This is a genomic window from Arthrobacter sp. 10L430, assembly GCF_056395245.1.
This window is the reverse complement of sequence record NZ_JBFTJD010000002.1, coordinates 344028-401074: the sequence shown is the minus strand read 5'-3', so window position 1 is coordinate 401074 and position 57047 is coordinate 344028. Positions and strand designations below refer to the sequence as shown.

The window sequence follows — 57047 nt, the reverse complement described above, 5'->3', positions numbered from 1 at the left end:
CCGGCGCTGCTCATCTCGGCCGCCGTCATGACCGCCGCCACCGAATTCACGTTCCCTGTGATGGATGGCTTCAAATGGCGGCGGGTCTACTTCGGGCCCCATGCCTCGCCGCTCACCCCCGAACAGATCGCGGGCGGGCAGATCATCGCCGTGACCGTGCGCTTCTTCCTCCAGTCCGCCATCTACTTCGTGATCGTGGCGCTCTTCGGCGCCTCGCCGAGCGGCTGGGGCTGGGTCTCCATCCTCGTGGCCACGCTTGCGGGCCTGGCCTTCGGGCTCCCGCTGATGTCCTACGCCGCCACCATCAAGGAAGACAAAGGCCAGTTTGCCATGGTCATGAGGTTCATCGTGATGCCGTTGTTCCTGTTCTCTGGGACGTTCTTTCCGCTGGACACGCTGCCCGTTGCGGTCCGCTGGGTCGGTTGGATTTCGCCCATCTGGCACGGGACGGAGCTTGGCCGGGTCCTGAGCTACGGCTATGAGGAATCGCCCGTGCTCACCATCATCCACATTGCCTTCCTGCTCGGACTCGCCTGGCTTGGCTGGGTCCTCACCAAGCGCCAATTCGCCAGGAGGATGGGGCAGTGACAATGCTGACCCAGGGCCACAGCGTCACCGAGGAAGCGCGTAACAGGCGCTTCGGGCCGCTGTATTCACGCAACGCCAAGGCGGTGATCGGACGCGGGCTGATGGCCACCAAAAGCAGCAACTGGATGGTCATGCTGTCCGGGTTCTTCGAGCCCGTGCTGTTCCTGCTCTCCATGGGCGTTGGCATGGGAGCCGTGATAGGAACCGTCCAGGGCCCGGGTGGTCAGGAAATCAGCTACGCGGCGTACATCGCGCCTGCCCTCCTGGCCGTCTCGGCCATGAACGGGGCCGTGTACGACTCCACCTGGAACGTCTTTTTCAAGATGAACTTCGCCAAGCTCTACCAGGGGATGCTCTACACGTCGCTGGGGCCGCTGGATGTGGCCATGGGGGAGATTTTCCTGGCGCTGCTGCGCGGACTGCTGTACGCCACGGGGTTCACCGCAGTGATGGGCGTCATGGGCCTCATCACCACGCCGTGGGCCCTCCTGATGATCCCCGCCTCGGTTCTCGTCGCCTTCGGCTTCGCCAGCTTCGGCATGGGCATCACGAGCTTCATGAAGACGTTCCAGCAGATGGACTGGATCAACTTCATCATGCTTCCCATGTTCCTGTTCAGCGCCACGTTCTATCCGCTCAGCGTCTACCCGCAGTACATCCAGTGGCTGATCCAGGCCATGCCTCTTTGGCATGGCGTTGAGCTGCTGCGGCAGATCAGTGCGGGGGCTTTCACGCCCGCGACGGCCGTCCACGTCGGCTACCACCTGGTGATGATCGTGCTCGGGCTCATGCTAACCACCGGCAGGCTCAGGAGCCTGTTCCTCAAGTAGCCGTCCGCCGTGCTGTTCGCCGGTGCTGCCAGCCGGTGCTGTTCGCCGGTGCTGCTAGCCGGTGCTGTTCGCCCGGGGTGGAAGCGTTGCTGGCAGGGTCCGCGGGTTTGAGACAATAACTGCATGCAATCATTGGGCAGCTCCAAGTCTTCCTCCCACCCGGCCAAGGGCGGATTTTCCATGTTCCGCATCAGCGGTCCCGGCCTGCTGGTTCTGATCACGGCCTTCCTGGTGGCCGTCATTTTCGCGGCCAACCAGAACGACGTCGTGGGCTGGGTCGTGGCTGTTATCGCGCTGTTCTGGCTACTGCTTGCCTCATTCGTGGTTTTCAGCATCCAGAGGGCGGCCAAGAAGGCCGGAGCGAAGTTCAGCGAAGCGCAGAACGCCTTCAACGCGGCCGCCGGCCGGGCTCCGTCACGGGTATCCACGGACCAGGGCGGCACCCGCCTGGTGGGTGAACGCGGCGAAGCCGAAGAAATCCGGGACATGAAGCTGGATCACTCCTTCAAGATTGTGCAGGTGCAGGTGCGCGTTGTGGAGCAGGAGCGGGCCAAGGGCGCCGCCGCGGACCAGGACACCATCGGCCGCGCCCTGGAAACCATCGAGATCACTGCCACCAACGCCCGCGACATGATCAAGTCCTCCGGCGGCCCCGGTGAGCCGGTTACCGGAACCATCATCGACTAGAGTGGAACGGGTGAGCTCGGCATTGAAGAAGGACCACCTTCGCATCGCAACAGTCAACGTCAACGGCCTTCGTGCTGCCTACAAGAAGGGCATGGCGGAGTGGCTGGCGGAGCGCGAGGTGGACATCCTGACCCTGCAGGAAGTCCGTGCCCCGGACGCCATAGTCCACAAGCTGCTGGGCGAGGGCTGGCACATTCTGCACGCCGAAGCCGAGGCCAAGGGACGCGCGGGCGTTGCGATCGCTTCGCGTGACGAACCGCTCGCCACCCGCACGCACATCGGTGACGACTACTTCGCGATGGCCGGCCGCTGGGTGGAAGCCGACTTCCGCGTCACTGACACTGCGGGCAAACCCGCCCAGCTGACCGTGGCGAGTGCATACGTCCACTCCGGTGAGGCGGACACGCCAAAACAGGTGGACAAGTACCGTTTCCTGGACGTCATGTCCACCCGTTTGCCCGAGCTCTCCAAGCACAGCGACCACGCCCTGGTCACGGGTGACCTCAACGTTGGCCACACGGAACTGGACATCAAAAACTGGAAGGGCAATGTCAAACGTGCCGGCTTCCTTCCGCAGGAGCGTGCCTACTTTGACCGCTTCTTCGGCGAGGAAATCGGCTGGAAGGATGTTCACAGGGGCCTGGCGGGTACCGTCAACGGCCCCTACACCTGGTGGTCCCAACGTGGCCAGGCCTTTGACAACGACTCAGGCTGGCGCATCGATTACCACATGGCCACCCCCACCCTCGCCGCCGCAGCTGTCTCGGCGGTCGTGGACCGGGCGCCCTCGTGGGACACACGTTTCTCTGACCATGCACCGCTGGTAGTGGACTACCGGCTCTAGTTTTAAGGCCTCCGACGAATGACCTCCACCCCAATCGTGACCGACGCCGCAGCATCAGGGCAGCCAGCTGCCACCCCCGTCCTCCAGCAGGATGCCGGGACCGTGCCCGGCATCGGACTCCGGCACCGCATCCTGTCCGGAATGCAGCCCTCCGCGGACTCGCTGCACCTCGGTAACTACCTCGGCGCCCTCGTGAACTGGGTGCGGATGCAGGATGAGTACGATGCCATTTTCTTCATCCCGGACCTGCACGCCATCACCGTCCCGCAGGATCCTGCCGAACTGGCCCGCCGCACGCGCGTGACTGCCGCCCAGTACATCGCCGGCGGAGTGGACGTTGAAAAGTGCACTCTGTTCGTCCAGTCGCAGGTGCCGGAACACGCGCAGCTCGGATGGGTCCTGAACTGCATTACAGGCTTCGGTGAGGCGTCCCGCATGACGCAGTTCAAGGACAAGGCGCAGAAGCAGGGCTCGGACCATGCCAGCGTGGGGCTGTTCACCTACCCCATCCTCCAGGCCGCGGACATCCTGCTCTACCAGCCTCACGGCGTGCCTGTGGGCGAGGACCAGCGCCAGCACGTGGAACTCAGCCGCGACCTCGCCGCCCGGTTCAACACCCGCTTTGGCGAGACGTTCACAGTACCCAAGCCCTTCATCCAGAAGGATTCTGCCAAGATCTACGATCTACAGCATCCCACCGCCAAGATGTCCAAGTCCGCCGAGTCGCCTGCCGGCTTGATCAACCTGCTCGACGATCCCAAGGTCACCGCCAAGCGGATCAAGTCGGCCGTGACGGACGCCGAGACCGAGATCCGTTTCGACCGCGAAACCAAGCCGGGCATCTCCAACCTGCTGACCATCTACTCGGTGATCACCGGCCAGAGCGTTGAGCAGCTGGTCGCGGCGTACGAGGGCAAGATGTACGGTCACCTCAAGGTGGACCTTGCCGAGGTGGTGACGGAGCACCTCACGCCGATCCGCAGCCGCGCCAACGAACTGCTGGCCGATCCCGCCGAGCTGGACCGGCTCCTCGCCCACGGGGCGGACAAGGCGCGTGAAATCGCCGCAGCCACCCTGCAGGACGTCTATGCCAAGGTCGGCTTCCTTCCGTACGCCGGAGCCCGCTAAACCGATGCCTGCCAACAGGAGAGTCGGCGATGGAATGAGCCTCGGGGTCATTCTGGGCTTCCCGCCTGGAATCGCCGAGGAACTGCAGCGATGGCGGGCATCCTTCGGGGACCCCATGGCCACGGTCATTCCGGCGCACATCACGCTCGTCACCACCACGCCCACCCATGACTGGGAGGCCGCGCGGGAACATGTCCGCAAGATCGCCCGTACCCAGGCGCCGTTCATGGTCACGATCGCCGGCACAGGGTCCTTCCGCCCGGTTTCCCCGGTGGTCTTCATCAACGTGGAAGAGGGTTTCGGGGAGTGCGTCGAACTGCACGAAAAACTGCAGACGGGCCCTCTGGCACGCGACCTGCCTTTCGGCTACCACCCCCATGTGACCATTGCCCACGATGTGGCGCCGGAAAGCCTGGACGAGGCCGAAACGGTACTGAAGAACTACAGGGCGACCTTCCCCGTGGTTAGCATGGGACTTTACGAGCACGATGCCGACGGTATTTGGCAGCTACGGGAAGAGCTTGACTTTGGCACCGAACCTGACGACGAACGAGAGCAACTCCGAGCCGCAGACGCCGGCGGAGCAGCCGCTTCCCACTGAACGTGCCCGCCTAAAGCTGGAGGTCATCCGCAAAAAGGTTGAGTGGGGCAAGGTGCGCCGGTCGGGCAAGGGAACTGTGCCCCAGCTCTTGGCCATGATCCAGTGGCTGATGGCCCGGCTGAACGCCTTGCGGCCCATGCGCGCCTTCCAGCACTACAACCTTCAGCACGGTCCGCTCATGAGCGCCGGCATCGGCTTCAACATGTTCTTCTCCATTACGGGCCTGCTGACCACCGGGTTCTCCGTTGCGGGCCTTGCGCTCCGGGGCCAGCCGGCCCTGCTTGACCGCATCATCGCCAGCGTGGCAGAAAGCGCGCCGGGCCTCCTGAAGGTCAATGGCGGCGAGGGCCTGGTGGACCCCAAGGATCTCCTCAACCCTGACGGGCTGGGCTGGACCGCGGTCATCGCAGCCGTCGTTACGGTCATCACCTCGCTGGGCTGGATCGCCGGCCTGCGCGAGGGCCTGCGCGGCGTTATGATGCTGCGTCCGCTGAAGCTCAACCCCGTGGTCCTGAAACTGCACGACGCCGGCACGCTGCTCCTGCTCGGCCTGGCCCTGGTGATCAGCTCGGGTGCGTCGCTGGTCTTTGGCACCGCGGCCGGCTGGGTGATCGGGCTGCTCAAGCTGGACCGCGCCGTGGCCGTCCCGCTCGCAACCGTGATAAAAATCGCCGTGCCGCTGGTGCTCAGCTGGATCACGGCGCTCATCATGTTCCGCCTGGCCGGCGGCCTGAAGCTGTCCCGGCGGGCCTTGCTGGAAGGGACCATCCTCGCCGGTGTGGGCACCGCCATCCTGCAGGTCTTCAGCACCGAACTCCTGGCCGGCGCCGGGCGCAATCCCATCCTGGCGCCCTTTGCGATCATCGTGGGGCTGCTCATCTGGTTCAACCTGGTCAGCCGGGTCTACCTCGTGGCCGCTTCCTGGTCAGCGATCCGCGAAGAGGACCTGAAGGCCGCGCCGGCGGCCAGGCAGACGGGCTGGGGGTCACGGCAGGTGCAACCTGGGAAAACCCCCGTGGAGCGGCACCACGCGGCCGAGCACCCGCGCCCGGTGGCAGTCAGTGCCCGGCGTCGAGGTACTGATCGGCCCACGCCGCGATAATCTTCGCTGCCCGGGCCGCCTGTCCCTTGCCCGTCAGCAGGTGATCGCTGCCCTCAAGGGAGACAAAGTTCCTAGGATGGCGTGCCGTCTGGAAGATTGTGCTGGCGTTTTCAATGCCCACGGTGTTGTCCGTGGGGGAGTGCAGGACCATCAGGGGCCTGTGCAGCCGCTTGATGCAGTCGGTAAGGTCGGCGTTTTCGAGGTCCTCCACGAAGTGCCTGCGGATCTCCACGCGCTTGCCGCCGAGGTCCACCTCCGCACTGCCTTCGCTGAGGATCTTGTCCAGGGCGGCGTCGAAGACATGGGCCACGTGCTTGGGTGAAAACGGCGCCCCAACAGTGGCCACAGCGTCGAGCTCCGGAATTTCGGAGGCGGCGGCAAGGACGGCGGCGCCGCCAAACGAGTGGCCCACCAGGAGGGAGACCGGCCGGCCTTCGGCGCGCATGTACTCTGCAGCTCGGACAGTGTCGGCCACCTTGTGGCTGAAGGATCCCTCGGACCACAAGCCGGCCGAGTCGCCCAGGCCCAGGTTGTCGAAGCGGAGCATGCCGATCCCGTTGTCCGCCAGCGCCTTACACATCCGCGACGCCGCGGGACTGTCCTTGCCCAGTGTGAAGCCGTGCGAAAACACCCCCCAGCCCTTGACGGGCCCTTCGGGCAGGTCGACGATCCCGGAGAGCATCTCGCCGGTGGACCCTTCAAAGGTGATTTTCTCGGAACGTGACATGAGGCCCCTTGGTGACGGCGGAGAGGTTGCGGTGGTTGTCGTTAAACGACGACGGCGCCACTCACCGCACGCTTGCCGCGCATGGTGAGAGACGCCGTCGTCCGCGTTGACCTTGACTAGATCTTGCGGGAAAGAATTGCCTGCTTGACTTCGGCAATCGCCTGCGTGACCTGGATGCCTCGCGGGCATGCTTCCGAGCAGTTGAAGGTGGTGCGGCAGCGCCACACGCCTTCCTTGTCGTTCAGGATTTCCAGGCGCATGTCTCCGGCATCATCGCGGGAATCGAAGATGAAGCGGTGGGCGTTGACGATTGCCGCGGGGCCGAAGTACTGGCCGTCCGTCCAGAACACGGGGCAGGACGAGGTGCAAGCGGCGCACAGAATGCACTTGGTGGTGTCGTCGAAGCGCTCACGGTCCTCGGCGGACTGCAGGCGTTCCTTGGTGGGCTCGTGGCCCTTGTTGATCAGGAACGGCATGACTTCGCGGAAGGACTGGAAGAACGGCTCCATGTCCACGATCAGGTCCTTCTCCACCGGCAGGCCCTTGATGGGTTCAACCGTGATGGGCTTGGACGTATCCAGGTCCTTCAGGAGCGTCTTGCAGGCAAGACGGTTGCGGCCGTTGATGCGCATGGCATCGGAACCGCAGACGCCGTGCGCGCAGGAGCGGCGGAAGGAGACGCTGCCGTCCACTTCCCACTTGATCTTGTGCAGGGCATCCAGCACGCGGTCCGTGCCGTACATGGTCAGCTTGAAGTCGTCCCAGCGGGCTTCCTCGGAAACCTCGGGGTTGTAGCGGCGCACGCGCAGCGTGATGTCGAACGTGGGGATTTCCCCGCCGCCGCCAACGCCGGCGGGCAGTTCAATCTTTGAGGCTGGCTCAGCAAGTTCAGCGGACATATTAGTACTTCCTCACCATCGGCTCGTAGCGCGTAAATACAACCGGCTTGGTGCCAAGCCGAATTCCGGCGATGCTCTCGGCGGAACCGTCCGCGGGAGCGTGCTCGTCCTTGTACGCCATGGAGTGCTTCATGAATTTTTCGTCGTCACGCTCGGGGAAGTCCTCGCGGAAGTGGCCGCCGCGGGATTCCTCGCGGTGCAGGGCAGCAACCGTCATGACCTTGGCCAGCTCCAGCAGGAAGCCGAGTTCAACGGCCTCCAGGAGGTCCAGGTTGAAGCGCTTGCCCTTGTCCTGGACGTTGATGCGCGTGTAGCGCTCTTCGAAGGACGCGATGTCCTTCAGGACCTGGTTGAGGGTGTCGGCCGTGCGGAACACCTGCATGTTGGCGTCCATGGTGTCCTGGAGTTCCTTGCGGATCACGGCCACCTTTTCGTCGCCGGTGCCGTTGCGGGCGATGTCGAGGAGCTGCAGGGTGTAGGCCTCCGGGTCCTCCGGGAGCTCCACGAAGTCGGCCGTCTTGGCGTATTCCGCAGCGGCGATGCCTGCCCGCTTGCCGAACACGTTGATGTCCAGCAGGGAGTTGGTGCCGAGGCGGTTGGAGCCGTGGACCGAAACGCAGGCCACCTCGCCGGCGGCGTACAGGCCCGGAACCACGGTGTCGTTGTCCTGGAGGACCTCGGTGGTGATGTTCGTGGGGATGCCGCCCATGGCGTAGTGGGCCGTGGGGAAGACGGGGACCGGCTCCGTGTAGGGCTCCACACCAAGGTATGTGCGGGCGAACTCGGTGATGTCCGGCAGCTTGGCGTCGATGTGGGCGGGCTCAAGGTGCGTCAGGTCCAGGAGGACGTAGTCCTTGTTCGGTCCGCAGCCGCGGCCTTCACGGACTTCGTTGGCCATGGAGCGGGCCACGATGTCGCGGGGTGCAAGGTCCTTGATGGTGGGGGCGTAGCGCTCCATGAAGCGCTCACCTTCGGAGTTACGCAGGATGGCGCCCTCGCCACGTGCGGCCTCGGAAAGCAGGATGCCCAGGCCGGCAAGGCCGGTCGGGTGGAACTGGAAGAACTCCATGTCCTCCAGGGGGATGCCGCGGCGGAACGCGATGCCCATGCCGTCGCCGGTAAGGGTGTGGGCGTTGGACGTGGTCTTGAAGACCTTGCCGGCGCCGCCGGAGGCGAACACCACGGACTTGGCCTGGAACACGTGCAGCTCACCGGACGCGAGGTCGTAGGACACGACGCCGGCAACACGCTTCTGCTTGAACGGCGTGCCGTCCTCGCGCACGGCGTCTTCCTCAACGGTGAGGAGGTCCAGGACGTAGTACTCGTTGTAGAACTCGACGTTGTGCTTGACGCAGTTTTGGTACAGCGTCTGCAGGATCATGTGGCCCGTGCGGTCGGCTGCGTAGCAGGCGCGGCGGACGGGAGCCTTGCCGTGGTCGCGGGTGTGGCCGCCGAAGCGGCGCTGGTCGATCCGGCCCTCGGGCGTGCGGTTGAACGGCAGACCCATCTTTTCCAGGTCCAGCACGGCGTCGATGGCTTCCTTGGCCATGACTTCGGCGGCGTCCTGGTCAACCAGGTAGTCGCCGCCCTTGATGGTGTCGAACGTGTGCCATTCCCAGTTGTCTTCTTCGACGTTGGCCAATGCCGCACACATGCCGCCCTGCGCCGCACCCGTGTGGGAGCGGGTGGGGTAGAGCTTGGTCAGTACTGCTGTTCGCGCGCGCTGACCGGATTCGATCGCGGCGCGCATGCCAGCGCCACCGGCACCGACGATGACGACGTCGTACTTATGGACCTGCATACCAGACGCTCTTTCTCTCAAAATTCGCAATAAAACAACGGGCGGGCTGAGGCCTGCTCCGCAAAGTGATGCCCGCCGGTCGGGGCGGGCAGCCGCAGCTCGCTACGCCGGGCAGAAACCACCGGGGAGCTGGACGCCGTCCACCACCGGGCACGGGTTGAAGGTGAAGATGACCAGCGTGCCAAGGATGATGATGACCGTGGTGGCCGCGTAGAGGACGATCTTCAGCCAGAGGCGGGTGGAGTTGTTCTCGGCGTAGTCGTTGATGATGGTCCGCACACCGTTGGTGCCGTGCAACATGGCGAGCCAGAGCATTGCGAGGTCCCAGACCTGCCAGAACGGGTCTGCCCACTTTCCGGCCACGAAGCCGAAGTCGATGGCGTGGATGCCTTCGCCCACCAGCAGGTTCACGGTGAGGTGGCCGAAAATCAGGACAACCAGCACCACGCCGGAGAGCCGCATGAACAGCCACGCCAGCATTTCGAAGTTGCCGCGGGAGCTGCCGCTGCGGCGGTACTGCGGGCCAATCTTGCCGCTGCTGTCTTTGCCGCTGTTATGTCCGCTGCGCGGGGACTGGATCTGCGTTGCAGTCATGGCTTAGTGACCTCCGAGTGCGAGGGACAGGTGGCGGATGGCGAAGGCGACCATGGTGACGATCCAGAGGCCCAGCACAACCCAGAGCATCTGGCGCTGGTACTTGGCACCCTTCTTCCAGAAGTCGACGGCGATGATCCGCAGGCCGTTAAAGGCGTGGAATACGATCGCTGCGACGAGGCCCGTTTCACCCAGGGCCATCAGCGGGTTCTTGTAGGCACCGATCACTGCGGTGTAGGCCTCCGGCGACACCCTCACAAGGGAGGTGTCCAGCACATGGACCAACAAGAAGAAAAAGATCACAACACCGGTAATGCGGTGTCCAACCCAGGACCACATGCCTTCACGGCCGCGGTACAAGGTGCCAGCTGGTTTCGTCGGCACTGAATAAACCTCCCTGCAACACAGCGGCGCTGGCGTGGGATCCACGCGGGGGGAACGCCTGCTGCGAGAGCACTCGTAGCTCAGGCCTAAATCTAGGCTTCGCTCACAGCTTATTCAATTCAGGGCGTCCTTGGCGCCCACGTACTGTACGGTTTTTGGCGTTTTATGAGACGAACGCCACATCCGGTTCCAAGTGTGTCCGCCCCGCCGGTGCCGCCGCAAGGGCCACTTTGGGGTCGTCGGCTAAAGTAGAGCGTGATGAGTAAAGACAAAGTGACAAGCCAGGATTCACCCATCAGCCGCTTTATAGCTGTGATTCCTGCAGGCGGTGTGGGGACCCGCCTCTGGCCTCTGTCACGTGCAGCAGCTCCCAAATTTCTTCACGACCTCACCGGCTCGGGGAGCACGCTCCTGCGTGCAACCTACGACCGGCTCGAGCCCCTTGCGGGCAACCGGGTCCTGGTCGTCACCGGAAACGCTCACCGGGCGGCTGTGTGCCGTCAGCTGCCTGAGGTCGAGGACGGTGACCTCGTGCTCGAAAGCGAGCCCAAAGACTCCGGTGCCGCCATCGGCCTGGCGGCGGCCATCCTGCACCAGCGGGACCCGGACATCATCATGGGCTCTTTCGCCGCGGACCACGTGATCAGCCCGGACGACCTCTTCCAGGACACAGTTCGGGAAGCGATCCACACCGCCGCGGCCGGCAAGATCGTCACGATCGGCATCAAGCCCACGCACCCGTCCACAGGCTTTGGCTACATCCGCTCCGGCGTATCCCTGCACATCCCCGGCGCGCCCAGCGCGCGGGCGGTGGTGGAGTTCGTTGAAAAACCGGATGAGGAAGTCGCCCAGCAGTACGTCGACAGCGGCGAGTACGTCTGGAACGCCGGCATGTTCGTGGCGCCCGTCTCCCTCATGCTCAAGCACCTGGAAGCGAACCAGCCGGAACTGTTCAACGGTTTGCAGGAAATCGCCGAGGCGTGGGACACACCCAACCGCGACGAAGTCACTGCCCGCGTCTGGCCCACCCTGCCCAAGATCGCCATCGACTACGCGGTCGCCGAGCCTGCGGCGGCAGCCGGGGACGTCGCCGTCGTGCCCGGAACCTTCCGCTGGGACGACGTCGGTGACTTCGCCTCGGTGGGACGGCTCAACAGCGCCAAGGAAGTGGACGAGGTCACGGTCATCGGCGAGGGCGCGCGCGTCTTCACCGAAAACGCCAGCGGCGTGGTGGTCTCGGACACCAAGCGCGTCATTGCGCTGATCGGGATCAAGGACGTGGTCATCGTGGATACGCCGGATGCGCTGCTGGTTACCACCAAGCAGCATGCCCAGCGGGTGAAGCAGGCTGTGAACGCCCTTAAGGCCAGCGGCGACTTCGACGTCCTCTAGTTTTCCGGTCCTTTCAGGACTTCGACGTCCCCTGGAACTTCGACATGGTCGGGATATCCGTAACGCGGCGAAGGCGATGCCGCTATTCTTTCGGCCCTCGCTAGAGTTGTGGTGTGCGCAATTACACTACTGAAGCTGAGCCCACCGCACTGGTGGGGCCGTGGCTCGAGCCGCTGCTGCCGGAACTGATCGATTTCCGGCGGGACCTGCATGCGCACCCCGAGCTGTCGTTCAAGGAGTTCCGGACAACGGACAAGCTCGTGGAACGTCTCGAAGAGGCCGGGCTGGAGCCGCGCCGCCTCGACGGCACAGGCCTAACCGTGGACGTCGGCGAGGGCCCCATCGCCACCGCGCTGCGCGGCGACATCGACGCGCTGCCGATCATCGAGGAAACCGGCCTGCCGTTCGCCTCGAAGAACCACGGTGTGACACACGCCTGCGGACACGACATCCACACCACCACCATGCTGGGCATCGCCTTGGTGCTGCACCGCATGCACCTGGAATCGCCGCTGGGCGGCACGGTCCGGATCATCTTCCAGCCCGCCGAGGAGACGATGCCGGGTGGCGCCCACTCCTGCATCGAGCAGGGTGTCCTGGAGGGCGTGCCGCGCATCCTGGCGCTGCACTGTGACCCGCGCATCAACGTCGGCAAGATCGGCACGCGCATCGGTGCCATCACGTCCGCCTCGGACACCATCAAGATCGAGCTGAGCGGCCGCGGCGGCCACACCTCGCGCCCGCATCTGACGGAGGACCTCGTTTTCGCGCTGGCCCAGATCGCCGTGAACGTTCCGGCCGTCCTTTCGCGCCGGGTGGACGTCCGCAGCGGCGTGTCGGTTGTTTGGGGCCAGATCAACGCGGGCTCGGCGCCTAACGCCATTCCGGGCACCGGCTACATGGCCGGCACCATGCGCTGCCTCGACAGGGACGCCTGGCACAGCGCCGGCGAGCTGCTCGACGAAGTGGTGCAGCAGGTTGCTGCGCCCTACGGCGTGGAAGTGCACCTGGAACACACCCGCGGTGTGCCGCCGGTGGTGAACTCGGAGCACGAGACTGCGCTCATTGAAGCTGCGGCGCGGGCGGAGATCGGCGAAGGCGCCGTGGTCCTGACCCCTCAGTCCATGGGAGGTGAGGACTTCGCCTGGTTCCTCGCCGAGCTGCCCGGTGCCATGATGCGCCTGGGTACCAAGACCCCCGGCGGCGAGGAGTACGACCTCCACCGCGGCGACTACATCCTCGACGAGCGGGCCCTCGGCTACGGCATCCAGGTCCTGACCGCGGCAGCCCTCCGCACCATCCGCGACCTCTAACACCGTCGGACGAGCGCGAACGAACACTTCAGCCCCTTTGCGAGGGCCCCGAATGTTCGTTCGCGCTCTTCCTGGCCTAGGTAAGTTGTGCACAATTGAATTGTGGGCTAACGTTGTGTCCATGACCAACGCCCCCCGCCTTGACCGCCAGGTGTGCTTTGCGCTCTACTCGGCGTCCCGTGCCGCCACCGCCGTCTACCGTCCCCTGCTGGACGAGCTGGGCCTGACCTACCCGCAGTACCTCGTGATGCTGGTGCTGTGGGAAAACGAACCGCGCGGCGTGCGGGAACTGGGGGAGGAGCTGGGCCTGGACTCCGGCACGCTCTCACCCCTGCTCAAGCGGCTCGAAGCCCTCGGGCTCGTGGAACGGCGGCGCTCTGCCGAGGATGAGCGCCGTGTCGCCGTCCACCTCAGCGACACGGGCCGGGCGCTCAGCAGCAGGGCCTCCCGCATTCCCCAGCGCCTCGCGGAGGCTGCCGGCCTGACTCCCGATGAGCTGGATCAACTCCGGGAAACTCTCGGCAAGCTCACCGCTGCCCTCCATGACTCGCGCTGACACCCAAGACCACCGTCTCCGAAACGACCAGAACGGAACTACTTTGAAGACTCTTTACACTGCCGAGGCACTCGCTTCAGGCGAGGGCCGCGACGGCTCAGCCCGCTCCAAGGACGGCAGGCTCGACGTGAACCTGGCCAGTCCGGTGGAGCTCGGCGGAAGCGGCGAGGGCACCAACCCGGAGCAGCTCTTCGCCGCCGGCTATGCTGCCTGCTTCCACTCTGCCCTCCGCGTCGTCGGCCGCAAGGAACGGGCCGATCTCACTGACTCCGCCGTTGCGGCGAAGATCCACTTCGGTGCCCTCGACGGCGGTGAAGGCTACGGCCTGGCCGCCGAACTCGAGGTCGCCCTGCCCGCCCTGGACCGCGCCGCAGCCGAATCGCTCATGGAAAAGGCCCACCGGATCTGCCCCTATTCGAACGTGACCCGCGGCAACATGGACGTGGCCCTGACCCTGGTGGAGTTTGCAGCATGAGCACCAACGACGAGCGGGCTCTGCCCGTCACCACCCGTGAGATCCAGCTGGCATCCCGCCCGGTGGGACGTCCGGTTCCGGAGAACTTCCGCCTGGCTGAAACGCCGCTTCCCGAGCTTCAGGACGGCCAGGTCCTGGTCCGCAACCTGTTCATCTCGGTTGATCCGTACATGCGCGGCCGGATGAACGACGTCAAGTCCTACTCACCGCCGTTTGCCCTTGATAAAGCGCTCGACGGCGGGGCGGTGGGTGAGGTGATCGCGTCCAGGGCCGAAGACCGCAAGGTGGGGGACGCCGTCGTACATCCACTGGGCTGGCGGGAGTACGCCGTGCTGGACGCCGGCGCAACGACTCCCGCGCGCACGGAGCTGGCACCGGCATCCGCGTTCCTTGGTGCGCTCGGCATGACCGGGCTCACGGCGTACGCCGGACTGCTGAAGGTTGCCGAGTTCAAGGCGGGGGATGCCGTATTCGTCTCCGGCGCCGCCGGCGCCGTGGGCTCGCTGGTGGGTCAGATCGCAAAGGCCATGGGCGCCTCCCGGGTGATCGGCAGTGCGGGAAGCCCGGAAAAAGTTGCACGCCTGCTAGAGCTCGGCTTTGACGCGGCGTTCAATTACCGTGATGCGCCGGTCCGGGACCAGCTGAGGGAAGCTGCCGGCGAGGGCGGGATCGATGTGTACTTCGACAACGTGGGCGGGGACCACCTCGAAGCTGCGCTGTCCGTCCTCAACGTCGGGGGCAGGGTTGCCCTGTGCGGCGCCATCGCGCAGTACAACGCCACGGAACCGACCGCCGCTCCCCGGAACCTTGCGGTGGCCATCGGAAAACAGCTGACGCTGCGCGGCTTCCTCGTGGGCGGCCAGAGGCAGCATGCGGCGGAGTTCGCCGAGCGGATGTCCGGCTGGCTGGCAAACGGCACCGTCAGGTATGACGAGACGGTGGTGGACGGTCTCGAGAACGCTCCGCAGGCGTTCATGGATCTCCTCGACGGCGGCAACACCGGAAAGATGCTGGTGCGGATCTAGCTCCGAAAGCGCGAGCCCAACCACTGCGGGACGCTCCGACGGAGTGCGTGCACACCGGCGGGCTACTCATAGGTAACAAGTTCTCAACAATCTTCATTTTTCGCCTCGGATGTGTTATCCGGACGTGGCGCAGGCCACTACAGTGGCTTCATAAGTGCGCTTCGGCGCAGTGCTGCGAAACCATCAGTGAAAACAGAATTTCAGTGTGGAGCATTAGAAACGGACACTCATTGAATCTCCGTCGTGGCGCCTATCTCGTTCTTCCTGGAGGAAATTTGAAGATCTCACTGCGTGCAAACGTCAAGCGCGGTTCACTCGCCGGCGTGGCTTCCGTTGGTGCGGCGGCCCTGCTTCTGACCGGCTGCGGCCCGGCACCCCAAGCGGGCAGTCCGTCTGCCACGGCCAGCGACTACACCGGCTGCATCGTGTCCGACTCCGGCGGATTCGATGACCAGTCGTTCAACCAGTCGTCCTACGAAGGGCTCAAAAAGTCCGAGAAGGACCTTGGCATCAAGGTCAACCAGGTCGAGTCCAAGACCAACAACGACTTCGAGCCCAACCTTCGCGCCATGGTCTCGGCAGGCTGCAACCTGACCATCACGGTCGGCTTCCTCCTCGGTGACGCCACGAAGGCTCAGGCCGCGGCTAACGCTGACAAGCACTTCGCCATCATCGACGTCGGGTACGACAAGCCGATCGCCAACGTCAAGCCGATCATCTATGACACGGCGCAGGCTGCATTCATGGCCGGCTACCTCGCCGCCGCCTCCACGAAGACCGGCACCGTCGCCACCTTCGGCGGCATCAAGCTCCCCACCGTCACGATCTTCATGGACGGCTACGCCGACGGCGTGAAGTACTACAACGAGAAGAAGGGCAAGAGCGTCAAGCTTCTCGGCTGGGACAAGGCCAAGCAGGACGGCAGCTTTACCGACGACTTCGAAAAGCAGGACAAGGGAAAGCAGCTGACCCAGAACTTCCTGGACCAGGGCGCGGACATTGTCATGCCCGTGGCCGGCCCGGTGGGCAAGGGCGCCGGCGCTGCGCTGAAGGAAGCAAAGGCCGCAGGCAAGGACGTCAAGCTCATCTGGGTTGACTCCGACGGCTTCCTCACCGCCCCCGACTACAAGGACATCATGCTGTCGTCCGTCATGAAGCAGATGGGCTCCGCCGTTGAGACCGTCGTGAAGGAAGACAAGGACGGCAAGTTCACCAGCGAGCCGTATGTCGGCACGCTCGCGAACGACGGCGTGCAGCTGGCCCCGTTCCACGACTTCGATTCGGCCGTCCCCGCCGACGTGAAGTCCGAGCTGGACCAGATCAAGAAGGACATTGTGGACGGCAAGCTGAAGGTTGAGTCCGCAGCCAGCCCCAAGGCGTAACTTCCTCCGCTAAGCGCCACCGCCCGGATGGTCATTGACTGCACGGGAGGTGGCGCTTTTCGTTGGGCGTACCCGCTCAACCCATGACTGCAGGCACTAGGCTGGTGCTGCAGCCACATATCCCGTCCGGCCTTCACTACCGGACGCAACGAGATTGGTCAGAGTTTTGAAACTTGAACTCAAGGGGATCACCAAGCGCTTCGGCTCCCTGCTCGCCAATGATCACATAGATGTGGTTGTTGAACCCGGACAGATCCACTGTCTGCTGGGCGAAAACGGGGCCGGCAAGTCCACCCTGATGAACGTTCTTTACGGGCTGTACGAGCCCACCGACGGCGAAATCCTCATCGACGACGAGCCCGTCAGCTTCCGCGGCCCCGGAGACGCCATGGCTGCCGGCATCGGCATGGTGCACCAGCACTTCATGCTGGTGCCCGTGTTCACGGTCGCCGAAAACGTGGCGCTCGGCGCCGAATCCACCAAGGCAGGCGGCTTCCTGAACCTGGAGGACACCCGCCGCAAAATCCAGGAGATCTCGGACCGCTACGGGTTCGACGTCGACCCCGACGCCCTCGTGGAGGACCTCCCGGTGGGCGTCCAGCAGCGCGTGGAAATCATTAAGGCACTCGTGCGGGACGCCAGAGTACTGATTCTGGATGAACCGACGGCGGTGCTGACGCCCCAGGAGACCGACGAGCTGCTGGACATCATGCGCCAGCTCAAGGGCGGCGGCACCTCCATCGTCTTCATTTCGCACAAGCTGCGTGAGGTCAAAGCCGTTTCGGACATCATCACCGTGATCCGCCGCGGCCAGGTGGTCGGATCCGCGGATTCCGGTGCCTCAACCACGGAACTGGCGTCCATGATGGTGGGGCGCGCCGTGAACCTCACCCTGGACAAGGCCCCCGCGCAGCCGCAGGAGACCACCTTCGAGGTCAAAGACCTGACCGTGGTCGCGCCGAACGGCCACCACACCGTGGACGGCATCAGCTTCAGCATCGCCCGTGGCGAAATCCTCGCCGTCGCCGGTGTCCAGGGCAACGGGCAGACCGAGCTCACCGAGGCGATCCTTGGCCTGCAGGAGCGGGTCAGTGGCTCGATCCTGCTCGACGGCAAGGAACTCGTGGGGCGCAGCGTCAAGGACGTGCTGGATGCCGGCGTCGGCTTCGTGCCTGAAGACCGCAAGGTTGACGGCCTGGTGGGCACATTCTCCGTGGCCGAAAACCTGGTCCTCGACCTGTATGACAAAGCTCCCTTCGCCAGGGGCATCAGCATGAGCCCGGCCAAGGTCCTGGAGAACGCCAACTCCCGGATCGGCGAATTCGATGTCCGCACACCGTCCGCCGCAGCCGCTGCCGGAACGCTGTCGGGCGGCAACCAGCAGAAAGTGGTGATGGCCCGGGAGCTCTCGCGGCCGCTGCGGCTGTTTATCGCCTCGCAGCCCACCCGCGGTGTGGACGTCGGCTCCATCGAATTCCTGCACCGCCGCATCGTGGCCGAACGAGACACCGGCACCCCGGTCATGATCGTCTCCACCGAACTTGATGAAGTCATGGAGCTCGCGGACAGGATCGCCGTGCTTTACAAGGGCAAGCTCGTAGGAATCGTCCCCGCGGGAACAGGGCGCGACGTCCTGGGGCTCATGATGGCGGGACTTTCACCCGATGAGGCACACGCGGACAAGCTCCACCACCGCGACCCCGCCCTAGGAAACGACCCGGTACCCGGCAACAGCCCAGCCCTCGGCAACAGCCCTACGCCGACGTCCGCCTCCCGCGCCGAAGGAGGCGACCATGACTGACCAGACCCAGCCACACCACCCCGACGGCAATCCCTCGGGCCCCGACGCTGACAAACACGAAGCTGACAAGCACGACACCGACAAGCACCACACCGACAAGCACGCCGCTGACAAGCACGACGCCGGCAGGCCGCACACAGACAAGCCCCACGCGGACAGGCACCATGCGCCGAAGCCCGCGGACGAGGAGACCGCCGCCGTCGTGTCACTGGACACTGCCGGCGGAGCCATGGGACCCTCCGCCGTTCCGGCCACCGCCCAGAGCGGCAAGATCCCAGGCGGCCCGGAAACACTCGTCCGCAGGATCTTCACCGGCAGCGGCACCGTATCGGTCCTGGCCGTCCTGCTCGCCCTGATCCTCGGCGGCCTGCTGATCGCGCTCACCGACAAGCAGGTCGGCGCCACGGCAAGCTATCTGCTGGCACGTCCCACCGACTTCCTGTCGGCGGTCTGGAACGCCGCCACTCGTTCATATGTGGCACTGTTCCAGGGCTCGGTGTTCAATCCACGCGGAGGAGGCATAGGCGGGCAGTTCGCCCCGCTCATGGAAACACTCACCATCGCCACGCCCCTGATCACCGCCGGCCTGGGCGTGGCCCTGGCCTTCCGCGCCGGGCTGTTCAACATCGGCGCCCAGGGCCAGATCATCATTGCCGGCATCCTGGCGGCATGGACCGGTTTCGCCCTGCACCTCCCGGTGGGCCTGCACCTGCTGCTGGTCCTCGTGGCCGGCATCATCGGCGGTGCCTTCTGGGGCGGACTGGTGGGTTACCTCAAGGCCCGGACCGGAGCCCACGAGGTCATCCTCACCATCATGTTCAACTACATCGCGCTGTACCTGCTGAGGTATCTGCTCAACACCCCCGCGTTCCGGCGGCCGGGGGAGTCCAACCCCATCTCCCCGATCCTGGACCCCAGCGCCGTCTACCCGCAGATCTTCGGCAGCCAGTACCGGCTCCACCTCGGCTTCCTCCTGGCCATCGCCATCACGGTCTTCGTGTGGTGGCTCCTGAACCGCTCCACCGTGGGCTTCGAGTTCCGGGCGGTCGGCGCCAACCCCAAGGCAGCGCAGACCGCGGGCATCAATGTCTCCCGCTCAACGATTCTGGTAATGGCCATTGCCGGCGCCCTCGCAGGCCTCTCCGGCGTGGCGCAGGTAGCCGGCACGGAAAAGGTCCTCACCGACGGCGTCGCCGCCACGTACGGCTTTGACGCCATCACCGTGGCACTCCTGGGACGTTCGACGCCGTGGGGGACGTTCGCTGCCGGCCTGCTGTTCGGCGCCTTCCGCGCCGGAGCGGTCCAGATGCAGATCCAGACCGGAACGCCGATCGACATCGTCCTGGTGGTCCAGTCGCTGATCGTTCTCTTCATCGCGGCTCCGCCGCTGGTGCGGGCAGTGTTCGGGCTGAACCCGCGGCGCAAGAAGCCGGTAACCGCCGGCAAGTCCAAGACCGCAGCCACCACGGGAGGTGCAGCATGAGCACAACAGCAACCTCGCCCCAACCGGGAAAACCGCAGGCGGGAACCCCGCCGCGGGCTGAAGAGCGCCAGCAGGCAACGTCTGAGAAGCCGGTGACCTGGAAGGTTCCCGTCCTCTTGTCGGCACTGGGCATCGTGGCCTTCATCTTCTTTGGCCTTATGGGACCCAACCAGACGGCACGGTTCGGCCTGTCCTCCAGCGGGGATTTCTTCCAGCTGCCCGCGCTGGAGGTCCCGGGCTTTCTGGGCGGCATCGTGCTGTCGGTCATCATGCTGGGCCTGGCCGGCTACGCCGTTTACCTCAAGACGAAGGACCAGGCTGCACCCCGCTGGCTGCCCATCGCCTTCATCGTCCTCTTCGTCGCTGCCTTCCTCATCTGGGTGGTGGGCGGTGCCCGCACCCCGAGCATCTCCCTTGCCGGCCTCATCGCCGGCTCCGTGACGCTGGCGGTTCCCCTCGTGTTCGGCTCGCTCTCCGGAGTGCTGTGCGAGCGGGTGGGCGTCGTGAACATCGCGATCGAAGGCCAGCTGCTGGGCGGGGCCTTCACGGCAGCCATGGTTGCCAGCATGACCAGGAACCCGTTCATCGGACTGCTGGCAGCAGCGGTGGCAGGCGCCGTCGTCTCCATGGTGCTGGCGCTGTTCAGCATCAAATACCTCGTGAACCAGATCATTGTGGGCGTGGTCCTGAACGTCCTGGTCTCCGGCGTCACCGGCTTCCTGTTCAGCACAGTGATGCAGGCTGACAAGGCGACGTTCAATTCTCCGGGGCGGCTCCCGATCATCGACATCCCCGTGCTGTCCGGCATTCCCGTGCTCGGGCCCATCCTCTTCAAGCAGTCCCTGGTCGGCTACCTGATGTACATCGCGGTGATCGTGGTGTGGATCGGACTGTTCAAGACCAAATGGGGCCTGCGCGTCCGTGCCGTCGGGGAACACCCGCAGGCCGCGGATACCATGGGCATCCGGGTGAACGCCACACGGTTCTGGAACGTCACACTGGGCGGTGCCATCGCCGGCATCGGAGGTTCGTTCTTCACGCTGGTGGCGATCGACAGCTTCACCAAGGAGATTTCCGGCGGGCGCGGGTTTATTGCCTTGGCAGCCCTGATCTTCGGACGCTGGAACCCGATTGGCGCGTTCTTCGCGGCCCTGCTGTTCGGCTTCGCAGACAACCTGCAAAGCATTGTGACCATCATCGGCACCCCGGTCCCCAGCCAGTTCATGGCCATGCTGCCGTATCTCGTGACCGTTTTGGCGGTGGCCGGCCTGGTCGGCCGTTCCCGGCCCCCGGCCGCCAGCGGCATCCCTTACGTCAAGGGCTGACCGCGGTGGACAAGAGCGTCTCGACAAGCTCGACCACCCGGGGCGAAAAGTCCGACGTCGACTGGCCGGCTTTGGAGGCCGCCGCCGTCGCGGCGATGAAGAACGCCTACGCGCCGTATTCCAGGTTCCCGGTGGGTGCGGCCGCCCTCACCGGGGACGGCCGGGTCGTGAGCGGCTGCAACGTTGAAAACGCAAGCTACGGCCTGACGCTGTGCGCCGAGTGCGCGCTCGTGGGCAACCTGCAGATGACCGGCGGCGGGCTGCTGCGCGCCTTCTATTGCGTTGACGGCGGCGGCAACGTGCTCATGCCCTGCGGGCGTTGCCGCCAGCTGCTGTACGAATTCCGGGCTCCCGGCATGGAGCTCATGACCACGCAGGGAATCAAGACCATGGACCAGGTGCTCCCCGACGCATTCGGCCCCCAACACCTGGAGGAAACACGGTGACCCAGAAGACCGAGGCGTTTGACGCCGTCGACATCATCCGCACCAAGCGTGACAAGGGCATCCTGAGCCCTGCACAGATCGACTGGACCATCGACGCCTACACCCGCGGCGTCATCGCCGAAGAGCAGATGGCCGCGCTGAACATGGCCATCCTGCTCAACGGCATGGACCGTGCCGAGATCTCCCGCTGGACCGCCGCGATGATCGCCTCGGGCGAGCGGATGGACTTTTCGAGTCTCCAGCGTCCCGACGGCGGCGTGAAGGTTACGTCCGACAAGCACTCCACCGGAGGCGTGGGCGACAAGATCACCCTGCCGCTGGCACCCCTCGTGGCCGTATTCGGGGTGGCCGTGCCCCAGTTGTCCGGACGCGGCCTGGGGCACACGGGCGGCACACTGGACAAACTGGAGTCCATTCCGGGCTGGCGCGCCGCGCTGAGCAACGAGGAAATGCTGGCTCAGCTTCAGGACGTCGGGGCGGTGATCTGCGCTGCCGGTGCTGGCCTGGCCCCGGCGGACAAGAAGCTCTACGCGCTCCGTGACGTCACGGGCACCGTCGAAGCCATCCCGCTGATCGCGTCGTCGATCATGAGCAAGAAAATAGCGGAGGGCACGGGATCGCTGGTGCTCGATGTGAAGGTGGGCAGCGGCGCCTTCATGAAAGATGAGGCCCGTGCCCGGGAGCTTGCCGAGACCATGGTGGCCCTCGGCAAGGACGCCGGAGTGAACACGGTGGCACTGCTCACCAACATGAGCACGCCCCTCGGCCTGACGGCCGGCAACGCCATCGAAGTGGAGGAGTCCGTGGAGGTGCTGGCTGGCGGAGGGCCCGAGGACGTGGTGGAACTGACGGTCCGGCTGGCTGAGGAAATGCTGGCCTGTGCCGGCGTGAAGGACGCCGATCCTGCCGCGGCACTGAAAGACGGCCGCGCCATGGATGTCTGGAACCGGATGATCAAGGGGCAGGGCGGGGATCCCCAGGCAAAGCTGCCGGTCGCGAAGGAGTCCGAAACCATCTACGCACCGGCGGACGGGGTCCTCGTGGAACTGGACGCACTGGCCGTGGGCGTTGCGGCCTGGCGGCTTGGAGCCGGCCGCGCCCGCAAGGAGGACGTGGTACAGGCCGGCGCCGGCGTCCGGCTGCACGCCAAGCCTGGAGCCACTGTGCGGGCGGGGGAGCCGCTCATGACGTTGCTGACGGACACCCCGGAGAAATTCGCCCGCGCCAAGGAGGCACTCGAAAGCGCTGTCACCATCGCGCCGGAAGGATCGCGTCCGGCACAGCAGCTGATCATCGACCGCATCGCCTGACCCAATGCAGGCCATCAACGACTTCATCCTTGCTGCCGCCGGGCAGCCCTGGGTCCTGATCCTTGTCCTGGCCTGCTGCATCATTGACGGTTTCTTCCCACCCATCCCCAGCGAGTCCGTCGTGGTGGGGCTGGCGGCGGTCGCGGCCACCGCGGATGTCCCCAATCCGTGGTTGCTCATAGCCACCGCGGCGCTGGGGGCGTTCACCGGGGACAACACCGCGTACCTGATCGGCCGGGGCGTCGGCACGCGGCGCTGGCGCTGGATGCGGGGGCCCCGCATGCAGCGGGCCTTCCGCTGGGCAGGGCGTGAGCTCAGGAAGCGCGCGGCGTCGCTGATCCTCGTGGCGCGGTTTATCCCGATCGGCCGGGTGGCCGTGAACCTGACCGCCGGGGCCACGCACTATTCCCACGCCCGGTTCGTCGGGCTGACAGTGCTGTCCGCGTCACTGTGGGCAGCATATTCAGTGGGGATCGGGCTGTTCTTTGGCCAGTGGTTCGAGAACAATCATCTGCTCGGCGCCGCCATCGCGATCGCCTGCGCGATTGTGCTGGGCATCGTGGTGGACATCGTAATCAGCCGGATCCGGGGGCGCCTTCCGGACCCGGCAGGGGAGGGCGAGTTTTCCTGAACGGGCGTAGCGGACTATGCTCCGGCCATGGGACACTAAAGAGCGATTTGCGTCACTATTGTTTTGGTCATTTTCCGCTAGGAGCAACACCCGCGTGGAGTTTATTAATGAGGCCGTGCTCCATGCAGCGGGTCAGTGGTGGATTTACCCCATCTTGCTCGTGTTCTTTTTCGTGGACGGCTTCGCCATGGTTGTTCCCAGCGAGACACTCATCGTGGCGCTGGCGGCGTTCTCCCGGCAAAGCGGCAATCCAAACCTTTGGATACTGGGGTTCACTGCGCTCGTCGGGGCGATGGCCGGCGACAACATGGCATATCTCCTCGGCCGGAAAATCGGACTGAACCGCTGGAAATGGATGCGCCGGCCAAAAGTGCAAAAGGTCTTCGGCTGGGCGCGGTATGAGCTGGAGAAGCGCGGCGCCGTGCTGATCTTCACGGCCCGCTACATCCCCTGGGGGCGAGTGGCCGTCAATTACGTTGCCGGAACCACAGGGTTTCCGCACCGCCGGTTTTTCGTCCTGGACGGGCTGGCCTGCTTTACCTGGGTTGGGTATTCGATCGGCATCGGTATCGTTGCCAGTTCGTTCCCCTGGCTGCACAGCAACCCTCTTCTCGGGGCGGGCATCGCCGTGGTGTTCGCCATCATCCTCGGCATCGCCATTGACCATTTGCTGCGCTGGTGGCACAAGCGGCTCGGCCGCCACGACGCCGTGCATGCGCCGGGAAGCACAACCGAACATCGGCCGGCACCGGAGGGTGCCCCGAAAGGACCCGACGCCGAAAGCCTCGCCGCCGAGCGGCCGGCCGCGGTGGCCGCCGACGTCGAATCGGCCCGCTGAGCTTAGCCCGCCAAACGCGGCCTCCGCATTGCCGTTGGCATTGCGCGCGGTCCAACCCTAGAGTTGGTACGTGACTGAGCCAATCGTTGACGCCGCCCCTGCCCTTGACTTCGACCTGAAGAGCCTTCCAAAGGTATCCCTTCACGACCACCTGGACGGGGGTCTGCGACCGGCCACCATCATCGACCTGGCGGAGGCCGTTGGCCACACCCTCCCTTCAACAGACCCCACCGCACTCGGGGAATGGTTCCGTGAGTCCGCCAATTCCGGTTCTCTGGTCCGCTACCTCGAGACCTTTGACCACACTATTGCCGTGATGCAGACCAAGGAAGGGCTGTTCCGGGTGGCGAAGGAATTCGTGGAAGACCTCGGGGACGACGGTGTGGTGTACGGAGAGGTCCGCTGGGCTCCGGAGCAGCACCTCCAGAAGGGCCTGACGCTCGACGAAGTGGTTGAGGCCGTCCAGGAAGGTCTTGAGGCTGGTGTGGACGCCGTGGCCGAGTCCGGGCGCGAGATCCAGGTGGGCCAGCTGATCACGGCCATGCGGCACGCCGACCGCGGCCTGGAGATCGCGGAGCTGGCCGTCCGCCACCGCGACAACGGCGCCGTCGGCTTCGACATTGCAGGTGCCGAAGACGGCTTCCTGCCGTCGCGCTTCCGCGACGCCTTCACTTACCTTGCGGAAAACAATTTCCCCGCCACGGTTCACGCGGGCGAGGCCGCAGGCCTTGACAGCATCCAGTCCGCCCTGGTGGACGGACGGGCACTGCGCCTCGGCCACGGCGTCCGCATCGCCGAGGACATCATGGTCGAGTTCGACAGCGACGACGCCGACGAAGACGATGACAACATCGGCCTCGTGACGCTCGGAAACCTCGCCAGCTGGGTCCGGGACCGCGGCATCCCCCTGGAGATCTGCCCGTCCTCAAACCTGCAGACCGGAGCCATCGCAGGCTTTGGGGAGGGCATCGAAAGCCACCCGCTGGACATGCTCTACCAGCTCGGCTTCAACGTGACCATCAACACGGACAACCGCCTCATGAGCGGCGTAAGCCTCACCGACGAGTTCGAGCTTCTGGTAGAGACGTTCGACTATGACCTCGACGACCTGCTTGAACTGACGCTCAACGCCGCCGAGGCGTCCTTCCTTCCGCTGGAGGAAAGGGAAGCCCTGGTGGAGTACATTAACGACGCCTACGGCGACCTTGGCTGAAAGCAGCGCCGGGGAGGTCTCCAGACTGCTCGAAATAATTGCAGCACTCCGCGAGCACTGCCCGTGGATGGGGGCCCTCACGCATGAGTCGCTCGTGGAGTACCTCCTCGAGGAGGCCTACGAGGTGGCGGAGACGATCGAGACCGGCGCCGACGAAGCCGAGCTGAAGGGCGAACTGGGCGATGTGCTGCTGCAAGTGGTGCTGCACGCCCGGCTCGCCGAAGAGCGCGGCACCTTCGCTTTCGGCGACGTCGCCCACGGCCTCACCGCCAAGATGATCCGGCGCAATCCGCACGTCTTCCGGCCGGACGGCTCCCTGCAAGACTCCTTTCCGGCAACTGTGGAGGAGATAGTGCTCAAGTGGGACGCCGTCAAAAAGGCCGAACGGCCGGAACGGGCCACCCACTTTGAGGGCATCCCCGAAGCGCTGCCGGCCTTGGCCCGTGCCCAGAAAACCCTCGACCGGGCCGCCCGGGCGGGTCTGACACCTCAAGTTGGGCATGCCCATCCGCTGGTTGAGCTTGTCGAAACCTGTGACTCCGAGAACCAGCTCGGTGACCTTCTGTTCGCGGTGGTCCGTGCTGCCCGCGGCAAGGGGTTTGATGCCGAACGCGCCCTCCGGGGCGCAGTCCGGCGGTACCAGAACTCAGCTCCGCCGGGATCATGACGTCCGGGTTCTGGATAGGTTTCCGTAACGTGCACCACTCTCGACTACGCTAGTCCCTGACGAGGACGTCGAGATTTTCCGCTAGTTTCCCAGTAAATCGCTTCACCATAAGGAGCATATTCATGGCGCTTATCGATGCCATCCACGCCCGCGAGATCCTCGATTCCCGTGGCAACCCGACCGTAGAAGTAGAAGTTCTGCTCTCCGACGGCCAGATCGGCCGCGCAGCGGTTCCCTCCGGCGCCTCCACGGGCGAGCACGAGGCCGTTGAACTCCGCGACGGCGACAAGGGCCGGTACCTCGGCAAGGGTGTCCAGAAGGCCGTTGACGCGGTCATCGACCAGATCGCCCCGGCCCTGATTGGCTTCGACGCCACCGACCAGCGCAGCATCGACCAGGCCATGATCGACCTGGACGGCACTGCCAACAAGGGCAAGCTTGGCGCCAACTCCATCCTGGGCGTGTCCCTGGCTGTTGCCAACGCCGCAGCGGCCTCCGCGGACCTGCCGCTCTACAAGTACCTGGGCGGCCCCAACGCCCACGTCCTTCCGGTGCCGCTGATGAACATCCTCAACGGCGGCTCGCACGCCGACTCCGACGTGGACATCCAGGAATTCATGATTGTCCCGATCGGCGCCGAGACCTTCTCCGAGGGCCTGCGCTGGGGTGTCGAGGTCTACCACAACCTCAAGTCAGTCCTGCAGGCCAAGGGCCTGTCCACCGGTCTGGGCGATGAGGGCGGCTTCGCGCCGAACCTGCCGTCCAACCGTGCCGCTTTGGACCTGATCCAGGAAGCCATCAAGAACGCCGGCTACACCCCGGGCAAGGACATCGCCCTGGCCTTGGACGTCGCCTCCTCCGAGTTCTTCACGGACGGCGCCTACCAGTTCGAAGGCAAGGCACTTTCCGCCACCGAGATGAGCGCCTACTACGCCGAGCTGGTAGCCGACTACCCGCTGGTTTCCATTGAGGACCCGCTCGACGAGAACGACTGGGAAGGCTGGAAGACCCTCACCGACGCCATCGGCGACAAGGTCCAGCTCGTGGGCGATGACCTCTTCGTCACCAACCCGGCCATCCTGCAGCGCGGCATCGACACCAAGACCGCGAATTCGCTGCTCGTCAAGGTCAACCAGATCGGTTCCCTGACCGAGACGCTGGACGCCGTGTCACTGGCCCAGCGTGCCGGTTACACCACCATCACCTCGCACCGTTCCGGTGAGACCGAGGACACCACCATCGCCGACATCTCCGTCGCCACCAACGCCGGCCAGATCAAGACCGGCGCCCCGGCCCGCTCGGAGCGTGTAGCCAAGTACAACCAGCTGCTGCGCATCGAAGAGGAACTCGACGACGCCGCACGCTACGCCGGACGCAGCGCCTTCCCGCGTTTCAACGGCTAGTAGCCGGATAAACAACTGACCGGTGGCTATGGTGGAAAGACCATAGCCACCGGTTTTTGTTTGAGGCCGTTGCCCGCTACGGCCGCTGCTCGTCAGGCCGGCCACCGTCCAGCGTTACCGTCCAGCGTTACAGCCCAGCGTCACGCGTTTACAGGAGTGTCATGGCTACCCGCCGTCCCAAAGTTCCCCGGGTGACCCCAGCATCCCGGCACCCCGAGACCGGATCCCCCGGGGGAGACGTCATCCAGGCGGACTTCGGCGGCCACCGTCCTGCTGACGCCGTCAGGGAAACGGGCACACGGGAAAGCGGTGCAGCGGGCGCCAGGGAATCGGCTGCGTCGAAAGCAAACGGCACCCACGGGCAGCCAGCCAAGGGAACGGCACCTGCTGGCGGACCCGCGCCCGCAAAGGGATCCGCCCCCGGCAAGGAAGCAGCCGGGAAAAACCGCGGCACATCCGGATCCTCAGCGGTTCAGGCGGCCGACGAAGCCCTCGACCCCGTTCCCGCCAAAGCCTTTTCCGGCCGCATGCTGGCACTGGCCGTCGTTATGATTGCCATCACCATCATGCTGGCGCCCACCGTAAAGATCTTCATCGACAAACGGGCGGAGATCGCGGCGCTGGAAGCGGACATCGCCGCCAGCAAGTCGAACCAGGACAACCTCAAGCGCCAGGTCTCGCGCTGGCAGGACCCGAACTATGTCAAGCAGCAGGCCCGGGACCGCATTAACATGGTTATGCCGGGAGAGACCGGCTACTGGGTGTTCGGCAGCGACCTGCCGGCCGGCGCGTCAGGCAGCCAGCCCGGTGCAGCAGCAGCACAAGACCCCGCCAACCTGCCGTGGGTGGATTCCCTCTGGGAGTCCATCAGGCGTTCGGCAACAGACTAAGAGCGGCGCCCGCCGCGGGACTGTCTCACACGCCTTTGAGACAGCCAGATCCGGGCAGGAAGGACGGCCGCGCCAGTGGACGAGAACACGGCAACAGCGCCGGAGGAATCCCGCCAGCCATCGGCACACGATCTTGAGGTGCTGAGCCGCCAACTGGGCAGGCCGGTCCGTGACGTCGTCGAGATCCCCGCGCGCTGCGTCTGCGGCAACCCGCTCGTGGCGGCCACGGCTCCCCGGCTCAGCAACGGCACGCCGTTCCCCACCACCTTCTACCTCACGCATCCGGTGATCACGTCAGCCGTGTCACGCCTTGAGGCGGCCGGGCTCATGAACGAAATGAACGACCGCCTCACCGCGGATGAAGCGCTGGCGGCAAGCTACCGCGGCGCCCACGAGGCATACCTCGCATCCCGTGCCGAAATCGGGGCCCGCTCCGGCATTGGCGGCGTGCCCGAAATTGACGGCATCTCGGCCGGCGGCATGCCCACCCGGGTCAAATGCCTGCATGTGCTCGTCGGCCAGTCGCTCGCCGCCGGCCGCGGCGTGAATCCCCTCGGCGACGAAGCCATCGACGCCATCGCCGAGTGGTGGACCGCCGACCGCTGCTACTGCGACGGCGCCTGGGACACCGACGGTGAAGCGCCGTCGAGGGACCTCAGCCGCCACGGTCCGCAGGGCCTGCCGGAAATCGTCGGGCGGCCCGCACCCGTCCGGAAGTCCAAGCAGGAGGCCGGCGAATGACCAGGGTTGCAGCCATTGACTGCGGTACCAACTCCATCCGACTGCTTATCGCCGACGTCGACCGCGGCAACGGCGCCACCAAACTCACCGACATCGTGCGGGAGATGCGCGTGGTGAGGCTCGGGCAGGGCGTTGACGCCACCGGCGAGCTCGCGCCCGAAGCGCTGGAGCGCACGTTCGCGGCCACCGCGGATTACGCCGCAATGATCCGTGAATACCGGGCTGAGAAGGTCCGCTTCGTGGCTACCTCCGCGAGCCGCGACGCCCGCAACCGCCAGGTGTTCGTGGATGGCATCCACGGCCTCCTCGGCGTGGAGCCGGAGGTCATCTCCGGCGATGAGGAAGCCGCGCTGTCCTTCGCCGGGGCCAGCAGCGTGCTGCCGCTCTCCGGCAGTGACCGGGTACTGGTGGTGGACCTGGGCGGCGGCAGCACGGAATTCGTGCTGGGTGACACCGGCGGCGTGATCGCCGCGAAATCCGTGGACATCGGCTGCGTCAGGCTGACCGAACGCCACCTCAAGAGCGATCCGCCCACGGCCGAACAGATCGCCGCGGCTGAGGCTGACGTAGATGCCGCGATCACCGAAGCGGGCCTGGACGTTCCGCTGGAACGCAGCACCGCCGTCGTCGGGGTTGCCGGTTCCATCACCACCATCACCGCGCATGCGCTGAAACTGCCGGAGTACCTGCCGGCCGCCATCCACGGTGCCGAGCTGTCCATCGAAACCATCCAGGCTGCGGCAAGCGACCTGCTGAGGATGACCAAGGCGCAGCGGGCCGAACTGCCGTACATGCACCCCGGCCGGGTTGACGTCATCGGCGCCGGAGCGCTGGTCTGGCGGCAGATCCTCACCAGGATGGGCGAGCTCACGGGCGGAGCGGTCATTACAGCCACCGCCAGCGAGCACGATATTCTTGACGGAATTGCCCTGAGTGTCAGTTAACTGAGTGTCAGCTAACGAGGCACCAGCCAACCGAGTATTGGATCTTGAATGACCAGAGCAACAGCCCGGTTCCGCCGGACGGTCTCCGCTCTGCTGTCTGCGGCGCTTGCCGGCGGCGTCGCTGCGGCAGCGATCGCAACAGCCCCCGCGGCGCAGGCAGACACCTGGCGCGACAAGGAATACTGGCTCAAGGAAGCAGGCATCACCAAGGCCTGGGAGATCTCCAAGGGCGCCAACGTCAAAGTGGCCGTGATCGACAGCGGCGTGGACGGCGACCACCCGGACCTGAAGGGCGCCATCGCCGGCGGCCATGACGTCTCGGGAGCGGGTACATCCGACGGGCAGAAAAGCATCGGTGCAAAGCCCGAGCACGGCACCCTCGTGGCCACCATGCTGGCGGGCCGCGGACACCAGCCGCCGCCGAAGAAGTCCAAGGCCGGCGCCAAGTCGACGCCCAGCCCGTCACCGTCGAAGACGTTGCCGGACGGGATCATGGGGGTCGCACCCGAAGCCGAGATCCTCTCCGTATCCACATGGCTGGGTTCAGCCAACCCTGGCGGGAAGAGCGATCAGGACCAGATCCCTGAGGCTGTCCGCTGGGCCGTGGACAACGGGGCCAAGGTAATCAACATTTCGCTGGGCAGCACATCGCCGGAATGGCCGCAGAGCTGGGACGCCGCCTTCCTGTACGCGGAACAGAAGGACGTGGTCATTGTGGCCGCGGCCGGCAACCGGGTCGGTGGAAACGTCCAGGTGGGGGCACCCGCCACCATCCCGGGCGTTCTCACCGTGGCGGGACTGGACCGTAACGGCAACGCCAGCACGGACTCCTCGTCGCAGGGCATCAGCATCGGCGTGGCAGCGCCCGCCGAGAAGCTTGCCGGAGGGCTCCCCGGCGGGAGCTACGCGGAATGGGCCGGCACCTCCGGCGCCACCCCGATCGTTTCAGGCGTGGCCGCGCTGATCCGCTCCAAATGGCCGCAGATGAGCGCGGAGCAGGTCATCAACAGAATTGTCACCACTGCCAAGGATGCGGGGGCGCCGGGCAAGGACCCGCTGTACGGTTTCGGGGTGCTCAATGCCGAGGCGGCACTGAAGGACAACGTCGCAGAGACGCAGACCAATCCGCTGGGGTCCATCTCGGACTGGATCCGCGTCCACCGCCGCGGAAACCTGGCAACGCCGTCCCCGGTTCCGCCTGCCGAATCCCACGTGGCCCAGCCCACCCTTCCCAAGGCCACGGTGCCGGTGGCGCAGCCGCCGTCGCAGCTGGACAGCGCCCTTCCTGCCGCCGTCGTCATCGGTTTCGGAGGCCTCTTCCTGGCCATCATCGCCGGCGCAGCCATTCAGCTGCGCCGCGCCTACCGGGCGTCCGGCGGAAGCGGCGAGGAGCCCGATACGGGTGTGCTGAACCGGGTGGATTCCGGCGATCCGCCTAGTTAGTGAAGATTTTCACAAACTACTGTATTCTGGATGCATGGCAACCACCCCTCAGCTCCAGGACCGTCCCCGGGTGCTCGTCGTCGGCGGCGGGTACGTCGGCCTGTACGTAGCACTCAAACTGCAGAAGAAGATCGCGAACGCCGGCGGCATCGTCACCGTCGTGGATCCGCTGCCCTACATGACCTACCAGCCCTTCCTGCCCGAGGTCGCCGGCGGCAACATCGAGGCGCGCCACGCTGTGGTCTCCCACCGCCAGCACCTCAAGCAGACCGAACTTATCCAGGGCCGCGTCACCTCGATTGACCATGCCAACCGCACTGCCGTGGTTGCTCCGGCAGACGGCGGCGACAACTTCGAGATTCCGTACTTCGACGTTGTCCTGGCGGCCGGTGCGATTACCCGCACCTTCCCCATCAAGGGCCTGGGGGACAAGGGCATCGGGCTCAAGACCATTGAGGAAGCCGTTGCACTTCGCAACAAGGTCCTCGAGCGGATTGAGACCGGCTCGCTCATGACGGATCCCGCAGAGCGTGCCCGCGCCCTGACGTTCGTCGTCGTCGGCGGCGGCTTCGCCGGCATTGAGTGTATTACCGAGATGGAAGACCTCGCCCGCGCGGCGGTCAAGAACAATCCTCGCGTCAAGCAGGAGGAAGTCCGCTTCGTCCTCGTCGAAGCCATGGGCCGCATCATGCCCGAGGTCACGGCCAAGCAGGCCGAATGGGTCGTGGAGCACCTCCGCAGCCGCGGCATCGAGGTGCTGCTCAACACCTCGCTTGACAGCGCCGAAGGCTCCCTGAAGCTCATCAACCTCCCGGACAAGACCCCGGCGCAGGAATTCGAGTCGGACACCCTGGTGTGGACCGCCGGTGTGCAGGCCAACCCGATGGTCCGGTCCACCGACTTCCCGCTCGAGCCGCGCGGACGTGTGCGCACGCTCCCGGACCTGCGCATCGCAGGCGACGAAGGCATTGTCGACAATGCCTGGGCTGCCGGCGACGTCGCTGCCGTGCCTGACCTCACCGGAAGTGGACTGCCGGACGGTACCTGCGTCCCGAACGCCCAGCACGCACTTCGCCAGGCGAAGCGCCTCGCCAAGAACCTGTGGGCTTCCCGCTGGAACAAGCCGCTGGTGGACTACAAGCACAAGAACCTTGGCGCTGTTGCCGGCTTCGGCGAGTGGAAGGGTGTTGCCAACATCAATCTCCTCGGCCGCATCGGTCTCAAGGGCGGCCTCGCCTGGCTGGCACACCGCGGCTACCACGGCATGGCCATCCCCACGGTTGAGCGCAAGGTCCGCGTAATCTTTGGCTGGATCCTGAGCTTCTTCATGGGCCGCGACACCACGCCGCTCATGGACCTCGACAACCCCCGCGGTGCCTTTGTTGCGGCCGCCACCCCGGCTCCGAAGCCGGCCGCCGCTCCGGCTGCCCCGGTTGCCGGCAAGACCGCCGACGCCCCGCTGGGTGGTTCAAAGGACCCTGTTGTGGCGGAAGCCAAGTAAAGAGCTACAGCTGACGACGGCGGCCGTTCCCCCTGGGGGAGCGGCCGCTTTCGTCGTTGGCCTGTTTTCTTCAGTGCGGCTTCCGACGCAGCCGCGTCCCGGGAAGCGGCTGCGGTGAAGTCTAGACTGGCTGCATGACGGGTGAAAAGAACCTCCAGACGCTCCTGGCCGCCATGCATCCGGTGCTCCGCGAAGGCGAGTACGTGTATGTGCTCTGGCCGCACGGAAGGCCCTTGGCAGCCGGCATCGAGGCTGCTGTCCGTGAAGCCGAAGGGCTGACCGTGGTGCTGCCGCGCGCCGAGGCGGACGCCCTGGGACTCGATTACGACTTCGTGGCCGCCTGGATCACTCTGGAGGTCCATTCGGATCTGGAGGCCGTGGGCCTGACTGCCGCCGTGAGCCGGGCCCTGACAGACGCCAAAATCAGCTGCAACGTGCTGGCAGGCTTTCACCATGACCACTTGCTGGTCCCCGTGGGAGACTCTGCCCGGGCCCTCGAGGCGCTGGCCGAGCTCGCAGCGGCGAACGCAACTGATCCTGAACCCGTGCGCGAGGTGAAGCTGCGGAATGAGAAACCCGAAGACCGCGAAGCCATCCTCGCTTTGGCGGCCGAGGCATTCTCGGTGTCTCCGGTCACAGGACTGCCGGTCGAGGGCGAGCCCGTGGAGGTGGACATCCTGCGCCGGCTATTCGAATCGCAGGAGTATCTGCCGGAGCTCAGCGTTGTGGCCGAGCTGGACGGCGAAATCGTGGGACACGTGATCAGCACGCGGGCGTGGGTGGACGGCCTTGAGCTGCTGGGGCTGGGCCCCATCGGTGTGGCGCCCAGGCTACAACGCCACGGCATCGGCTCGGCGCTCATGCGTGAAACGGTAATCCGGGCCAACGCGGCAGGGGAGCGGGGCATTGCCTTGCTCGGCAGCACCGAATATTACCCGCGGTTCGGCTTCGTGCCTTCGGCGTCCATGGGCATAGAGGCGCCCGATAAAAAGTGGGGAGACAACTTCCAGTTCCTTCCGCTCGCAGTCTGGCCCGGAGGCGTGCACGGAACCTTCCGGTACGCGGAACCTTTCGCTGCCGTGGAAGGCGATACCATTGACCGGGCGCCCCAGTAGCCCAATTGGCAGAGGCAGCGGACTTAAAATCCGCGTGTTGTGGGTTCGAGTCCCACCTGGGGTACAAGTTTCCCGGTTCGTGAGGTGCCGTATGAACGGCCCGTATTCGGGCGCGGATAATGTCATTCCTTCAGGTGTCCCATATGCAACGAGTGTTATAAGGATGTGACCTTACTCACTTATGTTCGGGGCCCAATTGCACTAGCTTGAAGTTAGCTCAGGAACACCTGACCAATCGCATCAAAGGCCGTTCGCACCTTTCGATCGAGGAGACATTAAATGATTTCACTCCCCCAGACGGCGCCCCGAGTAGCTAAGCTCACAGCGCTTAGCATCGGCGTCGCCCTTCTGGCTACGGCTTGTGGTGGCAGCTCCACTCCAACCGCGACCACCTCAGCGGCCGGCGGGGCCGGCGGCATCGCGTGCCCTGCTGCCAGCGCGACAGCCGGAGGCTCCAGCTCAGCAGCCGCAGAAGCCTCCGTGCCCGCTTCGACGACGACCACCCCCACTCCGCTGAAAATCGGATCGCTCCTGCCGACAACGGGGTCGCTGGCGTTCCTCGGCCCACCCGAAATTGCCGGCGTTAACCTTGGCATCAAGGAGATCAACGCCGCTGGCGGCGTTCTGGGCAAGCCGGTGCAGGTTGTCCACCGCGACTCGGGCGACACGAAGACGGACATTGCGACGCAGTCGACTACGGCCCTGCTGGGCCAGGGTGTCAGCGCCATCATCGGCGCGGCTTCCTCCGGCGTCTCGAAGACCGTCATCAACCAGATCACCGGAGCCGGCGTCCTGGAATTCTCTCCGGCCAACACTTCCCCGGACTTCACCACCTGGGACGACAAGGGCCTGTACTGGCGTACGGCTCCCTCTGACGTCCTTCAGGGCAAGGTTCTCGGTAACTACATGGCCACTTGTGGAGCCCAGACCCTGGGCATGATGGTCCTCAACGACGCTTACGGCACCGGCCTGCAGAAAAACGTGAAGGAAGCCTTCACCTCCGCCGGCGGCCAGGTTGTGGCTGAGCAGCTCTACAACACCGGCGATTCGCAGTTCAGCAGCCAGGTCGATGCGCTGGTCGCCGCCAAGCCCGACGCCATTGCGCTGATCACGTTCGACGAAGCCAAGAGCATCATTCCGCTGCTGACCGGCAAGGGAATCAAGCCGGAACAGCTGTTCCTAGTTGACGGCAACCTCTTCGATTACAGCAAGGACTTCAAAGCAGGAACCCTTAAGGGCGCTCGCGGCACGCAGCCGGGAACCTTTGCTAAGGAGGACTTCAAGAAGTCGCTTCTCGCGATTGATCCCGCCCTGCGGACGTTCAACTATGCAGGCGAGGCGTACGATGCAACCAACATGACCGCGCTTGCGGCAGAGGCAGCAAAGAGCACCAAGGGCACGGACATTGCCAAGCAGCTCAAGGCAGTCTCTGAAGGCGGCGAGAAGTGCAACACCTTCCCGTCGTGTGTCACCCTGCTCCGGAACGGCAAGGACATCGACTACGACGGCCAGTCCGGTCCGATCACGTTCTCTGACGCCGGTGACCCCACGGAAGCCTACATCGGCATCTACGAGTACGACGACACCAACAAGCCGCAGCCTGCGAAGGAAGAATTCGGCAAGCTGTAGCCCCTTTCCTAGCCAGACCAGTAGCCCCCGTCCCACGAGGACGGGGGCTTCTGCGTGCCAGACCATTGGCTTGGCGCTGCGCAACGACCGGTGACGCGACAGTCTGCGCCGCGTGACGCCGTCGTGCGCCTCCAGTCGTGCGCCTCCAGTCGTGCGCCTCGCTGAGCGAGTGGTACGCCCGGGGCTAGACAAGAACCACGGGCACGCAGAAAGGGCCGCCACCGGAGGTGACAGCCCTTCTGGCGGTCCAGCGAAGCTTAGGCTTCGTCGGCGAGCGTTCCCAGGTACAGCTGGATGACCTTCGGGTCCTTCATCAGCTCCCGGCCTGTTCCTGTGTACGCGTCCTTGCCCTGGTCCAGGACGTAGCCGCGGTCGCAGATCTGCAGGCAGCGGCGGGCGTTCTGCTCCACCATGATCACGGACACGCCAGCGCGGTTGATCTCATGCACGCGAAGGAACGTTTCGTCCTGTTTCACGGGGGAGAGGCCTGCCGACGGCTCGTCCAGCAGCAGCACCGCGGGGTCCATCATGAGGGCCCGGCCCATGGCCACCATCTGGCGCTCCCCGCCGGACAGCGAACCGGCGCGCTGGGCCCTGCGCTTGCCAAGCTCAGGGAAAAGGTCGGTGACAAAGTCGAACCTCTCGGCGAAGTCCTTGGGGCGCTGGAACATGCCCATCTGCATGTTTTCCTCGATGGTGAGGGTGGCGAACACGTTGTTGTTCTGCGGCACGAAGCCGACGCCCTGCGTGACGAGCTTGTTCGCCTTGAGACCGGTCAGGTCCTGGCCGCGGACCACCACTGAGCCCGAGTGCACCTTCACGAGGCCAAACATGGCCTTGAGGAGTGTGGACTTCCCGGCGCCGTTCGGCCCGATGATGCCGATCAGCTCGCCTTTGCGGGCCTCGATGCTGCAGCCATTGAGGATGTTCACACCGGGCAGATATCCGGCCACGAGGTTCGTGACCTTGACGACGGAGTCGTCCGCTGCTGCGCTCTTTGCGGCCGGTGCCGCGCTCGTGGCACTCATGCTTTGTCCTTGTCTGTGCGGATGGTCTCCTGCATATCTGGCGCCACAACGTCCACGGCGATGATGCCGGCGTTTTCCGTGCCGACGATCGACTCCTCGTCGGCGACGAGTTCCTGCTCCAGGGCCTTGATGCCTTCAGAATCGCCCAGGTCGACGTCGTGGTGGGCACCCAGGTAGGCATCGATCACCGCCGGGTTCTTCATGACCTCGCCCGGGGGACCCTCGGCCACGATCTTGCCTTCAGCCATGACAACTACCCAGTCAGCGATGTGGCGCACCATGTTCATGTCATGTTCCACGAAGAGGACCGTCATGCCCTCTGCCTTGAGGTTCTTGATGTGGTCCAGCAGGGACTGGGTCAGCGCAGGGTTGACGCCCGCCATGGGCTCATCGAGCATGACGAGCTTGGGCCGGACCATGAGCGAGCGTGCCATTTCGAGCAGCTTGCGCTGGCCGCCGGACAGCGAGGCCGCGTAGTCGTCCTTCTTCGTGTCCAGCTTGAATTTCTCCAGCAGGACGTTCGCCTGATCCGTGATTTCCTTTTCCCGGCTGCCCCACATGCCCTTGAACAGGGCCTTGGAAAGCCGTTCGCCGGGCTGGTCAGAACCGCCCAGGCGCATGTTCTCCATGACCGTCAGCTTGCCCATGACCTTGGTCAGCTGGAAGGTGCGGACCATGCCCATGCGAGCCACCTTGTAGGAGGAGACGCCGGCAATGCTCTGCCCTTCAAACTGCCACTTGCCGGAGTTCGGGGTGTCGAAGCCGGTGAGCAGATTGAAGAGGGTGGTCTTGCCCGCACCGTTCGGACCGATCAGGGCCGTGATCTTGTGCCGAGGGATCTCCAGGTATTCGACGTCGACGGCGTTGATGCCCCCAAACGTGCGGGTCACGTTTTCGGCGACGACGATGGGGTCCCGCTTCTTGCAGCCGGGGGTGTTCTCTCCGACGGCGATCGCGCGGGCGTCCGTCATGTAGTCGACGCCGGCTTCCATTGATTCTTCGCTGTGCTTGCTCATGCGAACGCCAGCTCCTTCTTGTTGCCGAAGACTCCCTGGGGCCTGAAGATCATCAGCAGCATCAGGGCTACACCCACGAGGATGTAGCGCAGCTGCCCGGCCTGGACTGTGGTCAGCCAGGTCACCGCGCCCGATTCGATGAGGCCGTAGAGAATGCCCTGTGTCAGCGACAGGACCACCCAGAAGATCATGGCGCCGATGACCGGCCCCAAAACGGTGGCCATGCCGCCAAGCAGGAGGCAGGTCCACAGGAAGAACGTCAGCTCCGTGCCGTAGTTGGCAGGCTGGACTGCGCCGCGGGGGAGCGTGAAGACCATGCCGGCCAAGGCGCCCAGCACACCACCGATGACCAGCGCCTGCATCTTGTAGGCGTACACGTTCTTGCCCAGGGAGCGCACCGCGTTCTCATCCTCGCGGATGCCCTTCAATACGCGCCCCCAAGGGCTCCGCATCAGAAGCCAGATAATAACGCAGCAGATCACCGCGAGGCCCCAACCGATGACCCGGATGAAGAAGTCCCTGTTGTTCATGCCGAGGTAGTCGCCCTCGGGGAACGGGTTCATCGAGTAGAACCCGCCTTCGAAGGCTGCGAGTCCGTTGGCCGAGCCAGTCACCGACGTGAGCTGGTTGGTGGTGACGACGTAGCGGATAATCTCCGCCGCCGCAATGGTGACGATGGCCAGGTAGTCCGCCCGCAGGCGGAGGGTGGGGATACCCAGAACCAGCGCGAACAGCACAGAGCAGATGACAGCGATCAGCAATCCCACGAAGAAGGGGGCGCCGAAGCTAAGGGTGGAGATGGCGAAGCCGTAGGCTCCCACCGCCATGAAGCCGGCCTGGCCGAAGTTCAGCAGGCCCGAGTAGCCGAAGTGGACAGCAAGGCCCAGGGCGGCTAGGGCGTAAGCGGCAGTCGTCGGGCTGAAAAGCTCTCCGGCGGCGCTTGCAAGGATGAATCCGAAGTCCATGGCTGTCTCCTAACCCACGCGCTCGCGACGGCCCAGGATGCCCTGCGGCCGGAACAAGAGGACAACAATCATGATGAACAGCGCTCCCACGTATTTGAGGTCGGCCGCGAGGCCGAAGACGGTGGTCAACTCGACGAAGATGCCGACGATGACGGATCCGATCAGGGCGCCGAAGACGGTGCCGAGGCCACCGAGCGTCACGCCCGCGAAGATGAGCAGCAGGATCTGCGAGCCCATGTCGAACGTGACGCCGGGACGGTAGTAGGCCCAGAGGATGCCGCCGAGGGAGGCCAGCACGCCGCCGACAATCCAGACGAGACGGATGACGGAGTCCACGTCAATGCCTGAGGCGGCTGCCAAGGCGGGGTTGTCCGCCACTGCCCGGGTGGCCTTGCCCAGCCGGGTCTTGAGTAGGACGATGCCGATCAGGCCGATCACGATTGCGCTGATCACCAGCGACCACAGGTTGTTGGGTGAGATGGAGACCGGCCCGATCTGGATTTCCGCGCTCTGGGCAAAGGGCAGCTGCTGGGTGGCACCGCCAAAGTAGAACTGGATGACGTATCGGATGGCGAGGGCCAGGCCGATGCTGACGATCATCATGGGGACCAGACCGGTGCCGCGGCGCCGCAGCGGCCGCCAGAGGCCGGCGTCCTGGGCGTAGCCGAAGAGTCCTCCACCCAGGAGGGCCAGGAGGATGGCGAGCCAGAACGGCAGGTTCATGGCATTAAAGACGAATACGAGAACGGCGCCAAGCGTCACCATCTCACCGTGGGCGAAGTTGGTCAGCCCGGTGGTGCCGAAAATCAGGGACAGCCCCACGGATGCGAGGGCGAGCAGGAGCCCGAAGCTCACGCCGGCGACCAGCCGGTTGAGCAGGTTCTGGCCGAAGTCCTGCTGTTGGACGACGATGCCTTTGCCGAAGGCGAAGATCACCGAGACGTTAGACGTCTGGCTGAACGTGATGCTGCGGGGGTTGGCCTGGCCCGCCGCGAGCTTGATGCCCTGCGGCAGGGTGGACTCGTCCAGCTGGACCTCGTAGGTGCCCTGGGACGGTACGCCTATGTTCCAGGCCCCGTTGGCACTCGAGGTTGCTGTTCCAGTGAAGTCACCGTTTTTGGCCGTGATCTTCACACCTTGGATGGGGGCGCGTGCATCATCGCGGAGGAAGCCGCTGATGTTGTTCTGGAACTGCTGGTTCGACGGGGATGGCGTCGGTGATGGCGTGGCCGCCAGCGATGCTGGTGCGGCGACGAGCAGGATTGCCACGGTGGCGGCGGCAATTGCCCCCATGACCTTCAGCAATCCGGCTGGCCGTCTGCGCGGCAGGCCTCTCGGTGTGCGTCTCAAATTCAAAACCTCCACATGGGGGTGGCGTGGGTTGCGATTGCTTCATTGCAGCCGCTGCGAACGGAGAAGGTGACAGGGGTGGTGCAATTTTTGGTGTAGCTGTTTACTGGATACTTGTGATGTTTGTCACCCTTCTTCGCTCATGTTACAGCGCAGGCAGTACAAACTTTGCGGGCAAACATGCTGCCTAGATCGCGATCAGGTAACAACTGTGAAGCTGGGTCCAATCCACAATTCAGTGTCGCTAATGAAAACTTTTGGTGTATCGGAGTATTCCTAAACAGTCCCTTCTGCGGCGGTGAAAACGCCGGGGTGCAGCCCGGGCAGGTCACGATTCCGTGTCGGCCGTGGCCGGGGCGGAACTTTACCCGCCGCCGGCGCGTGGGAATTGGTAGCTTGAATAGAAGAAACCACTAGCACCCCTCTGGAGGACACCCGCAATGGCACTTGGCGGAAACCCGATCTTCAACGGAAAGAACTTCCGTGGAGCCACCCAGGCGCCGCCTGTACCGCAGGCGTTCGGCCAAAACCACTACGGCCAGGCTCCCGGTCGTGCACCGGGCCAGGTCATCGACGCCCAGGGCGGCTGGATGGCCCAGCAGCAGAACATGACGCAGGACCAGCTGCAGCAGATGTACAACCGGCCGGCCGCCGGCCCCGCCGAGACCGGCCGGATGACCTATGACGACGTCATTGTCAAGACCGCTGTCTGCCTCGGCGTCGTGATGGCCGGAGCTGCCGTCACCCTGTTTGTCGGCCTTTCGCTGGCAGGCATGCTGATGATCGTTGGTGCACTGGGCGGCTTTGTCCTGGGCCTCGTCAACTCATTCAAGAAGCAGCCCTCGCCCGCCCTGATCCTGGCGTATGCCGGGCTTGAGGGCCTGTTCCTCGGCGGCCTGACCCGCATCCTTGACGGCTTCTACCCGGGTGTCGGGCTCCAGGCTGTCATCGGCACGCTCTCGGTGTTCGGTGTGACCCTTCTGCTCTTCAAGAGCGGAAAGGTCCGCGCCACCCCGAAGGCCATGCGTTTCTTCATGATCGCAATGATCGGCTACGCCGTGTTTGCCCTCGTCAACATGGTGCTGGTCTGGACCGGTGCGGTTAAGACGCCGTTCGGGCTCAGCACCAGCGTTGAGATCTTCGGCATTCCGCTGGGGGTCTTCATCGGGATCCTGGCCATCGGTCTGGCCGCCTTCTCGCTGATCATGGACTTCACCAGCATCGAGGCCGGCGTGCGCAGCGGCGCTCCCGAGCGCTTCTCCTGGACCGCGGCCTTCGGCCTTACCGTCACGCTGGTCTGGCTCTACGTGGAAATCATCCGCCTGCTGGCCATCCTCCGCGGCGACGACTAGAACGCCAGGCGGCCGCCGCCGTCGTGCTTAATCAGGAAGAGGGTCCCGCTCCGGCGGGGCCCTCTTCCGTCATTAAGCCTGTTCTTCCATACAGATGGAGGGGCGCGGTCAGCTAAGGCGCTCCAGCACCAGTGCCATGCCTTGCCCGCCGCCCACGCAGAGCGTGGCCAGGCCCAGGGTTCCGTCCGTCGCGCGCAGGCCGTTGAGCAGCGTGGTGGTGATCCGGGCACCGGTCATGCCGAAGGGGTGGCCGAGGGCAATGGCGCCCCCGTGGACGTTGAGCTTCGCAGAATCGATCCCGAGTTCGCGGGCGCTGGCGATCACCTGGACCGCGAAGGCCTCGTTGAGCTCCACGAGATCAATGTCCCCGATGCCCAGGCCGCCAGAAGCCAGGGCCCGCCGGGTGGATTCCACCGGGCCCATTCCCATCAGCTCGGGTGACAGCGCGCTGACGCCGGTCGATACGATGCGCGCCAGCGGCTCCAGTCCCAGTTCCCTGGCCCGTGAATCGCTCATGATGACCATCGCGGCAGCGCCGTCGTTGAGGGGGCAGGCGTTGCCGGCAGTGACCGTGCCCTCTCGGCGGAACACGGGCTGCAGGGCACTGACGGCTTCAAGGGTGACGCCGGCGCGCGGCGAGTCGTCCCGGTCCACCACCGTGCCGTCGCGCCGTTCATAGGGTGTGATTTCCCTGGCGTAGAACCCGGAAGCGATGGCGGCCTCGGCCCGGTTCTGGCTCAGCACTGCCCACGCGTCCTGCTCTTCGCGGCTGATGCCGTAGGACGTGGCCACGTTCTCGGCCGTCTGGCCCATGGCGACGTAGATGTCCGGCATACGCCCGCCCAGCCGCGGGTCCGTCCAGGGCGTGTTGGACTCGGCCCGTGCTGCGGTGCGCTGGCGGGCCGGCCCGAACCGGGGGTTGTGGTTGCCGGCGTCGGTTTCTCCGGCCCCGGCCCAGCTCTGGTACCGGGACACGGCCTCGACGCCGGCCGACACGAACGCCTGCCCCTCGCCGGCCTTGATGGCGTGGTAAGCCATGCGGATGGTCTGCAGGCTCGAGGCGCAGAACCGGTTGATGGTCGCCGCAGGGACGGTGTCCAGGCCCGCCAGTATGGTGACCACCCGTGCCATGTTCGAGCCGGCTTCTCCACTGGGTTCGGCACACCCCAGATAGAGGTCGTCGAGCCCGGGACCGCTGTCCCCGGACGGGTCGAATGACGGCAGCTTCGCAAGCGCCGCGGCCACCATGGCCGCGGCGAGGTCGTCCGGCCGCTCGTCTTTCAAGGACCCCTTGAAGGCGCGGCCGATCGGGCTTCTGGCGGTTGAAACAATGACTGCTTCCGGCATGCGCCCAGCCTACGCCCGCGGCTACGCCAGCCGCATCGCCCCGGCGGCCGGGGTGACAGTGAAGATGTCCGGCGCGGTGTATCCCGCCTCGGCAAAGGCCCGTTCGACGGCGGTGCGCACCCGCTGTTCCTCCGCCACCGGGGTCAGGGCGATGGCCGCGCCGCCAAACCCGCCGCCCGTCATCCGGGCGCCGATGGCCCCGTTCGACCGGGAGGCTTCGACAGCAAGGTCCAGCTCGGCGCAGGAGATTTCGAAATCATCGCGCATGGAGGCGTGGCTGGCATCCAGGAGTCCGCCGATCGACGAAGGACCCTCCAGACCAAGAAGTTCCACGGTCTGCAGGACGCGGTCGTTTTCGGTGACGACGTGGCGGACCCGGCGGAATGTGACTTCGTCCAGGAGTCCGCTGGCCTCGTCGAGGTCGCCCGGTGCAACATCCCGCAGGGCCTTGACGCCAAGCACTTCTGCCCCCAGCTCGCAGGATGCCCGGCGGGACGCGTAACCGCCGTCGGCATGGGAGTGGGAAACCTTGGTGTCGATCACGAGCATGACCAGGCGGGCGGCCTCTGCCTCAAAAGGCACCAGCTCCACGCTTTGGTCGCGGCAGTCGAGGAACACGGCATGCCCTGCTGAGCCCCGCAACGAGGCGGACTGGTCCATGATGCCTGTGGGTGCGCCGACGAAGTCGTTCTCGGCACGCTGCGTTGCCAGGACCATTTCCTCGGGGCTGAGCCCGGCGCCGGTGATGTCATTCAGGGCGGAGACAACGGCGCATTCGATGGCATGGGACGAGGAGAGTCCTGCACCGAGAGGAACGTTGGAATCCAGGAGCAGGTCAAGGCCGGGAACGTCGATGCCGCGCTGCTGCAGCGACCAGATGACGCCCAGGGGGTACTTGGTCCAGCCCTTGGCCGTCCGGCCGTCCAGCGTGGCGGTGTCCGCCGTCGTCAGGCCCTGGTCCCCGTAGGTGGACAAGAGCCGCACCGTTGAGTCGGAACGGACGCCGACGGCGACACGCGCCGTCTTGTCGATCGCGAACGGAAGGACGAAGCCTTCGTTGTAGTCGGTGTGTTCGCCGATCAGGTTCACCCGGCCCGGGGCCTGCCAGACGCCGTCCGGTTCGCTGCCGAAGGCGGCTCGGAACTGTTCCGCGAGCTGGGTGGTGCTGGCGGCGGTCATGCGTGGGCTCCTTCGGTGAGTCCGGAGGCGGACGGGGCGAGTGCTTCAGCCGTCGAGGCTGGAACAGTGACAGCGCGGAGCCTCTCAGCCACAAGCTCGGGTGTGGTGTCGTTGATGAACGCGCCCATGGCGGCCTCCGATCCTGCCAGGAACTTGAGCTTGTCCGCAGCGCGGCGGGGGGAGGTGAGCTGCAGGTGCAGGTAGCCCGCCGGGCGGAGCAGGGTGTCCACCGGTGCCTGGTGCCAGGCCGAGATGTAGGGGGTCGGTGTGGGATACAGGGCGTCGAGGCGTTTGAGCAGGTCCAGGTAAACGTGCGCCAGTTCGTCCTTCTCTTCGCCGGTCAGTGCCGCCAGGTCGGGAACCTGGCGGTGGGGAACGAGGTGGATCTCAAGGGGCCAGCGGGCGGCGAACGGAACGTAAGCGCTGAAGCTGTCGCTTTCCATGACCATCCGGCTGCCGTCCTCCCGTTCTGCCCTCAGAAGCGAGCCGGTCAGCGTTTGCCGGCCGTCGGCGTCGTCATAGAACTTGCGGGCGGCGGCCCCCATGACGGCGGCCCGGGGTGTCACGTAAGGGTAGGCATAAATCTGGCCGTGCGGGTGGTGCAGGGTCACGCCGATGTCCGCTCCGCGGTTTTCGAACGGGAAAACCTGCTTGATGCCCGGCAGGGCGCTGAGGGCGGCGGTGCGGTGGGCCCAGGCTTCAACCACGGTCCGCGAGCGGGTTTCGGTCAGGCCGCTGAAGGATCCGGTGTGCTCGGGCGTAAACGTCACCACCTCGCACCTGCCGAACGCGGGTCCAGTAGTTCCCCAGCCTGGGTTGTCCGGAACCGGCCCTACCGCCGGGCCCAGGGAGGGGAAGCGGTTTTCGAATACGGCGACGTCGTAGTCCGGCGCCGGGATCTCGGAGGGGTTGGCGTCGGTGGTGGGGCAGATCGGGCATTGGTCCGCCGGCGGGAGGTGCGTGCGGGCCTGCCGGTGCGCGGCCACGGCCACCCATTCCCCGGTGAGGGCGTCGAAGCGGACCTCGCCCGGTTCCCCGCGGGCCGGGAGGTCCCGGCGGTCCTGCGTGGTTTCCACGGAACGGGGCCGGGCCGATCCGGCGTCGTCGAAATAGAGCAGTTCCCGGCCGTCGGCAAGGTGGGTGCTGGTGATGTGGGTCATGCGTCATGTCCTTTGAACGCGGTAACCGGCCGGTTCGGGCCGGCCGGGAGGTAGGGGTGGAGTTCGGCAGCAGAAGCGTGGAGTGCTCCGCGTGCGGGCCGTTCGTGATGGGGGCCGGCGGGCACGATGCGCACATCGCGGACCGTCTCCCGCAGCAGGTCCAGTGCGGAGCGGCCGCCGTAGCCCGTGCCGATTCTGGTGTCGGTGACCAGCGTGCCGACGGCCGAAAGCGGCGCTATTCCGGCCAGCCCGACGAGTCCGTACTTTGTGGCATCCGCGAGCACGACCAGCTCGCCCGACGCTGCAATCATGGCGGCGTTCACCTCGGCTTCGAGGAGGTTGGGCGACGTGATTCCGGCATGCGGGTCGATGCCGTGCACTCCCATGAAGCAAAGGTCTGCGTGAAGGTTTTTCATGGCGTGCATGGTGACCGGGCCGACGAGTGCTTCGGAGGGCGTCCGCTGGCCGCCAAGCACCAGGGTGCGGATGCCGCCGGGTTCACCGCCTGGGTGTTCCCGGTCTGACTGTCCCTGCCCTGACTGTCCCTGGCCTGACTGGGGCGACGGGGCCGGACCCGCCAGGGCATTGGCCACCATGATGGAATTCGTGGCAACCGTCAGACCGAGGCCGCGGGGGAGGAGCCGGGCGAACTCATACGTTGTGGTGCCGCCGGAGATGAGGAGCGTCATGTCCGGCCGCAGCAGGTTCAGCGCTTCGGCTGCGATGGCCCGTTTCGCCTCGGTTTCCTGGGCCAACTTGCTGACAAACTCCGGTTCGACGGCGCCAAAGGTTCCGGTCTTCGTGGCACCGCCGTGAACCCGCAGCAGCAGGCCTTCGGCGTCCAGGGCGTCGATGTCCCGCCGGATTGTCATTTCCGAGACGCTGAGCAGACCGGCGAGTGAGGTGACGCGGACGGTGCCTTGGGCTTCGAGTTCCTGGAGGATCCGGTGCTGGCGCTGGGTTGCAAGCAAAGGGTCCCTCCTTTCCGGCCTCTTCGGCGCCTGTGGTCCGGAGCGCCGCTCACCAGTGCTCCGTCTGCCCCGTATGCGGCATATCACCATTGTGGCATAAAACGATCAAAAACAAATACTTTCTAACAAAAGATAACAATCGGATCGGCTGACGACGGAAGGCCCGCACGTTGTACGGTAAGTTTCATGACTTCCGGCGCCCTTCCTGAACCCCGTGATGACCAGCACGAACGCAGGCGTTATGCCTCCGGCCGGCAGTACGAGCTGAGGCGCGGCGACGCGCTCGCAGTGGTGACCGAGCTGGCCGCGGGTCTGCGCTGGTACAGCCGCGGCGGCGTCCAGCTCACCGAGTCGTATGGCGACGCCGATATCCCGCCGGGAGCAACGGGCATAACCCTGGCGCCCTGGGCAAACCGGGTGGAGGGCGGGACGTGGCACCTCAACGGCAAGAAGCAGCAGCTGGACATCACCGAGGTGTCGCGGAATAACGCCAGCCACGGACTCCTGCGCAACGCGTCGTACGCCCTCGTCTCCGAGTCGGAGTTTTCGGTGACCCTCGAAGCCCCCGTCTTCCCCCAGCATGGCTACCCGTTCCTGGTGCGGCACCGTGTGGAGTACTCCCTGGCCGAGGACCTGGGGCTGGTGGTGCGCCAAACCCTGATCAATGATTCGGAGGGTGACGCGCCGTTCGTCCTGGGGGCGCATCCGTACCTTCGGCTGGGCGACGTCCCCAGCGAGGACCTCACCCTGACCGTTCACGCAGATACGCGACTTGTGGCGGACAACAGGCTCATTCCCCGCAGTTCTGAACCTGTCAGCGAAGACACCGATCTGCGCCCGGGCCGGAAAGTGGGGGACCTCGACATCGACGTCGCCCTCACTGACCTGGAGTTCGACGGCGGGATTGCCCGTCACACGCTGTCGGCGGCAGACGGCCGCACCGTGAGCCTGTGGCAGGACGCCACGTGCCCGTTCGTGCATGTGTTTGTGACCCGCGAATTTCCCGGCCGGCCCAAGGCGGTGGCCATAGAACCGATGACCGGGCCGGCGAACGCCTTCAACTCCGGCCACGGCCTCGGGTGGCTGGCCCCCGATGAGTCTTTCACCATGACGTGGGGCATCAGCGGGAGCACCACCTGACTCTGTGCTTCGCTCCCGTTTCCCATAGCCGCGCAGCTAGGGAATTATGGGGCTATGACGCCAGCTAAGGACGCCACGCCCGAAGAACCTGTCAAGACAACCATCCTTCCGCCCCCGCGCCCACGGACGGAGCATGACCTCGAGCACGACATTCCTTACGGCGTGCGCATCGCGGCGGCGTGGGCATGGCGGCTGGGGCTGATCCTGCTGGTCATCGGCGGGCTCGTATGGCTGCTCAGCAAGGTCAGCTTCCTCATCATCCCGGTCATGGTGGCGGCGCTGCTGGCCGGCCTGCTCAGCCCCGTGGTGGGGTGGCTGCGCTCGCAGCGCCTTCCGAACGGAGCTGCCGTCGCCCTCACGGTCCTGGCGTTCGTCGGACTGATCGTCGGGGCGCTGGCACTGGTGGGGCGCCAGCTGGCTTTGGGCTTCCAGGAGCTGTGGAGCGAGGCACTGACGGGTGTCCAGCAGGTCCAGGACTGGCTGGCGGTGGGACCGCTGCACCTGACGGCCGCGCAGATTGACCAATACATTCAGGAAGCAACGGCTGCGCTGCAGAACAACAGCAGCAGCATACTCAGCGGTGCGCTTTCCTTCGGGAGCACTGCAGGACACTTTGCCGCCGGGATGGTGCTGGCGCTGTTCATCCTCATCTTCTTCCTCCTGGAGGGGGAGCGGATCTGGGGCTTCATGGTCCGGCTTCTCCCGCGGCGGGCACGCATTCCCGCCGATGGTGCCGGGCGGCGCGGCTGGACGTCGATGGTCAGCTACGCCCGGATCCAGATGTTTGTGGCCTTTGTGGACGCGGTGGGCATCGGAGTGGGTGCGGCCATCATCGGCGTCCCGCTGGCACTCCCGCTCGGCGTGCTCGTGTTCATCGGCTCCTTCATTCCGGTGGTCGGTGCCCTGGTGACGGGTGCCATCGCGGTGCTGCTGGCCCTTGTGGCCAACGGCCCCGTAAACGCGCTGGTCATGCTGGGCATCGTGTTGCTGGTGCAGCAGCTGGAAAGCCACATCCTGCAGCCGCTCGTCATGGGCAAGGCCGTGGCCCTGCACCCGGTGGCAGTGATCCTGTCTGTCGCCGCCGGTTCCTACCTCGCAGGCATCCCCGGAGCCCTCTTCTCCGTGCCGATCCTTGCCGTAGCAAACTCGGCGATTCGGTATATTGCCGGCAGAACGTGGGAACATGATCAAGTGCTGGCTGCCGCGCGCGGCAGTGTCGCGGCGGGCTCAGCCGGCGCAGACCAGGACAACACCTTCAAAGACGTCCGTTTGCCGGGTGCGAATCCCGGCCACGGCAAGGACGCCGATCGTGCAACAGGTGCCCCGGGCGGCAAGGCCGCTCCGGGCTCCGAAGCTGAATTTCCCAAAGGAGAATAGTTCGTGAATACCCCTGAAAGCCTTCCCGTCACGCTGGACGATGTCCTTGAGGCGCAGAAGTTGCTTGACGGGATTATTACCCGGACGCCCGTGGAGTCCTCCCGGGCGCTGGGCAGCATGGTCGGCGGCCAGGTCTTCTTCAAGTGTGAAAACCTCCAGCGTGCCGGTTCCTTCAAGGTGCGCGGCGCCTACGTCAGGATGGCCCGCCTCTCTGAGTCGGACAAAAAGCGAGGAGTTGTGGCGGCCTCAGCCGGCAACCACGCGCAGGGTGTGGCAGTGGCTGCCAAGAGCCTGGGTATCAAGGCACGGATCTACATGCCGCTCGGCGTGGCCCTTCCTAAGCTGGCCGCCACGCGCAGCCACGGCGCCGAGGTGATACTGCACGGGCATAACGTGGACGAGGCACTCGCCGAGGCGCAGCGCTACGCCGACGATACCGGCGCGGTCTTTGTCCACCCCTTCGACAACGTTGACGTGGTGGCCGGCCAGGGTACCGTGGGCCTGGAAATCCTCGAACAGATACCCGACGTCGACACCATCCTCATGGGCGTCGGTGGCGGCGGCCTGCTGGCCGGCGTGGCCGTGGCCGTCAAGGCCAGAGCCAAGGAACTTGGCCGGGAAATCCGTATCATCGGCGTGCAGGCCGAAAATGCGGCCGCCTACCCGCCGTCGCTGGCGGCCGATGCCCTGGTGCCCTTGAAAAAGGTTTCGACCATGGCCGACGGCATCGCCGTGGGCCGACCCGGGCAGCTGCCCTTCAGCATCATCCGTGAACTCGTGGATGACGTGGTCACGGTCAGCGAGGACTCCCTGGCAAGGGCGCTGATCTTCCTCCTGGAACGGGCCAAGATGGTGGTGGAGCCGGCCGGGGCAGTGGGCGTGGCGGCCCTTATGGACGGCAAGATCGAAAACCCCGGCACAACGGCAGTCATACTGTCCGGCGGCAACATCGACCCGATGCTGATGCTCAAGGTCATTCAGCGCGGTCTTTCCGCCGCCGGCCGCTACATGACCGTGCGCATGATGCTCGACGACCGCCCGGGTTCGCTGGCCACTATCGCGCGGATCATTGCGGAGAACGATGCCAACGTGACGGGTCTTGACCACACCCGGGTGGGCGGATCCATCAGCATGGGGGACGTTTCCATCACGGTGAACCTCGAGACCAAGGGCCACGAGCACGGTGAACAGGTCCTCGGTGCGCTGCGCGCCGAGGGTTTCCAGCCGATCGTGGTGCACTAGGAGCAGGCATGCTGGACACCCCTGGCGACTCTCCGGCCACGAGGGACACGCCGGCGTCGCGCGCCAAGGGCGGGCTGCTGGTGGTGGGGTCATTCGTGGCGCTCCTCTTTGCCATCGAGCTGGTGAACATGCTCACGCTCCACGCCCTGAACGGCATCTTCGGACTCCGGCCGCGCAGCGCGGACGGAATCCTGGACATCTTCACCTTCCCTCTGCTCCACGCCAACCTGAACCACGTCCTGTCCAATGCGCTGCCCCTGATCATCTTTGGCTTCCTGGTCTTCATGTCCGGGTTGCGGATCTTCCTTACGGCCGTGGCCTGCAGCTGGCTGGGCTCCGGCGCGGCAGTCTGGCTGATCGGCGGCGGCGGGATCACCGTGGGGGCGTCCGGCCTGGTCTTCGGGCTGTTCGCCTTCCTCCTGGTCCGGGGCTTTTTCAACCGCAACTGGTGGCAGATTCTGCTGTCTGTGGTGCTCTTCATGGCTTACGGCAGCATCCTCTTCGGGCTCATTCCAAGCGTGGCGGGCTACGTCTCGTGGCAAGCACACCTCGGCGGCGCCGCCGGCGGCGTCCTGGCGGCGGTCGTGCTACGGGCAAGAAGCGCGGCCCGCAGCGGCTAAGGCGAGTTAAAGCACGACGCCGGCCCTCCCGCAATGGGGGAGGGCCGGCGTCGTGCGTTGACGGTCGTGCGTTTTAGCACGACCAGCCGAAGCGAAGGGCGCGCCGCTTAGCCTGCGTAGGGCTTGGCGGACAGGATCTCCACGGGGATTTCCTTGCCGTTGGGGGCAGTGTAGCTGAGCTTGTCGCCCTCTTTGTGGCCCATGATGGCCGCGCCGAGCGGGGACTTCTCGCTGAAGACATCCAGATCGGAGTCGCCGGCGATTTCACGCGAACCAAGCAGGAACTTCTCCTCGTCCCCGGCGATCCGGGCAACGACGAGCATGCCGGGCTCGACGATTCCGTCATCTGCCGGGGCTTCGCCGACGTGGGCGTCGCGGAGCAGCGCGGTGAGCTGGCGGATGCGGGCCTCAATCTTGCCCTGCTCTTCCTTGGCTGCGTGGTAGCCGCCGTTTTCCTTGAGGTCTCCCTCTTGGCGCGCAGCTTCAATTTTCTGGACGATATCCGCCCGGCCGGCGCTGGAAAGGTGGTCCAGCTCTGCCTTCAGGCGGTCAAAAGCTTCCTGGGTAAGCCAAGCTGCAGGCGCGCTGTTGGTGGTAGACACGGACTTCTCCTCTAGTGGTTAAACAAGCAGGTCATACAAGCAAAGACCCCGCCACGGTGGCCACTTGTGGAACTCAGCAACCAACTCAGCGGGGTAAAGGTATTGGTCCATTGTAGTCAATCCTGTGGATAAAACCCAACGAGCAAGCGGTGTGGGTCACATACCTACTTGGCGGCGCCCGGGATCCAGCAGCCGTCCACGACCGCAGAGACGGACTGCGATTCTGTGCGCAGCACTTCGCGCCGGGAGATGGTGCGGCCGCCGTCAGCACCCTGTGCCTGCTGGGAATCCGGCTGGTCCGGCGGAATATCCACCACTTTCCAGCCCACGACGGCGAACTTGGAATCGAGCGCCTTGACCGCGCACTTCACGGCGGTGCCGGGCTCCCGGGTGACCTGGAAATCCAGCTCGGCCCGGGTTGCGTCGGTGGTGCTGTAGCCGAGGTCCTTGAACGTGACAGACGACATGGCCGAGGACGTGGACACCCAGGCCAGGAATCCGATCCCGGCCACCAGGGCTGCAATCACTGCGCCCCGTTTGGCTTTTCCGGACAGCCCGCGCTTTGGACCGCCATAGCGATTGGCTAGGCTAATGTCTGCAGGCTGGGGAGTGCCCGACTTGTCCTCGGTAGTCACCCCTCCAGTTTAGTGGGGATCCGCCGGTGAAAAATCCGGAGCCAGCCGCCGCAACCGGCAACAGTAGAAAGAGGGGCAGTCCCAGATGACCGCGTCCACCAGCCAGTCACCTTCGCTTCGCCTGCTGACCGTCCATGCCCACCCGGATGACGAGTCGAGCAAGGGCGCCGCGACCATGGCCATGTACGCCGCTGCCGGTGTGGACGTCATGGTGGCCACCTGCACCGACGGCTCGCGGGGGGACATCCAGAACCCCGCCGTGGAGGGGGAGCCCCACCCCAAGCGGGACATGGCCGGAGCGCGCAGGCTCGAAATGAGTGAGGCCGCGCGGATCCTGGGCGTCAGGCAGCGGTGGCTCGGCTTCGTCGATTCAGGGCTGCCGGAGGGCGATCCGCTCCCGCCCCTGCCCGCCGGATCATTTGCACTGCAGCCGCTTGAACGCGCCGCCGCACCGCTGGTACGTCTTGTCCGGGACTTCAAGCCGCAGGTGATCGTCAGCTACGACGAAAAGGGCGGTTACCCGCACCCGGACCACATCATGGCCCACCGCGTGGCGGTGGAGGCCTTTGAGGCTGCCGGGGACCCGGCCAGGTACCAGGGAATCGGCGAGCCCTGGGAGCCGAGCAAGCTTTACTACGACCGCGCCTTCAGTCCCGACCGGTTCCGCGCCCTCCACTTCGCGCTCGAAGAGGCCGGGCTCCAGTCGCCCTATGCCGAGCGCTTGGCTGCCTGGCTTGAGACCGACGCCGAAGGGCACACCCCTCCGCAGCCCACCCATGCGACCACCACCCAGGTGGACTGCGGTGACTTCTTCGAAGCGCGCGACGATGCCCTCCGCGCCCACCGCACCCAGGTTGATCCGCTGGGCTTCTTTTTCGCTGTCTCTCCCGATATGCAGCGCCGGGCCTGGCCGTGGGAGGACTACACGCTGATCCAATCGCGGGTGCCTGCCGAGCTCCCGGAGAAGGACCTTTTTGCGGGGCTAAGATAGAGACAACAGATCATTTCTATGCCGCGTAGAAAATGACGCGGTAGAAAATAACGCAGCCGAGAACGGCCAGGCGTCCTGCGCCCCAGTCCACCGAGAAGGTTCCAACCGTGCACCACTTGCTCATCGCCCTGGCATCGTCCCCGGCTCCCTCGCCTTCATTGCGCCCGGGCCTCTCGCAGGACCAGGTAACCCCCGGCCTGCTGGGGTTCCTGTTGACGGCGTTCATCGTCGTGCTGACGGCGCTGCTGATTGTGGACATGGTGCGCCGCATCCGGCGCGTGCGCTACCGCGCCCAGGTCGAAGAGGAGCGCATGGCTGCTGCTGAAGCTGCAGACATCGCCCACGACGATGCCGCTGACGGCAATGCAGGCAGAACAGACGCCTGACGCCGGCCCCGATGGCGGCACCACGGAGCCCGGGACAACGGAGCAGCCGGCCACCCAGCCGGTGGCCACGCAGCCGGGGGCGCACAACGCCCTGGGCGGGGAACCGTCCGCCTACTTGCGCCAGCACGCCGGCAACCCGGTGCACTGGCAGCCCTTCGGCGACCAGGCGTTTGCGTACGCGGCCGCCCGGAACGTTCCGGTGTTCCTGTCCATCGGCTATGCCGCATGTCACTGGTGCCACGTCATGGCCCATGAATCCTTCGAGGACCAGGCCACCGCGGACTATCTGAACGCGCATTTTGTCGCGGTAAAAGTGGACCGTGAAGAGCGGCCGGACGTCGACGCCGTCTACATGGCGGCCACGCAGGCCATCAGTGGCGAGGGTGGATGGCCCATGTCCGTTTTCCTGACGTCGGACGGACTCCCGTTCCATGCCGGAACCTACTTCCCGCCCCGGCCGATGCCCGGCCGGCCGTCGTTCCTGCAGCTGCTCGAGGCCGTGCGGGATGCGTGGGACGAGCGCCGTGACGCGGTGGAACAGAATGCCCGCTCCCTTTCGCAGAACATGGGCCACGCCCAGCTCTCCGCCGCTGTGGACCTGTCAGGTCCGCCCGAGCTGCTCGATGCGGAGCTACTTCCCGCCGCGGTCCTGTCGCTGGCCCGGTCGGAAGACCCCGACGACGGCGGTTTCGGCGACGCCCCCAAGTTCCCGCCGTCGGCGGTACTTGAGTTCCTGATACGGCACGCGGCCGTGCCCTCAGAGACGGCCGGGGCGGCCCGGGACATGGCGGGGCGTACCCTGGCGGCCATGGCGCGTTCGGCGTTGTTCGACCAGCTCGACGGCGGTTTCGCGCGGTATTCCGTGACCCGCGACTGGTCCGTTCCGCACTTTGAAAAGATGCTCTACGACAACGCCCAGCTGCTCAGGGTTTACGTGCACTGGATCCGGCTTGGCGGCACGCCCGGCTTTCCCGCGGCGGAAGCGGCCGAAGTGTCGGGGCGCACCGCCGAATGGATGCTTGCGTCCCTGGGGCTCCCTGCGGCAGACGGCGGGCGGACGGCGCCGAGTGACGCCGTCGCGCTGGCGTCCTCGCTCGACGCCGACTCGGTGGTCGATGGAGAACACCATGAAGGCGCCAGCTACCTCTGGACCGTCGGCGGTCTCGACCAGCTGCTGGATGCCGACGACGCTGCCGCCGTTGCCCGGATGATGAACGTGGGCGCCCAGGGTACGGTCTCGGAGTTCGGTTCGCCGCTGCATCCCGCCCGGGCCCTGACAGGCGAGGAGGCGGCGCTGTGGGCGGAGGTGCGGGCTCCGCTGCAGGCGGCCAGGGCTGCCCGGCCGCAGCCGGCGCGCGATGACAAGGTGGTGGCCGGCTGGAACGGGCTTGCGGTGGCGGCCCTGGCCGAGGCCGGCGCGGTGCTGGACCGGCCCGAACTGTTGGACGCGGCCGTGCGGATCGCTGGCTATCTGGAAGAAGTCCACTGGCGCGCTGCCACCGGGGAGCTGGTTCGCGTTTCACACTCCGGGACCGCACGGGGGATCGGCGGCCTGCTGGAGGACTACGCGTTCTGCGCAGAGGGCTTTCTGGCGCTGTTCTCGGTCACCGGCAGTGCCCACTGGTACCGGCTGGCGGAGTCGGTGATTTCTGCCGCCTGCGCGAGATTCATCGTGGACGGCAAACTGGCGGACTCAACCGGGGAATCCGAGCAGGTGTTCAATGCCCAGGGCCGCCAGCCGGGACTGGACCCCTTCGATAACGCCACGCCCAGCGGCGCAGCCGCGTTTGCAGGCGTCCTGCTGGGCTACGCGGCCCTGTCCGGCTCCGCGGAGCACCGGATCACGGCAGGCAACATCATGTCCCTGTTGCCGCCGATTGCCCCGCGGGCCCCGCGGGTGGCGGGCTGGCTGCTGGCCACCGCGCAGGCGGCGGCTGCAGGCCCGGTGGAGGCCGCCGTCGTCGGACCCCCAGGTCCGGCAAGGGACGCGCTGCACCGGGCACTGCTGGGGTCACCCAGCCCCGGACTGGTCGTGGCACTGGGCGATGACCCTGATTCTGGTGCCGGTGCTGCGGAGCATGCCCAGGGAGTGCCGCTGCTGCGCGGCAGGACGGCCGGCGCCGACGGGGTTCCGCTCGTCTACTTGTGCCGCGACATGGTGTGTGAGCGGCCGGTGGCATCCGTGGCCGAGGTTCTGGAAAGCCTCAGCCCGGACCGCATTAGCTGAGGACAGCTATGAGGATTGCCGCGAAGTGGGCGGCAAATGCGAGCACAGTGAACGCATGGAACAGTTCGTGGAAGCCGAAGTGTTGGTAGCTGAAGTTCGGCTTCTTGAGCGCGTAGAAGACAGCGCCCGCGATATACAGGGCTCCGCCGATGCAGATGAGCAAGGCGGCCGGCACGCTTGCCGCGAAGAAGTCCGGAAGGTAGAACAGCGAGCCGCAGCCCAGGGCGATGTAGATCGGGACGTAGAGCCAGCGGGGCGCGTTGGTCCACAGGAGCCGGAACAGCACGCCCAGGATGGCACCGGACCAGACCAGCCACAGCAGCAGCACCGCGGTGGGCCGCTCCAGCAGGCTCCAGGCCAGAGGCGTGTAGCTGCCGGCGATGACCAGCATGATGTTGGTGTGGTCGAGGCGTTTCAGGACAATCTTCACGCCGGGGGACCAGTTGCCGCGGTGGTACACGGCGCTGATACCGAACAGCAGGACGCCCGTGAGGGCGTAGATGGCGGACGTGACCTTGCGGTCCGGCGTGGGGGCCAGCACTACCAGCACGATCCCCGCGGCCAGGGCCAGGGGCGCGGTGACTGTATGGATCCAGCCGCGCCATTTTGGTTTGATCGTCAGCAGTTCGGCGATGCGGACGGCGGCGCTGTCCATGGCGTTCGGCTGACGCTCGGGCGCGCCCGAAGTCCCCTCCGGGGTATTGCTCGTCATGCCTCAAGAATAACCTACGCTTCAGTAAGTTACTTGCCGGTAACGGGAGGTGGCGTGACCTGCTGCAGGAGAAGACCGCGTCCACGGGCGCTGCTCCTGTGCGCGGGGGCCTCCTCCGGACGGTAGCCTAGGGTTTGCACGAAGTCACACAGCCAGGAAGTCAGGTGAATCTCCGGATGGAATTGCCCGGGTTCCTGTATGGCTTCTACGAGCGCAAACTCCAGCGGTCGCTGGATCCAGCACGCATTCCCAGGCACATCGGCGTCATGGTGGACGGCAACCGGCGCTGGGCCCGGCAGTTCAACGCCCCCACGAGCCAGGGACACCAGGCCGGGGCGGACAAGATCCACGAGTTCCTCGGCTGGTGCCAGGAACTGGGGATCAGGGTAGTCACCCTCTACATGCTCTCCACCGACAACATGAGCCGCTCCGGTGAGGAACTGGACCTGCTCATGGGCATCATCGCGAACACACTCGACCGCCTGGATGAGGCCGCCGACATTTCGGTCCACGCCATGGGTGCGCCCGAACTCCTGCCGGACTACCTTGCAGACCGGCTGACCAAACTGACCACGCGGACTCCGGTGCGCGAGAAGCTGCACGTCAATGTAGCGGTCGGCTATGGCGGACGTCGGGAAATCGTCGATGCCGTGCGGGAGTTGCTTCACGACGCTGTGGCACGCAAGGCCGACATCAGCGAACTCGCCGACACCCTGTCCGTGGACGACATCTCACGTTTCCTCTACACCCGCGGGCAGCCGGACCCGGACCTGGTCATCAGGACCTCCGGCGAACAGCGGCTGTCAGGCTTCCTGATGTGGCAGAGCGCCTACAGCGAGTTCTACTTCTGCGAGGCGCTCTGGCCCGCGTTCCGAAAGGTCGATTTTCTCCGCGCCCTGCGGGACTACGCCGGCAGGCAGCGGCGGTTTGGCTCCTAGCCTTCCTTGAGCCGGTCCCGCCGTGGCCGCGGACTGTCCGCGCCGTTCATCTTGAATTCACAAGATGGCAACAGGAATCGCCGGTCCAAGACTTTGGAAAT

At 65.5% G+C, this 57047-nt stretch carries 55 protein-coding genes and 1 tRNA gene (1 of these 56 only partly in view); 40 read left to right on the top strand and 16 right to left on the bottom strand.

The window, feature by feature from the left end; translation table 11 throughout:
* The 7 genes from AC1DDG_RS04000 to AC1DDG_RS03970 all read left to right on the top strand — a co-directional run.
* On the top strand, positions 1 to 588 hold the 3' portion of the coding sequence (locus AC1DDG_RS04000; protein ID WP_476874989.1) for an ABC transporter permease. 288 nt of this gene lie to the left of the window's left edge; 588 of the gene's 876 nt are visible here — the last part of the coding sequence; its start codon lies beyond the left edge, outside the window; its stop codon occupies positions 586 to 588.
* Between the two features lie 2 nt (positions 589 to 590).
* Positions 591 to 1418, top strand: coding sequence for an ABC transporter permease (locus AC1DDG_RS03995; RefSeq protein ID WP_476875026.1), 828 nt, complete (start codon positions 591 to 593; stop codon positions 1416 to 1418).
* 123 nt (positions 1419 to 1541) lie between these two features.
* Positions 1542 to 2105 (top strand): hypothetical protein, encoded by a 564-nt coding sequence (locus AC1DDG_RS03990; RefSeq protein WP_476874988.1) that lies wholly within the window; start codon positions 1542 to 1544, stop codon positions 2103 to 2105.
* Between the two features lie 10 nt (positions 2106 to 2115).
* Positions 2116 to 2949: an exodeoxyribonuclease III gene (locus AC1DDG_RS03985; protein WP_476874987.1), complete on the top strand. Its 834-nt coding sequence runs from the start codon at positions 2116 to 2118 to the stop codon at positions 2947 to 2949.
* An 18-nt stretch (positions 2950 to 2967) separates the two neighbouring features.
* A complete protein-coding gene (gene trpS / locus AC1DDG_RS03980; RefSeq protein WP_476874986.1) occupies positions 2968 to 4077 on the top strand; it encodes a tryptophan--tRNA ligase in 1110 nt (369 codons plus the stop codon).
* Positions 4078 to 4081: 4 nt separating this feature from the next.
* Positions 4082 to 4678, top strand: a complete 597-nt coding sequence (locus AC1DDG_RS03975) for a 2'-5' RNA ligase family protein (RefSeq protein ID WP_230117116.1) — start codon at positions 4082 to 4084, stop codon at positions 4676 to 4678.
* The gene (locus tag AC1DDG_RS03970) at positions 4605 to 5780 is read left to right on the top strand and encodes a YihY/virulence factor BrkB family protein (protein ID WP_476875025.1); all 1176 of its coding nucleotides are present in this window, start codon (positions 4605 to 4607) and stop codon (positions 5778 to 5780) included. The genes AC1DDG_RS03975 and AC1DDG_RS03970 overlap by 74 nt, the downstream gene beginning before the upstream one ends.
* On the opposite strand, the gene AC1DDG_RS03965 is transcribed toward AC1DDG_RS03970, so the two are convergent.
* The 5 genes from AC1DDG_RS03965 to sdhC all read right to left on the bottom strand — a co-directional run bounded on the left by AC1DDG_RS03965 (position 5737) and on the right by sdhC (position 10185).
* Positions 5737 to 6507, bottom strand: coding sequence for an alpha/beta hydrolase family protein (locus tag AC1DDG_RS03965; protein WP_476874985.1), 771 nt, complete (start codon positions 6505 to 6507; stop codon positions 5737 to 5739). The genes AC1DDG_RS03970 and AC1DDG_RS03965 overlap by 44 nt on opposite strands.
* 116 nt (positions 6508 to 6623) lie before the next feature.
* Complete coding sequence (locus AC1DDG_RS03960; protein ID WP_205654223.1) at positions 6624 to 7406, bottom strand: succinate dehydrogenase iron-sulfur subunit; 783 nt, start codon at positions 7404 to 7406, stop codon at positions 6624 to 6626.
* Position 7407: 1 nt separating this feature from the next.
* Complete coding sequence (gene sdhA / locus AC1DDG_RS03955) at positions 7408 to 9207, bottom strand: succinate dehydrogenase flavoprotein subunit (protein WP_230117118.1); 1800 nt, start codon at positions 9205 to 9207, stop codon at positions 7408 to 7410.
* A gap of 102 nt (positions 9208 to 9309) precedes the next feature.
* Complete coding sequence (locus AC1DDG_RS03950) at positions 9310 to 9801, bottom strand: succinate dehydrogenase hydrophobic membrane anchor subunit (RefSeq protein WP_476874984.1); 492 nt, start codon at positions 9799 to 9801, stop codon at positions 9310 to 9312.
* A 3-nt stretch (positions 9802 to 9804) separates the two neighbouring features.
* Positions 9805 to 10185 (bottom strand): succinate dehydrogenase, cytochrome b556 subunit, encoded by a 381-nt coding sequence (gene sdhC / locus AC1DDG_RS03945; protein WP_214973516.1) that lies wholly within the window; start codon positions 10183 to 10185, stop codon positions 9805 to 9807.
* 258 nt (positions 10186 to 10443) lie between these two features.
* Between sdhC and AC1DDG_RS03940 the strand changes: the two genes are divergently transcribed.
* From AC1DDG_RS03940 to AC1DDG_RS03825, 24 genes are all read left to right on the top strand, one after another.
* Positions 10444 to 11577, top strand: a complete 1134-nt coding sequence (locus AC1DDG_RS03940; protein WP_230117120.1) for a mannose-1-phosphate guanylyltransferase — start codon at positions 10444 to 10446, stop codon at positions 11575 to 11577.
* A gap of 113 nt (positions 11578 to 11690) precedes the next feature.
* Positions 11691 to 12890 (top strand): amidohydrolase, encoded by a 1200-nt coding sequence (locus AC1DDG_RS03935; protein WP_230117121.1) that lies wholly within the window; start codon positions 11691 to 11693, stop codon positions 12888 to 12890.
* 121 nt (positions 12891 to 13011) lie between these two features.
* Positions 13012 to 13446, top strand: a complete 435-nt coding sequence (locus AC1DDG_RS03930) for a MarR family winged helix-turn-helix transcriptional regulator (RefSeq protein ID WP_230117122.1) — start codon at positions 13012 to 13014, stop codon at positions 13444 to 13446.
* Between the two features lie 43 nt (positions 13447 to 13489).
* The gene (locus tag AC1DDG_RS03925) at positions 13490 to 13921 is read left to right on the top strand and encodes an organic hydroperoxide resistance protein (RefSeq protein ID WP_230117123.1); all 432 of its coding nucleotides are present in this window, start codon (positions 13490 to 13492) and stop codon (positions 13919 to 13921) included.
* Complete coding sequence (locus AC1DDG_RS03920; protein WP_230117124.1) at positions 13918 to 14946, top strand: NADP-dependent oxidoreductase; 1029 nt, start codon at positions 13918 to 13920, stop codon at positions 14944 to 14946. The genes AC1DDG_RS03925 and AC1DDG_RS03920 overlap by 4 nt, the downstream gene beginning before the upstream one ends.
* Positions 14947 to 15221: 275 nt before the next feature.
* On the top strand, positions 15222 to 16328 hold the full coding sequence (locus AC1DDG_RS03915) for a BMP family lipoprotein (protein WP_230117125.1): 1107 nt from the start codon (positions 15222 to 15224) through the stop codon (positions 16326 to 16328).
* 166 nt (positions 16329 to 16494) lie between these two features.
* Complete coding sequence (locus tag AC1DDG_RS03910; protein ID WP_230117126.1) at positions 16495 to 18129, top strand: ABC transporter ATP-binding protein; 1635 nt, start codon at positions 16495 to 16497, stop codon at positions 18127 to 18129.
* Complete coding sequence (locus AC1DDG_RS03905) at positions 18122 to 19612, top strand: ABC transporter permease (RefSeq protein ID WP_230117127.1); 1491 nt, start codon at positions 18122 to 18124, stop codon at positions 19610 to 19612. The genes AC1DDG_RS03910 and AC1DDG_RS03905 overlap by 8 nt, the downstream gene beginning before the upstream one ends.
* Complete coding sequence (locus AC1DDG_RS03900) at positions 19609 to 20937, top strand: ABC transporter permease (protein WP_230117128.1); 1329 nt, start codon at positions 19609 to 19611, stop codon at positions 20935 to 20937. The genes AC1DDG_RS03905 and AC1DDG_RS03900 overlap by 4 nt, the downstream gene beginning before the upstream one ends.
* A 5-nt stretch (positions 20938 to 20942) precedes the next feature.
* Positions 20943 to 21383, top strand: coding sequence for a cytidine deaminase (locus AC1DDG_RS03895; protein ID WP_230117129.1), 441 nt, complete (start codon positions 20943 to 20945; stop codon positions 21381 to 21383).
* Positions 21380 to 22693, top strand: coding sequence for a thymidine phosphorylase (locus AC1DDG_RS03890; protein ID WP_230117130.1), 1314 nt, complete (start codon positions 21380 to 21382; stop codon positions 22691 to 22693). The genes AC1DDG_RS03895 and AC1DDG_RS03890 overlap by 4 nt, the downstream gene beginning before the upstream one ends.
* A 4-nt stretch (positions 22694 to 22697) precedes the next feature.
* Entirely contained in the window at positions 22698 to 23324 is a 627-nt protein-coding gene (locus AC1DDG_RS03885) for a DedA family protein (RefSeq protein WP_230117131.1), read from the top strand.
* A 94-nt stretch (positions 23325 to 23418) separates the two neighbouring features.
* Positions 23419 to 24162, top strand: coding sequence for a DedA family protein (locus AC1DDG_RS03880; protein WP_230117132.1), 744 nt, complete (start codon positions 23419 to 23421; stop codon positions 24160 to 24162).
* A 70-nt stretch (positions 24163 to 24232) separates the two neighbouring features.
* Positions 24233 to 25375, top strand: coding sequence for an adenosine deaminase (locus tag AC1DDG_RS03875; RefSeq protein ID WP_230117133.1), 1143 nt, complete (start codon positions 24233 to 24235; stop codon positions 25373 to 25375).
* 67 nt (positions 25376 to 25442) lie between these two features.
* The gene (locus AC1DDG_RS03870; protein WP_230117190.1) at positions 25443 to 26042 is read left to right on the top strand and encodes a MazG nucleotide pyrophosphohydrolase domain-containing protein; all 600 of its coding nucleotides are present in this window, start codon (positions 25443 to 25445) and stop codon (positions 26040 to 26042) included.
* A gap of 122 nt (positions 26043 to 26164) precedes the next feature.
* Positions 26165 to 27445 (top strand): phosphopyruvate hydratase, encoded by a 1281-nt coding sequence (gene eno, locus AC1DDG_RS03865; protein WP_230117134.1) that lies wholly within the window; start codon positions 26165 to 26167, stop codon positions 27443 to 27445.
* Positions 27446 to 27606: 161 nt separating this feature from the next.
* Positions 27607 to 28335 carry an FtsB family cell division protein gene (locus AC1DDG_RS03860; protein ID WP_230117135.1) on the top strand — a complete coding sequence of 243 codons (729 nt, stop codon included), beginning with the start codon at positions 27607 to 27609 and terminating at the stop codon, positions 28333 to 28335.
* Positions 28336 to 28410: 75 nt separating this feature from the next.
* A complete protein-coding gene (locus AC1DDG_RS03855; RefSeq protein ID WP_230117136.1) occupies positions 28411 to 29076 on the top strand; it encodes a DUF501 domain-containing protein in 666 nt (221 codons plus the stop codon).
* Positions 29073 to 30020, top strand: coding sequence for a Ppx/GppA phosphatase family protein (locus AC1DDG_RS03850; RefSeq protein WP_230117137.1), 948 nt, complete (start codon positions 29073 to 29075; stop codon positions 30018 to 30020). Before AC1DDG_RS03855 ends, AC1DDG_RS03850 begins: the two co-directional genes overlap by 4 nt.
* A 48-nt stretch (positions 30021 to 30068) precedes the next feature.
* Positions 30069 to 31463, top strand: a complete 1395-nt coding sequence (locus AC1DDG_RS03845; RefSeq protein WP_230117138.1) for a S8 family serine peptidase — start codon at positions 30069 to 30071, stop codon at positions 31461 to 31463.
* A gap of 34 nt (positions 31464 to 31497) precedes the next feature.
* A complete protein-coding gene (locus AC1DDG_RS03840; protein ID WP_230117139.1) occupies positions 31498 to 32964 on the top strand; it encodes an NAD(P)/FAD-dependent oxidoreductase in 1467 nt (488 codons plus the stop codon).
* 134 nt (positions 32965 to 33098) lie between these two features.
* Positions 33099 to 34079: an N-acetyltransferase gene (locus tag AC1DDG_RS03835; protein WP_476874983.1), complete on the top strand. Its 981-nt coding sequence runs from the start codon at positions 33099 to 33101 to the stop codon at positions 34077 to 34079.
* A tRNA-Leu gene (locus AC1DDG_RS03830) sits at positions 34070 to 34143 on the top strand. The genes AC1DDG_RS03835 and AC1DDG_RS03830 overlap by 10 nt, the downstream gene beginning before the upstream one ends.
* A 215-nt stretch (positions 34144 to 34358) precedes the next feature.
* Positions 34359 to 35708: an ABC transporter substrate-binding protein gene (locus tag AC1DDG_RS03825; RefSeq protein WP_230117141.1), complete on the top strand. Its 1350-nt coding sequence runs from the start codon at positions 34359 to 34361 to the stop codon at positions 35706 to 35708.
* Between the two features lie 257 nt (positions 35709 to 35965).
* On the opposite strand, the gene AC1DDG_RS03820 is transcribed toward AC1DDG_RS03825, so the two are convergent.
* The 4 genes from AC1DDG_RS03820 to AC1DDG_RS03805 are packed head-to-tail and all read right to left on the bottom strand — an operon-like array spanning position 35966 to position 40010.
* Positions 35966 to 36736: an ABC transporter ATP-binding protein gene (locus AC1DDG_RS03820; RefSeq protein WP_230117142.1), complete on the bottom strand. Its 771-nt coding sequence runs from the start codon at positions 36734 to 36736 to the stop codon at positions 35966 to 35968.
* Positions 36733 to 37752 carry an ABC transporter ATP-binding protein gene (locus tag AC1DDG_RS03815; protein ID WP_230117143.1) on the bottom strand — a complete coding sequence of 340 codons (1020 nt, stop codon included), beginning with the start codon at positions 37750 to 37752 and terminating at the stop codon, positions 36733 to 36735. The genes AC1DDG_RS03820 and AC1DDG_RS03815 overlap by 4 nt, the downstream gene beginning before the upstream one ends.
* Entirely contained in the window at positions 37749 to 38717 is a 969-nt protein-coding gene (locus AC1DDG_RS03810; protein ID WP_230117144.1) for a branched-chain amino acid ABC transporter permease, read from the bottom strand. The genes AC1DDG_RS03815 and AC1DDG_RS03810 overlap by 4 nt, the downstream gene beginning before the upstream one ends.
* Positions 38718 to 38726: 9 nt before the next feature.
* On the bottom strand, positions 38727 to 40010 hold the full coding sequence (locus AC1DDG_RS03805) for a branched-chain amino acid ABC transporter permease (RefSeq protein WP_230117145.1): 1284 nt from the start codon (positions 40008 to 40010) through the stop codon (positions 38727 to 38729).
* A gap of 497 nt (positions 40011 to 40507) precedes the next feature.
* Here AC1DDG_RS03805 and AC1DDG_RS03800 point away from each other — a divergent pair, with 497 nt between their 5' ends.
* Positions 40508 to 41419, top strand: coding sequence for a Bax inhibitor-1/YccA family protein (locus AC1DDG_RS03800; RefSeq protein WP_230117146.1), 912 nt, complete (start codon positions 40508 to 40510; stop codon positions 41417 to 41419).
* Positions 41420 to 41527: 108 nt separating this feature from the next.
* Here AC1DDG_RS03800 and AC1DDG_RS03795 read toward each other — a convergent pair whose 3' ends face one another.
* From AC1DDG_RS03795 to AC1DDG_RS03780, 4 genes are read right to left on the bottom strand one after another with little or no spacing between them, the layout of a single operon-like run.
* A complete protein-coding gene (locus AC1DDG_RS03795) occupies positions 41528 to 42766 on the bottom strand; it encodes an acetyl-CoA C-acetyltransferase (protein WP_230117147.1) in 1239 nt (412 codons plus the stop codon).
* 21 nt (positions 42767 to 42787) lie between these two features.
* A complete protein-coding gene (gene galK, locus AC1DDG_RS03790; protein ID WP_230117148.1) occupies positions 42788 to 43945 on the bottom strand; it encodes a galactokinase in 1158 nt (385 codons plus the stop codon).
* Entirely contained in the window at positions 43942 to 45105 is a 1164-nt protein-coding gene (gene galT, locus AC1DDG_RS03785; protein WP_230117149.1) for a galactose-1-phosphate uridylyltransferase, read from the bottom strand. The genes galK and galT overlap by 4 nt, the downstream gene beginning before the upstream one ends.
* A complete protein-coding gene (locus tag AC1DDG_RS03780; RefSeq protein ID WP_230117150.1) occupies positions 45102 to 46076 on the bottom strand; it encodes a DeoR/GlpR family DNA-binding transcription regulator in 975 nt (324 codons plus the stop codon). Before AC1DDG_RS03780 ends, galT begins: the two co-directional genes overlap by 4 nt.
* Before the next feature lie 186 nt (positions 46077 to 46262).
* On the opposite strand from AC1DDG_RS03780, the gene AC1DDG_RS03775 reads away from it, so the two are divergent.
* From AC1DDG_RS03775 to AC1DDG_RS03760, 4 genes are read left to right on the top strand one after another with little or no spacing between them, the layout of a single operon-like run.
* Complete coding sequence (locus AC1DDG_RS03775) at positions 46263 to 47216, top strand: aldose 1-epimerase family protein (RefSeq protein WP_230117151.1); 954 nt, start codon at positions 46263 to 46265, stop codon at positions 47214 to 47216.
* A 54-nt stretch (positions 47217 to 47270) separates the two neighbouring features.
* Complete coding sequence (locus AC1DDG_RS03770; RefSeq protein ID WP_230117152.1) at positions 47271 to 48593, top strand: AI-2E family transporter; 1323 nt, start codon at positions 47271 to 47273, stop codon at positions 48591 to 48593.
* A gap of 3 nt (positions 48594 to 48596) precedes the next feature.
* Complete coding sequence (ilvA, locus tag AC1DDG_RS03765; RefSeq protein WP_230117153.1) at positions 48597 to 49835, top strand: threonine ammonia-lyase; 1239 nt, start codon at positions 48597 to 48599, stop codon at positions 49833 to 49835.
* 8 nt (positions 49836 to 49843) lie between these two features.
* Positions 49844 to 50455: a rhomboid family intramembrane serine protease gene (locus AC1DDG_RS03760; protein WP_230117154.1), complete on the top strand. Its 612-nt coding sequence runs from the start codon at positions 49844 to 49846 to the stop codon at positions 50453 to 50455.
* Positions 50456 to 50562: 107 nt separating this feature from the next.
* On the opposite strand, the gene greA is transcribed toward AC1DDG_RS03760, so the two are convergent.
* Together greA and AC1DDG_RS03750 are read right to left on the bottom strand one after the other, a co-directional pair.
* A complete protein-coding gene (gene greA, locus AC1DDG_RS03755) occupies positions 50563 to 51057 on the bottom strand; it encodes a transcription elongation factor GreA (protein ID WP_230117155.1) in 495 nt (164 codons plus the stop codon).
* Positions 51058 to 51221: 164 nt separating this feature from the next.
* A complete protein-coding gene (locus AC1DDG_RS03750; RefSeq protein WP_230117156.1) occupies positions 51222 to 51692 on the bottom strand; it encodes a DUF4307 domain-containing protein in 471 nt (156 codons plus the stop codon).
* 85 nt (positions 51693 to 51777) lie between these two features.
* On the opposite strand from AC1DDG_RS03750, the gene mca reads away from it, so the two are divergent.
* The 3 genes from mca to AC1DDG_RS03735 all read left to right on the top strand — a co-directional run bounded on the left by mca (position 51778) and on the right by AC1DDG_RS03735 (position 55296).
* A complete protein-coding gene (mca, locus tag AC1DDG_RS03745; protein WP_230117157.1) occupies positions 51778 to 52683 on the top strand; it encodes a mycothiol conjugate amidase Mca in 906 nt (301 codons plus the stop codon).
* Positions 52684 to 52790: 107 nt separating this feature from the next.
* Complete coding sequence (locus AC1DDG_RS03740; RefSeq protein ID WP_230117158.1) at positions 52791 to 53069, top strand: hypothetical protein; 279 nt, start codon at positions 52791 to 52793, stop codon at positions 53067 to 53069.
* Positions 53032 to 55296, top strand: coding sequence for a thioredoxin domain-containing protein (locus AC1DDG_RS03735; RefSeq protein WP_476874982.1), 2265 nt, complete (start codon positions 53032 to 53034; stop codon positions 55294 to 55296). Before AC1DDG_RS03740 ends, AC1DDG_RS03735 begins: the two co-directional genes overlap by 38 nt.
* Here the strand turns inward: AC1DDG_RS03735 and trhA are convergent.
* Positions 55289 to 55951 carry a PAQR family membrane homeostasis protein TrhA gene (gene trhA, locus AC1DDG_RS03730; protein ID WP_354962123.1) on the bottom strand — a complete coding sequence of 221 codons (663 nt, stop codon included), beginning with the start codon at positions 55949 to 55951 and terminating at the stop codon, positions 55289 to 55291. The genes AC1DDG_RS03735 and trhA overlap by 8 nt on opposite strands.
* A gap of 233 nt (positions 55952 to 56184) precedes the next feature.
* Here trhA and AC1DDG_RS03725 point away from each other — a divergent pair, with 233 nt between their 5' ends.
* Entirely contained in the window at positions 56185 to 56946 is a 762-nt protein-coding gene (locus tag AC1DDG_RS03725) for an isoprenyl transferase (RefSeq protein WP_230117191.1), read from the top strand.
* Positions 56947 to 57047 lie beyond the last annotated feature (101 nt).

Excerpts from the sequence above, each read along its gene's own strand:
- AC1DDG_RS03995 (WP_476875026.1), top strand. The coding sequence starts at position 591 with ATGCTGACCCAGGGCCACAGCGTCACCGAGGAAGCGCGTAACAGGCGC.
- AC1DDG_RS03990 (WP_476874988.1), top strand. The coding sequence starts at position 1,542 with ATGCAATCATTGGGCAGCTCCAAGTCTTCCTCCCACCCGGCCAAGGGC.
- trpS (WP_476874986.1), top strand. The coding sequence starts at position 2,968 with ATGACCTCCACCCCAATCGTGACCGACGCCGCAGCATCAGGGCAGCCA.
- AC1DDG_RS03975 (WP_230117116.1), top strand. The coding sequence starts at position 4,082 with ATGCCTGCCAACAGGAGAGTCGGCGATGGAATGAGCCTCGGGGTCATT.
- AC1DDG_RS03965 (WP_476874985.1), bottom strand. The coding sequence starts at position 6,507 with ATGTCACGTTCCGAGAAAATCACCTTTGAAGGGTCCACCGGCGAGATG.
- AC1DDG_RS03960 (WP_205654223.1), bottom strand. The coding sequence starts at position 7,406 with ATGTCCGCTGAACTTGCTGAGCCAGCCTCAAAGATTGAACTGCCCGCC.
- sdhA (WP_230117118.1), bottom strand. The coding sequence starts at position 9,207 with ATGCAGGTCCATAAGTACGACGTCGTCATCGTCGGTGCCGGTGGCGCT.
- AC1DDG_RS03950 (WP_476874984.1), bottom strand. The coding sequence starts at position 9,801 with ATGACTGCAACGCAGATCCAGTCCCCGCGCAGCGGACATAACAGCGGC.
- AC1DDG_RS03940 (WP_230117120.1), top strand. The coding sequence starts at position 10,444 with ATGAGTAAAGACAAAGTGACAAGCCAGGATTCACCCATCAGCCGCTTT.
- AC1DDG_RS03930 (WP_230117122.1), top strand. The coding sequence starts at position 13,012 with ATGACCAACGCCCCCCGCCTTGACCGCCAGGTGTGCTTTGCGCTCTAC.
- AC1DDG_RS03920 (WP_230117124.1), top strand. The coding sequence starts at position 13,918 with ATGAGCACCAACGACGAGCGGGCTCTGCCCGTCACCACCCGTGAGATC.
- AC1DDG_RS03905 (WP_230117127.1), top strand. The coding sequence starts at position 18,122 with ATGACTGACCAGACCCAGCCACACCACCCCGACGGCAATCCCTCGGGC.
- AC1DDG_RS03900 (WP_230117128.1), top strand. The coding sequence starts at position 19,609 with ATGAGCACAACAGCAACCTCGCCCCAACCGGGAAAACCGCAGGCGGGA.
- AC1DDG_RS03885 (WP_230117131.1), top strand. The coding sequence starts at position 22,698 with ATGCAGGCCATCAACGACTTCATCCTTGCTGCCGCCGGGCAGCCCTGG.
- AC1DDG_RS03870 (WP_230117190.1), top strand. The coding sequence starts at position 25,443 with ATGGGGGCCCTCACGCATGAGTCGCTCGTGGAGTACCTCCTCGAGGAG.
- eno (WP_230117134.1), top strand. The coding sequence starts at position 26,165 with ATGGCGCTTATCGATGCCATCCACGCCCGCGAGATCCTCGATTCCCGT.
- AC1DDG_RS03860 (WP_230117135.1), top strand. The coding sequence starts at position 27,607 with ATGGCTACCCGCCGTCCCAAAGTTCCCCGGGTGACCCCAGCATCCCGG.
- AC1DDG_RS03850 (WP_230117137.1), top strand. The coding sequence starts at position 29,073 with ATGACCAGGGTTGCAGCCATTGACTGCGGTACCAACTCCATCCGACTG.
- AC1DDG_RS03845 (WP_230117138.1), top strand. The coding sequence starts at position 30,069 with ATGACCAGAGCAACAGCCCGGTTCCGCCGGACGGTCTCCGCTCTGCTG.
- AC1DDG_RS03840 (WP_230117139.1), top strand. The coding sequence starts at position 31,498 with ATGGCAACCACCCCTCAGCTCCAGGACCGTCCCCGGGTGCTCGTCGTC.
- AC1DDG_RS03835 (WP_476874983.1), top strand. The coding sequence starts at position 33,099 with ATGACGGGTGAAAAGAACCTCCAGACGCTCCTGGCCGCCATGCATCCG.
- AC1DDG_RS03825 (WP_230117141.1), top strand. The coding sequence starts at position 34,359 with ATGATTTCACTCCCCCAGACGGCGCCCCGAGTAGCTAAGCTCACAGCG.
- AC1DDG_RS03820 (WP_230117142.1), bottom strand. The coding sequence starts at position 36,736 with ATGAGTGCCACGAGCGCGGCACCGGCCGCAAAGAGCGCAGCAGCGGAC.
- AC1DDG_RS03815 (WP_230117143.1), bottom strand. The coding sequence starts at position 37,752 with ATGAGCAAGCACAGCGAAGAATCAATGGAAGCCGGCGTCGACTACATG.
- AC1DDG_RS03810 (WP_230117144.1), bottom strand. The coding sequence starts at position 38,717 with ATGGACTTCGGATTCATCCTTGCAAGCGCCGCCGGAGAGCTTTTCAGC.
- AC1DDG_RS03805 (WP_230117145.1), bottom strand. The coding sequence starts at position 40,010 with ATGGGGGCAATTGCCGCCGCCACCGTGGCAATCCTGCTCGTCGCCGCA.
- AC1DDG_RS03800 (WP_230117146.1), top strand. The coding sequence starts at position 40,508 with ATGGCACTTGGCGGAAACCCGATCTTCAACGGAAAGAACTTCCGTGGA.
- AC1DDG_RS03795 (WP_230117147.1), bottom strand. The coding sequence starts at position 42,766 with ATGCCGGAAGCAGTCATTGTTTCAACCGCCAGAAGCCCGATCGGCCGC.
- galK (WP_230117148.1), bottom strand. The coding sequence starts at position 43,945 with ATGACCGCCGCCAGCACCACCCAGCTCGCGGAACAGTTCCGAGCCGCC.
- galT (WP_230117149.1), bottom strand. The coding sequence starts at position 45,105 with ATGACCCACATCACCAGCACCCACCTTGCCGACGGCCGGGAACTGCTC.
- AC1DDG_RS03775 (WP_230117151.1), top strand. The coding sequence starts at position 46,263 with ATGACTTCCGGCGCCCTTCCTGAACCCCGTGATGACCAGCACGAACGC.
- AC1DDG_RS03770 (WP_230117152.1), top strand. The coding sequence starts at position 47,271 with ATGACGCCAGCTAAGGACGCCACGCCCGAAGAACCTGTCAAGACAACC.
- AC1DDG_RS03760 (WP_230117154.1), top strand. The coding sequence starts at position 49,844 with ATGCTGGACACCCCTGGCGACTCTCCGGCCACGAGGGACACGCCGGCG.
- mca (WP_230117157.1), top strand. The coding sequence starts at position 51,778 with ATGACCGCGTCCACCAGCCAGTCACCTTCGCTTCGCCTGCTGACCGTC.
- AC1DDG_RS03735 (WP_476874982.1), top strand. The coding sequence starts at position 53,032 with ATGCCGCTGACGGCAATGCAGGCAGAACAGACGCCTGACGCCGGCCCC.
- trhA (WP_354962123.1), bottom strand. The coding sequence starts at position 55,951 with ATGGACAGCGCCGCCGTCCGCATCGCCGAACTGCTGACGATCAAACCA.
- AC1DDG_RS03725 (WP_230117191.1), top strand. The coding sequence starts at position 56,185 with ATGGAATTGCCCGGGTTCCTGTATGGCTTCTACGAGCGCAAACTCCAG.